The 54,468-nt window shown below is 64.9% G+C and carries 55 protein-coding genes (2 of these 55 running past the window's edge); 22 read left to right on the top strand and 33 right to left on the bottom strand.

Features of this window, described 5'->3' with window-relative positions:
- From kynU to AC0GNR_RS04310, 6 genes are all read right to left on the bottom strand, one after another.
- Positions 1-1,003: the 5' portion of a kynureninase gene (kynU, locus tag AC0GNR_RS04335; RefSeq protein ID WP_472899775.1), read on the bottom strand. It extends 272 nt beyond the left edge of the window; the window shows 1,003 of its 1,275 coding nt (coding positions 1-1,003); its start codon is at positions 1,001-1,003; its stop codon lies beyond the left edge, outside the window.
- A gap of 21 nt (positions 1,004-1,024) precedes the next feature.
- On the bottom strand, positions 1,025-1,651 hold the full coding sequence (gene kynB, locus AC0GNR_RS04330) for an arylformamidase (RefSeq protein WP_472899774.1): 627 nt from the start codon (positions 1,649-1,651) through the stop codon (positions 1,025-1,027).
- 91 nt (positions 1,652-1,742) lie between these two features.
- Entirely contained in the window at positions 1,743-2,057 is a 315-nt protein-coding gene (locus tag AC0GNR_RS04325; RefSeq protein WP_472899773.1) for a YkgJ family cysteine cluster protein, read from the bottom strand.
- 19 nt (positions 2,058-2,076) lie between these two features.
- A complete protein-coding gene (locus tag AC0GNR_RS04320) occupies positions 2,077-3,021 on the bottom strand; it encodes a class I SAM-dependent methyltransferase (protein ID WP_472899772.1) in 945 nt (314 codons plus the stop codon).
- A 70-nt stretch (positions 3,022-3,091) separates the two neighbouring features.
- Complete coding sequence (gene argF, locus AC0GNR_RS04315) at positions 3,092-4,048, bottom strand: ornithine carbamoyltransferase (protein WP_472899771.1); 957 nt, start codon at positions 4,046-4,048, stop codon at positions 3,092-3,094.
- Positions 4,045-5,244, bottom strand: coding sequence for an acetylornithine/succinylornithine family transaminase (locus AC0GNR_RS04310; RefSeq protein WP_472899770.1), 1,200 nt, complete (start codon positions 5,242-5,244; stop codon positions 4,045-4,047). The genes argF and AC0GNR_RS04310 overlap by 4 nt, the downstream gene beginning before the upstream one ends.
- 278 nt (positions 5,245-5,522) lie before the next feature.
- On the opposite strand from AC0GNR_RS04310, the gene AC0GNR_RS04305 reads away from it, so the two are divergent.
- Positions 5,523-5,837 (top strand): DUF3579 domain-containing protein, encoded by a 315-nt coding sequence (locus tag AC0GNR_RS04305; protein WP_472899769.1) that lies wholly within the window; start codon positions 5,523-5,525, stop codon positions 5,835-5,837.
- 18 nt (positions 5,838-5,855) lie between these two features.
- Here the strand turns inward: AC0GNR_RS04305 and AC0GNR_RS04300 are convergent, their stop codons facing one another.
- Entirely contained in the window at positions 5,856-6,473 is a 618-nt protein-coding gene (locus AC0GNR_RS04300; RefSeq protein WP_472899768.1) for a DUF2062 domain-containing protein, read from the bottom strand.
- 93 nt (positions 6,474-6,566) lie between these two features.
- Between AC0GNR_RS04300 and AC0GNR_RS04295 the strand changes: the two genes are divergently transcribed.
- Positions 6,567-7,316: a 16S rRNA pseudouridine(516) synthase gene (locus AC0GNR_RS04295; protein ID WP_472899887.1), complete on the top strand. Its 750-nt coding sequence runs from the start codon at positions 6,567-6,569 to the stop codon at positions 7,314-7,316.
- A 29-nt stretch (positions 7,317-7,345) separates the two neighbouring features.
- On the opposite strand, the gene AC0GNR_RS04290 is transcribed toward AC0GNR_RS04295, so the two are convergent.
- From AC0GNR_RS04290 to AC0GNR_RS04280, 3 genes are all read right to left on the bottom strand, one after another.
- The gene (locus AC0GNR_RS04290; protein ID WP_472899767.1) at positions 7,346-8,077 is read right to left on the bottom strand and encodes a DUF2726 domain-containing protein; all 732 of its coding nucleotides are present in this window, start codon (positions 8,075-8,077) and stop codon (positions 7,346-7,348) included.
- Between the two features lie 161 nt (positions 8,078-8,238).
- Positions 8,239-9,600: a M48 family metalloprotease gene (locus tag AC0GNR_RS04285; protein WP_472899766.1), complete on the bottom strand. Its 1,362-nt coding sequence runs from the start codon at positions 9,598-9,600 to the stop codon at positions 8,239-8,241.
- Between the two features lie 69 nt (positions 9,601-9,669).
- On the bottom strand, positions 9,670-10,488 hold the full coding sequence (locus tag AC0GNR_RS04280; protein ID WP_472899765.1) for an alpha/beta fold hydrolase: 819 nt from the start codon (positions 10,486-10,488) through the stop codon (positions 9,670-9,672).
- A 98-nt stretch (positions 10,489-10,586) separates the two neighbouring features.
- Here AC0GNR_RS04280 and AC0GNR_RS04275 point away from each other — a divergent pair, with 98 nt between their 5' ends.
- The 6 genes from AC0GNR_RS04275 to ntrC all read left to right on the top strand — a co-directional run bounded on the left by AC0GNR_RS04275 (position 10,587) and on the right by ntrC (position 17,591).
- Positions 10,587-11,510, top strand: a complete 924-nt coding sequence (locus AC0GNR_RS04275) for an EI24 domain-containing protein (RefSeq protein ID WP_472899764.1) — start codon at positions 10,587-10,589, stop codon at positions 11,508-11,510.
- The gene (locus tag AC0GNR_RS04270; RefSeq protein ID WP_472899763.1) at positions 11,507-12,346 is read left to right on the top strand and encodes a competence/damage-inducible protein A; all 840 of its coding nucleotides are present in this window, start codon (positions 11,507-11,509) and stop codon (positions 12,344-12,346) included. The genes AC0GNR_RS04275 and AC0GNR_RS04270 overlap by 4 nt, the downstream gene beginning before the upstream one ends.
- Before the next feature lie 264 nt (positions 12,347-12,610).
- Positions 12,611-14,026 carry a type I glutamate--ammonia ligase gene (gene glnA / locus AC0GNR_RS04265; protein WP_472899762.1) on the top strand — a complete coding sequence of 472 codons (1,416 nt, stop codon included), beginning with the start codon at positions 12,611-12,613 and terminating at the stop codon, positions 14,024-14,026.
- 243 nt (positions 14,027-14,269) lie between these two features.
- Complete coding sequence (locus AC0GNR_RS04260; RefSeq protein WP_472899761.1) at positions 14,270-14,830, top strand: hypothetical protein; 561 nt, start codon at positions 14,270-14,272, stop codon at positions 14,828-14,830.
- Positions 14,831-14,880: 50 nt separating this feature from the next.
- Positions 14,881-15,981 carry a nitrogen regulation protein NR(II) gene (glnL, locus tag AC0GNR_RS04255; protein WP_472899886.1) on the top strand — a complete coding sequence of 367 codons (1,101 nt, stop codon included), beginning with the start codon at positions 14,881-14,883 and terminating at the stop codon, positions 15,979-15,981.
- Positions 15,982-16,025: 44 nt separating this feature from the next.
- The gene (gene ntrC, locus AC0GNR_RS04250; RefSeq protein WP_472899760.1) at positions 16,026-17,591 is read left to right on the top strand and encodes a nitrogen regulation protein NR(I); all 1,566 of its coding nucleotides are present in this window, start codon (positions 16,026-16,028) and stop codon (positions 17,589-17,591) included.
- Positions 17,592-17,684: 93 nt separating this feature from the next.
- Here ntrC and AC0GNR_RS04245 read toward each other — a convergent pair whose 3' ends face one another.
- From AC0GNR_RS04245 to AC0GNR_RS04215, 7 genes are all read right to left on the bottom strand, one after another.
- On the bottom strand, positions 17,685-18,449 hold the full coding sequence (locus AC0GNR_RS04245) for an exodeoxyribonuclease III (RefSeq protein ID WP_472899759.1): 765 nt from the start codon (positions 18,447-18,449) through the stop codon (positions 17,685-17,687).
- A gap of 14 nt (positions 18,450-18,463) precedes the next feature.
- Positions 18,464-18,967 carry a dihydrofolate reductase gene (locus AC0GNR_RS04240; RefSeq protein WP_472899758.1) on the bottom strand — a complete coding sequence of 168 codons (504 nt, stop codon included), beginning with the start codon at positions 18,965-18,967 and terminating at the stop codon, positions 18,464-18,466.
- 4 nt (positions 18,968-18,971) lie between these two features.
- Positions 18,972-19,859 carry a DMT family transporter gene (locus tag AC0GNR_RS04235; RefSeq protein WP_472899757.1) on the bottom strand — a complete coding sequence of 296 codons (888 nt, stop codon included), beginning with the start codon at positions 19,857-19,859 and terminating at the stop codon, positions 18,972-18,974.
- Positions 19,860-20,075: 216 nt separating this feature from the next.
- A complete protein-coding gene (locus AC0GNR_RS04230) occupies positions 20,076-20,921 on the bottom strand; it encodes a thymidylate synthase (RefSeq protein WP_472899756.1) in 846 nt (281 codons plus the stop codon).
- 85 nt (positions 20,922-21,006) lie between these two features.
- The gene (locus AC0GNR_RS04225) at positions 21,007-21,945 is read right to left on the bottom strand and encodes a transglycosylase SLT domain-containing protein (protein ID WP_472899755.1); all 939 of its coding nucleotides are present in this window, start codon (positions 21,943-21,945) and stop codon (positions 21,007-21,009) included.
- On the bottom strand, positions 21,942-23,369 hold the full coding sequence (locus AC0GNR_RS04220) for an FAD-binding oxidoreductase (protein ID WP_472899754.1): 1,428 nt from the start codon (positions 23,367-23,369) through the stop codon (positions 21,942-21,944). The genes AC0GNR_RS04225 and AC0GNR_RS04220 overlap by 4 nt, the downstream gene beginning before the upstream one ends.
- Entirely contained in the window at positions 23,366-23,863 is a 498-nt protein-coding gene (locus AC0GNR_RS04215; RefSeq protein ID WP_472899753.1) for a DUF2069 domain-containing protein, read from the bottom strand. The genes AC0GNR_RS04220 and AC0GNR_RS04215 overlap by 4 nt, the downstream gene beginning before the upstream one ends.
- A 47-nt stretch (positions 23,864-23,910) precedes the next feature.
- Between AC0GNR_RS04215 and AC0GNR_RS04210 the strand changes: the two genes are divergently transcribed.
- Positions 23,911-25,197 (top strand): YihY family inner membrane protein, encoded by a 1,287-nt coding sequence (locus AC0GNR_RS04210; protein ID WP_472899752.1) that lies wholly within the window; start codon positions 23,911-23,913, stop codon positions 25,195-25,197.
- A 6-nt stretch (positions 25,198-25,203) separates the two neighbouring features.
- Here AC0GNR_RS04210 and AC0GNR_RS04205 read toward each other — a convergent pair whose 3' ends face one another.
- Entirely contained in the window at positions 25,204-26,502 is a 1,299-nt protein-coding gene (locus AC0GNR_RS04205) for a cytochrome P450 (RefSeq protein ID WP_472899751.1), read from the bottom strand.
- Positions 26,503-26,713: 211 nt separating this feature from the next.
- On the opposite strand from AC0GNR_RS04205, the gene AC0GNR_RS04200 reads away from it, so the two are divergent.
- The gene (locus AC0GNR_RS04200; RefSeq protein ID WP_472899750.1) at positions 26,714-27,808 is read left to right on the top strand and encodes a Stealth CR1 domain-containing protein; all 1,095 of its coding nucleotides are present in this window, start codon (positions 26,714-26,716) and stop codon (positions 27,806-27,808) included.
- Between the two features lies 1 nt (position 27,809).
- Here AC0GNR_RS04200 and AC0GNR_RS04195 read toward each other — a convergent pair whose 3' ends face one another.
- From AC0GNR_RS04195 to AC0GNR_RS04185, 3 genes are all read right to left on the bottom strand, one after another.
- Positions 27,810-28,076 (bottom strand): TIGR03643 family protein, encoded by a 267-nt coding sequence (locus tag AC0GNR_RS04195; RefSeq protein WP_472899749.1) that lies wholly within the window; start codon positions 28,074-28,076, stop codon positions 27,810-27,812.
- The gene (locus AC0GNR_RS04190) at positions 28,073-28,891 is read right to left on the bottom strand and encodes an alpha/beta fold hydrolase (protein WP_472899748.1); all 819 of its coding nucleotides are present in this window, start codon (positions 28,889-28,891) and stop codon (positions 28,073-28,075) included. The genes AC0GNR_RS04195 and AC0GNR_RS04190 overlap by 4 nt, the downstream gene beginning before the upstream one ends.
- Before the next feature lie 74 nt (positions 28,892-28,965).
- A complete protein-coding gene (locus AC0GNR_RS04185; protein WP_472899747.1) occupies positions 28,966-30,270 on the bottom strand; it encodes an O-acetylhomoserine aminocarboxypropyltransferase in 1,305 nt (434 codons plus the stop codon).
- 129 nt (positions 30,271-30,399) lie between these two features.
- Here AC0GNR_RS04185 and AC0GNR_RS04180 point away from each other — a divergent pair, with 129 nt between their 5' ends.
- The gene (locus AC0GNR_RS04180) at positions 30,400-30,867 is read left to right on the top strand and encodes a CBS domain-containing protein (RefSeq protein WP_472899746.1); all 468 of its coding nucleotides are present in this window, start codon (positions 30,400-30,402) and stop codon (positions 30,865-30,867) included.
- Between the two features lie 162 nt (positions 30,868-31,029).
- Here AC0GNR_RS04180 and AC0GNR_RS04175 read toward each other — a convergent pair whose 3' ends face one another.
- On the bottom strand, positions 31,030-32,244 hold the full coding sequence (locus AC0GNR_RS04175) for a polyhydroxyalkanoate depolymerase (protein WP_472899745.1): 1,215 nt from the start codon (positions 32,242-32,244) through the stop codon (positions 31,030-31,032).
- Positions 32,245-32,381: 137 nt separating this feature from the next.
- Between AC0GNR_RS04175 and AC0GNR_RS04170 the strand changes: the two genes are divergently transcribed.
- Complete coding sequence (locus tag AC0GNR_RS04170; RefSeq protein ID WP_472899744.1) at positions 32,382-33,038, top strand: glutathione S-transferase; 657 nt, start codon at positions 32,382-32,384, stop codon at positions 33,036-33,038.
- Positions 33,039-33,165: 127 nt separating this feature from the next.
- On the opposite strand, the gene AC0GNR_RS04165 is transcribed toward AC0GNR_RS04170, so the two are convergent.
- Positions 33,166-33,594 (bottom strand): cupin domain-containing protein, encoded by a 429-nt coding sequence (locus AC0GNR_RS04165; RefSeq protein WP_472899743.1) that lies wholly within the window; start codon positions 33,592-33,594, stop codon positions 33,166-33,168.
- Between the two features lie 176 nt (positions 33,595-33,770).
- Here AC0GNR_RS04165 and aroC point away from each other — a divergent pair, with 176 nt between their 5' ends.
- Entirely contained in the window at positions 33,771-34,871 is a 1,101-nt protein-coding gene (gene aroC / locus AC0GNR_RS04160; protein ID WP_472899742.1) for a chorismate synthase, read from the top strand.
- Between the two features lie 123 nt (positions 34,872-34,994).
- On the top strand, positions 34,995-36,164 hold the full coding sequence (locus AC0GNR_RS04155) for an MFS transporter (RefSeq protein ID WP_472899741.1): 1,170 nt from the start codon (positions 34,995-34,997) through the stop codon (positions 36,162-36,164).
- Between the two features lie 12 nt (positions 36,165-36,176).
- On the opposite strand, the gene AC0GNR_RS04150 is transcribed toward AC0GNR_RS04155, so the two are convergent.
- Both AC0GNR_RS04150 and AC0GNR_RS04145 read right to left on the bottom strand, forming a co-directional pair.
- Entirely contained in the window at positions 36,177-37,061 is an 885-nt protein-coding gene (locus AC0GNR_RS04150; protein WP_472899740.1) for a pirin family protein, read from the bottom strand.
- A gap of 37 nt (positions 37,062-37,098) precedes the next feature.
- A complete protein-coding gene (locus tag AC0GNR_RS04145; RefSeq protein WP_472899739.1) occupies positions 37,099-37,698 on the bottom strand; it encodes an FMN-dependent NADH-azoreductase in 600 nt (199 codons plus the stop codon).
- A gap of 73 nt (positions 37,699-37,771) precedes the next feature.
- Here AC0GNR_RS04145 and AC0GNR_RS04140 point away from each other — a divergent pair, with 73 nt between their 5' ends.
- The 4 genes from AC0GNR_RS04140 to AC0GNR_RS04125 all read left to right on the top strand — a co-directional run bounded on the left by AC0GNR_RS04140 (position 37,772) and on the right by AC0GNR_RS04125 (position 40,817).
- Entirely contained in the window at positions 37,772-38,737 is a 966-nt protein-coding gene (locus AC0GNR_RS04140; RefSeq protein WP_472899738.1) for a LysR family transcriptional regulator, read from the top strand.
- A gap of 88 nt (positions 38,738-38,825) precedes the next feature.
- Entirely contained in the window at positions 38,826-39,539 is a 714-nt protein-coding gene (locus AC0GNR_RS04135; RefSeq protein WP_472899737.1) for a YebC/PmpR family DNA-binding transcriptional regulator, read from the top strand.
- 125 nt (positions 39,540-39,664) lie between these two features.
- A complete protein-coding gene (locus tag AC0GNR_RS04130; protein ID WP_439115415.1) occupies positions 39,665-39,913 on the top strand; it encodes a DUF3297 family protein in 249 nt (82 codons plus the stop codon).
- A 46-nt stretch (positions 39,914-39,959) separates the two neighbouring features.
- Entirely contained in the window at positions 39,960-40,817 is an 858-nt protein-coding gene (locus AC0GNR_RS04125; RefSeq protein WP_472899736.1) for a hypothetical protein, read from the top strand.
- 93 nt (positions 40,818-40,910) lie between these two features.
- On the opposite strand, the gene aroQ is transcribed toward AC0GNR_RS04125, so the two are convergent.
- Positions 40,911-41,387 carry a type II 3-dehydroquinate dehydratase gene (gene aroQ, locus AC0GNR_RS04120; protein WP_472899735.1) on the bottom strand — a complete coding sequence of 159 codons (477 nt, stop codon included), beginning with the start codon at positions 41,385-41,387 and terminating at the stop codon, positions 40,911-40,913.
- Between the two features lie 196 nt (positions 41,388-41,583).
- Here aroQ and AC0GNR_RS04115 point away from each other — a divergent pair, with 196 nt between their 5' ends.
- Positions 41,584-42,645 carry a DnaJ domain-containing protein gene (locus AC0GNR_RS04115; RefSeq protein ID WP_472899734.1) on the top strand — a complete coding sequence of 354 codons (1,062 nt, stop codon included), beginning with the start codon at positions 41,584-41,586 and terminating at the stop codon, positions 42,643-42,645.
- Between the two features lie 22 nt (positions 42,646-42,667).
- On the opposite strand, the gene AC0GNR_RS04110 is transcribed toward AC0GNR_RS04115, so the two are convergent.
- The 4 genes from AC0GNR_RS04110 to AC0GNR_RS04095 form a co-directional block, all read right to left on the bottom strand.
- Positions 42,668-43,558, bottom strand: coding sequence for a DMT family transporter (locus AC0GNR_RS04110; RefSeq protein WP_472899733.1), 891 nt, complete (start codon positions 43,556-43,558; stop codon positions 42,668-42,670).
- 63 nt (positions 43,559-43,621) lie between these two features.
- On the bottom strand, positions 43,622-44,254 hold the full coding sequence (locus tag AC0GNR_RS04105) for an FMN-binding negative transcriptional regulator (RefSeq protein ID WP_472899732.1): 633 nt from the start codon (positions 44,252-44,254) through the stop codon (positions 43,622-43,624).
- A gap of 79 nt (positions 44,255-44,333) precedes the next feature.
- Positions 44,334-44,984, bottom strand: a complete 651-nt coding sequence (locus tag AC0GNR_RS04100; RefSeq protein ID WP_472899731.1) for an FMN-binding negative transcriptional regulator — start codon at positions 44,982-44,984, stop codon at positions 44,334-44,336.
- 9 nt (positions 44,985-44,993) lie between these two features.
- The gene (locus tag AC0GNR_RS04095; protein WP_472899730.1) at positions 44,994-45,644 is read right to left on the bottom strand and encodes a LysE/ArgO family amino acid transporter; all 651 of its coding nucleotides are present in this window, start codon (positions 45,642-45,644) and stop codon (positions 44,994-44,996) included.
- Between the two features lie 73 nt (positions 45,645-45,717).
- Between AC0GNR_RS04095 and AC0GNR_RS04090 the strand changes: the two genes are divergently transcribed.
- Entirely contained in the window at positions 45,718-46,614 is an 897-nt protein-coding gene (locus tag AC0GNR_RS04090) for a LysR family transcriptional regulator ArgP (RefSeq protein WP_472899729.1), read from the top strand.
- Positions 46,615-46,617: 3 nt separating this feature from the next.
- On the opposite strand, the gene AC0GNR_RS04085 is transcribed toward AC0GNR_RS04090, so the two are convergent.
- Together AC0GNR_RS04085 and aroE are read right to left on the bottom strand one after the other, a co-directional pair.
- Complete coding sequence (locus AC0GNR_RS04085; protein WP_472899728.1) at positions 46,618-47,505, bottom strand: EamA family transporter; 888 nt, start codon at positions 47,503-47,505, stop codon at positions 46,618-46,620.
- Positions 47,506-47,568: 63 nt separating this feature from the next.
- Positions 47,569-48,405, bottom strand: coding sequence for a shikimate dehydrogenase (gene aroE / locus AC0GNR_RS04080; protein WP_472899727.1), 837 nt, complete (start codon positions 48,403-48,405; stop codon positions 47,569-47,571).
- Positions 48,406-48,491: 86 nt separating this feature from the next.
- Here aroE and AC0GNR_RS04075 point away from each other — a divergent pair, with 86 nt between their 5' ends.
- Positions 48,492-51,995: a DEAD/DEAH box helicase gene (locus AC0GNR_RS04075; protein ID WP_472899726.1), complete on the top strand. Its 3,504-nt coding sequence runs from the start codon at positions 48,492-48,494 to the stop codon at positions 51,993-51,995.
- Between the two features lie 27 nt (positions 51,996-52,022).
- On the top strand, positions 52,023-52,679 hold the full coding sequence (locus AC0GNR_RS04070) for a DsbA family oxidoreductase (protein ID WP_472899725.1): 657 nt from the start codon (positions 52,023-52,025) through the stop codon (positions 52,677-52,679).
- A gap of 5 nt (positions 52,680-52,684) precedes the next feature.
- Here the strand turns inward: AC0GNR_RS04070 and AC0GNR_RS04065 are convergent, their stop codons facing one another.
- Positions 52,685-54,468 carry the 3' portion of a B12-binding domain-containing radical SAM protein gene (locus AC0GNR_RS04065; RefSeq protein WP_472899724.1) on the bottom strand. The gene runs 130 nt beyond the window's last position, so 1,784 of the gene's 1,914 nt are visible here — the last part of the coding sequence; its start codon lies off the right edge, out of view — the gene reads right to left on this strand; it ends in the stop codon at positions 52,685-52,687.

Here is a 54,468-nt window from a genome sequence, read left to right as displayed (position 1 = left end):
TGGCCAGGCCCAGGCCGTGTCCTGCGCAGCGCTCTTCCACCAGCGTGATGAACAGGTCGGTGAGCGCCAGCGACTTGGTGCGCAACGCGGCCATGCCACCGAGCGCTTCGGCGGCGGTGAACACGTCAAGCCCGCAGTCCAGCGCGGCCAGGCTGATGATGGGCTGGGTGCCGCACTGGTAGCGGGTGATGCCGGGTGCGGGCTGGTAGTCGGGCGTGAAGGCAAACGGAGCCGCATGGCCCCACCAGCCGGCTAGCGGCTGCCAGAAGCGGTTGGCGTGTTTCGGGTTCACCCATACGAAGGCGGGGGCGCCGGGGCCGCCGTTGAGGTATTTGTAGCCGCAGCCCACCGCGTAGTCGGCGCTGGCGCCGCTCAGGTCCACCGGCACGGCGCCTGCGCTGTGCGCCAGGTCCCACACCATCAGTGCGCCGGCGGCGTGGGCGGCGGCAGTCAGGGCGGCCATGTCGTGCATGGCGCCGGTGCGGTAGTTCACATGGGTGAGCATCAGCACCGCCACTTGCTCGTTCAGCGCGCCCGCGATCTCTTCGGGCTCGACCAGCACCAGCTCCAGTCCGCGCTCTTTGCACAGCGCCTCGGCAATGTAGAGGTCGGTCGGGAAGTTGCTGCGCTCGCTCACGATGCGCTTGCGGGCCGGGCTGTCCACCGCGGCCATATTCAGCGCGGCGCTGAGCACTTTGTAGAGGTTGATGGACGTGCTGTCGGTGGCCACCACCTCGTTGTCGTCCGCGCCAATGAGCCGGGCAATTTTGTTGCCCACTTGCTGTGGCAGGCTGAACCAGCCGTTTTTGTTCCAGCTTTGAATGAGGTCGGTGCCCCATTCGCGGGCCACGACATCTGCCACCCGCGCCGGGGTGGCGGCCGGCATCACGCCGAGCGAATTGCCGTCCAGGTAAATGGTGCCATCGGGAATGCTGAACAGCTGGCGAAGGCTGCGCAAAGGGTCTTGGGCGTCGAGTTGGATGCAGTCTTGCTGGGTGATCATGGGGGCTCCGTTGGCAGGGGTTTAAAGCGCTCTGAGCACCGCGCGCACAGGGCTGGCGTCGGCGGTGGTGAGCTTCAGGGGCAGGGCAATCAACTCGTAGTCGCCTTCGGGCACATCGTCGAGCAACAGGTTTTCCAGCACCCGCAGGCCGCGCTGGCGGATCACCTGGTGGCTGAGCAGCGCCTTGCTGTCGGCGGGGTCGATGCTGGCGCTGTCGATGCCGATGAGCTTCACACCCAGGTCGGCCAGCAGCGTGACGGTTTCGGGAGCGAAGGCGGGCAGGGTGTCGTCAAAGTGGTCTTGCGGCTGGCGCTCGTAGACCCGCACCAGCACGCGCTCCGGCAGGTTTTCCATGGCGTGCGCAAGGTGCGCGGGCTGCACAAGCGGGCCGCAACCGATGGCGTGAACCACCCGGCAGGGGCCCAGAAATGCGTCCAGATTCACCGCGCCGATGGCTTCGCCCTCGGGGTCGTAGTGCAGTGGCGCGTCGGCGTGGGCGCCCACGTGGGGAGACAAGGTGATGGCACTCACGTTCACCGGGCAACCGGGCCCGATGCTGGCGACCCAGGTTTGTGCGTACGCCGTGTCACCCGGAAAAACCGGTGCAGCCGCGTGGATGGAGGGGGAGATGTCCCAAAGCTTTTTCATGGTGCCGTGAAGGTAGCACCGGCCAAAAAACCGTGGTGTCGGTTATTTCCAACAAGCTCTGAAAATGTTTAGGTCTGAAGCAGTTGGTGTTTCAGTGCGAGCCTGAGAGCGGTGGCAGACCGTGGCGTTGGCGCGCCCGCTCGCAGGCGTCGCTGCCCTCTTCAAACTCGCGGCAGGGCGAGGGGCGCCATTCGTAGATGCCGCAGCCGATCTTCACGCCCAGCTTGCCGGACAAGGCGGCGCAGCGCGGGGGCGAGTGGTCGGTGCCGCGCATGCGGCAGGTGCTGGCAGTCACTTCTACCGCCAGCCCGTCGGGCACCGCGCCGCCCTCGGCCTGGGTTTCAAACACCGAAAAATCAACCCGGAAACTGGCGCAGCAGGCGCCGCAAGATGTGCAGGCAGACATGGGTAGATCGGGGCGGGTGTCAGTGGCTGGGCGGTGTGGCGCTTTTCGCTGCCAGTTCGGGCGCGCTGTACACCAGCACCTTCAGCGAGCGCTCGTCCGACACATCGGCAAACGCCGTCGGGTTGGGCAGGCGCTTTTCGAACACGAGTTCGGGCGCGGCTTCCTGCATCTGGTCGCGCAGGAAAGCGGTGCTCAGCTCGGGCGCGTTCAGACACAGCAATACCCGGCCGCCGGGGCGCAACAGGTCGGGCAGGCGGCGCATCAGCCGCAGGTAGTCTTTGGTGGCTACAAAGCTGCCTTTCTGGTAGGTCGGCGGGTCCGCCACGATCAGGTGGTAAGGCCCGCTGCGGGTGATCTTGCCCCAGGTTTTGAAGATGTCGTGGGCCAGAAAACTGGCGCCGGCCTGCAGCCCGTTGAGCGCGTGGTTTTGCTGGCCAATGGCCATGGCGCCCGCGCTCATGTCCACATTCACCACCTGCTTGGCACCGCCTTGCAAGGCCGCCACCGAAAAAGCGCCCGTGTAGGCAAACAGGTTCAGCACCTTCTGGCCTGCCGCTTGCGCGCGCACCCATTCGCGGCCTTCGGCCATGTCCAGAAAAAGACCGTGGTTTTGTCCCTTGAGCACGTGCACCAGGTAGCGCGCGCCCCGCTCGCTCACCGCGTGCGGCTGTGGCACAGCGCCGGCCATCAGGCGGGATTCGGTCTGCCCGGCCTGGCGGCACTGGTAGACCCAGTTCAGGGGCTCGTCGGGTCGCAGCTGGGCCCACCGGGCGGCCAAGGCGCTGTGGACCAGGGCCAGCTCGTCGTCTGTGGCCGGCTGAAAGCTGGTGAGCAGCCAAACCTGCGGAAAAGCATCCAGCGCCCACTGTTCGCAGCCCGGGTGCAAACCACCGCGGCCATGAAAAATACGCCCAGCGTCGGTGGGAGCGTCCATCTGTGTGATGGCGTCGAGCAAGGCTTGCATGGGTTTCCTGTTGGGGGCGGGCCTCACGGCCGACCGTGTTGGGATTTCCGGGTGTCCAGAGAATCAGAGATCAGAGCCGGCCCAGCAGCAGGTACTCCATCAGGGCTTTCTGCGCGTGCATGCGGTTTTCGGCCTCGTCCCAGACCACGCTTTGTGGCCCGTCGATCACCTCGGCGCTCACTTCTTCCCCGCGGTGCGCGGGCAGGCAGTGCATGAACAAGGCATCGGGCTTGGCCACGGCCATCATGGCCTCGTCCACGCACCATTGGGCAAAGGCAGCGCGGCGCACTTCGTTTTCGGCTTCATAGCCCATGCTGGTCCAGACGTCGGTGGTGACCAGATCGGCGCCCGCGCAGGCTTCCTTGGGGTCTTTGAAGACTTTGTAGCAACCGGGGTTGCCGATGCCGGCGAGCTGAGGGTCCACTTCGTAGCCGCTGGGCGTGCTCACGTGCACCGTGAAGCCCAGCAACTCGGCGGCCTGCAGCCAGGTGTTGGCCATGTTGTTGCCGTCGCCCACCCAGGCCACCACCTTGCCTTTGATGGCGTCCAGCGGGTTGCCGCTGGCAGCGGGGCGGTATTCGACCAGGGTGAACAGGTCGGCCAGGATCTGGCAGGGATGGAATTCGTTGGTCAGGCCGTTGATGACGGGCACGCGCGAGTGCGCGGCAAACGCTTCGATCTTGCTCTGCTCAAAGGTGCGGATCATCACCAGGTCGACCATGCGGCTGATGACCTTGGCGCTGTCTTCAATCGGTTCTGCTCGGCCTAACTGGCTGTCGCCGGTGGTGAGGTGCACCACAGAGCCGCCGAGTTGGTACATGCCGGCCTCAAAGCTCACGCGGGTGCGGGTGCTGGCCTTCTCGAAGATCATGGCCAGGGTGCGGTCCGGGTCGGCGAAAGGCTGGTGCTTTTCAAACGCCTTGAACTTGGCCTTGATGAAGGCTGCGCGCGTGAGCAGGTAGGCGTATTCGTCGGCGCCCAGGTCTTTGAACTGCAGGTAGTGCTTGAGGTTCATGGCGGCATTCATTCTGAGAGAAACGCGTGGATCAGTGGCAACAAGATGGCGGCCACTTCGTCGGCCTCGGCGGTGGTCATGATCAGTGGCGGCACGATGCGGATCACGTTGTCAGCGGTCACGCTCAGCAGCAGGCCAGCGTCGGCCGCGCGTTGTGTGATCACGCCGCAGGGCTTGGCGAGTTCAATGCCGATCATCAGGCCCTGACCGCGAATGTCCTTCACGCCGGCCAGCCCTTGCAGGCCGGCCTCGAGCGCTGCATGCAGGTGGGCGCCCACGGCCGCAGCGTTGGCCAGCAGGCCGTCTTCTTCCATGATGCGGATGGTCTCAACCCCGGCGCGCATGGCCAGGGGGTTGCCGCCGAAGGTGGTGCCGTGGTTGCCCGGCTGAAAAATGTGGGCCGCCTTGGGCCCCGCCACCACGGCGCCAATAGGCACACCTGAGCCCAACCCTTTGGCCAGCGGCATAACGTCCGGCTTGATACCGGCCCACTGGTGCGCAAACCACTTGCCGGTGCGGCCCATGCCGCACTGCACTTCGTCAATCATCATCAGCCAGTCGCGGGCGTCGCACAGCGCGCGCAGGTCTTGCATGTAGCCCACCGTCATCGGGTTCACACCGCCTTCGCCCTGAATGGCTTCAAAAAACACCGCCACCACATTCGGGTTGCCTTCGGTCGCTTGTTTCAGCGCTTCAATGTCGTTCACCGGCACGCGAATGAAGCCTTCCACCAGCGGGCCAAAACCAGCCTGAATTTTCGGGTTGCCAGTGGCTGAGAGCGTGGCAATGCTGCGGCCGTGAAAGGCTTTCTCGTAGACCACGATTTCGGGGCGCTCAATGCCTTTGTCGTGCCCGAATTTGCGCGCCAGTTTCAGCGCCGCTTCGTTGGCTTCCAGGCCAGTGCTGCAGAAAAACACGTTGGTCAGGCCAGAGCGCTCCACCAGCATTTGCGCCAGGCGCTCCTGGTCGGGCACGTGGTAGTAGTTGCAGCAGTGCATCATTTTGGCCACCTGCTCCTGCAGCGCAGGCACCAGCTTGGGGTGGCCGTGGCCCAGCGTGTTTACCGCGATGCCGGCCAGCGCGTCCAGGTATTCCTTGCCGTTCACGTCCCAGACGCGGCAGCCTCGGCCGTGCGACATCGCGATCGGCAGTCGGCCGTAGGTGTTCATCACGTGGGGCGAGGCGGCGGTGGTCAAGGCAGCAGACATGCAGGACTCCAGTGGAGAGGGGCCAAAAAGAAAGCGGCTCAACGAAGGTTGAGCCGTTGAAAAGCGATTTTAGAGGCAGCTGCGGGCATCATCATTGCTTGTTGCGCATCGCTGCCATGCGGATGCCCTCACAAGCTGGCAGACTGCCTTGAGGTCGGGTAATCCCTAGTCTCAGGTCTTATATAAGATATAATACCCAGCGCCCACCCTGGCGAGCGATCCTCGTTCTGGTGGTGTCAATTTTCCCTTCCAGGGCCCTCCATCCGAAGGCTTCCCCGATGGTTTCACCAACTGCCAAGCAAGTGTTCATTCAGGGCGTCACGCTCAGCGGCCGCACCTTTCGTCCCAGCGACTGGGCCGAGCGCCTGGCGGGCGTGATGAGCCAATTTCGCCCCGGTGGCGCCCAGCCTGGCAGCCATCTGAGCTACTCGCCTTGGTGCGTGCCCAACACCATCAACGGCATCAAGTGCGTGGTGGTGCATGTCGATTTGCGCGAAGAAGAGCCCATGGCATGGGACTTTTGCATGAACTTTGCGCGCGACAACGAACTGCAAGTGGTGGAAGCGTGTCTGCTCGACACGCCGCCTGCCTGAGCCATCCAGCCGCTGTTTTCAGGCGCCGGTGGTGTCGTCAGCGCCTTGCAGGGGCTTCACTGCGTTTCTTGACAGCCGCTCGCGCAAGCGGCGGTTGCGCGTCCAGCGCGTCTTGAGTACCCACAGCGCACTGGTCAGAAAGTAAATAAACAGCCCGCTGGCTGTGGCCACGATGGCCAGGCCCACCACCAGCGGCTTGCCGACGGTGCCGAGGTAGGTCACCCAGGCGCGCATGCGCTCGGTCCAGCTCTCTTTTTCGGCGGGCAAGGCCTCAGCCTTTTCCAAAATTTTGACGGCTTTCTTTTCCGACACATCTTCTTCACCCAGCACCCATTTGCCCAGACGGTAGGCGCCGTAATAGACCGGCCCAAATGTCACTGGATTGGTGACCAAGGTGCTCGCCACCGCCATGGGCAGGTTGGCGCGCAACAGCACCGCCACCGTGGCGGAGAAAGGGATCTGGGCCACCGGGATCAGCAGACCAAAGAAGATGCCCAGCGCCAGGCCCAAGGCAATGCCTTTGCGGCTGAAGTGCCACAGCCTGGGATGGTGCAGCACCGGGCCCATCCAGCGAAGCCAACGGTTGTTGCGCAGCGTCTCTGGTGTCGGCAGCAGTTGCTTGAGCTTGTGTTTCATCCGTTGAGGAAATGCGTTGTGACTTTGGCTAGCTTTTGATTCTCGCTGAAGCCACAGGGTCGCGCCGTCTGCGGCGACAATCCTCCCATCATGATGCAGCTACAGGACATTCTTTTTTCTCAGGGCTTCGGCACACGCCGCATTTGCTGTGGCCTGGTACAGCAAGGGCTGGTGCAGGTGGGGGCCGATGGCGCGACCTGCACCGACCCCACCGTAGCCTTCGAAGAAACCGGCCTGGTGTTTCGCGTCCAGGGTGAAATCTGGCATTACCACGCGCTGGCCTACCTCATGCTGCACAAACCCGCGGGTTACGAATGCTCCCAAAAGCCCAGCACCTACCCCAGCATTTACACCCTGCTGCCCGGCCCGCTGCGCAACCGGGGCGGCGGTGCGGCTGCGGGCGTGCAGGCGGTGGGTCGGCTGGACCAGGACACCACAGGCCTTTTGCTGTTGTCCGATGATGGCAAGTTCATCCACCGCATGACCTCGCCCCGCCACCATGTGCCCAAGGTCTACGAGGTGCAGGTCAAGCACGCGCTTGACGATCGGCAGGTGGCCCGGCTGCTTGAGGGCGTGGTGCTGGACGACGACCCCAAGCCGGTGCGTGCCGCAGCCTGTGCGGCGCGCGGCGACACCCACCTGCAATTGACGCTGACCGAGGGCAAATACCACCAGGTCAAGCGCATGGTGGCCGCGGTGGGCAATCGGGTAGAGGGTTTGCACCGTTCCTCCATTGGCCCGGTGGTGCTGCCGGAAGACCTTTTGCCGGGGCAATGGCGCTGGCTCACTGCTGAAGAAGTGCAGGTGCTGACGCAGAAAGTGCCGGTCAAAACGCCCGTGTGAGCCCAGCTGCTGCTTGAGCCTGGCTGGGTTCAGAGCAGGTCGCCCCGGCGGCTGTCCAACGGCATCAGGAACGAGTTGTCGTCCTGCCACTGCGAGTTGAAGTCGCTGCGCAGCCCACCACTGGCGCTGTTGGGCCAGTTGGACAAGGGCGCGAAATCACTTTGGCGGTTGCTGCGCTGGCGGGTCAGCACGGTTCTCAAATTGGTTTGCGCAGCGATGATGGCCCGCTCTTCTTGCTCGCGTTCGCGCATCGCCTGGGTGGTGGGTGATTCGCCCAAAAACTCGGCGCGGATCTCGGCCACCGTGGGCAAGCTGCCCGAGCGCACCACCCAGTAGGGCAGGCCGCATTGGGTGAGCAGTGAGTGCTTGAGGCTGCGGGCGCTGCGTGGCAGGCCGGCGGTGCCGGGCACGTCCACGCAGCCCACCACCCGGCCGTCTGCTTTGCAGATGGTGAAAGTGCAATACACACTACCGAGCAGTCGGTACCAGTGCATGCCTTGTTCGCGATCGCGCGGCAGCGTGAAGCGCGTCACCGGCAACTTGATCATGACGTGGTGGTCGTAAAACGCCCTGGCCAGCCAATGCCAAACCCGCGCTTCCTCGCTGTTGGCGAGCGCGCGGGTGTTCAGCGGCCAGTGTTTGGGTATGCGGCGCTTGGCGCGGGCCTGGCGGGCCTCCCAGGCGCGGTGGAGCACGGCGCCCAGCGCCAGCAGCGCGGGAGCCAGCACAGCCAGCAGCCATGGGTTAGACCAGTTGTTCATATTGTTTGAAAGTACCCGAATTTGTATCAAAGTGTATGGATTTCGCCGCACCTCGGGTTGCTTTTGGCAGGCTTGTGCGAGCCATTCCCGTGATTTCTTTGTGGTTTTGCAGCCGCTTGAAGGCTGCGCACCGGTCTTTGGGCCGGCGGTGGGGCGTTTTTTCAGCGCACCAGCCCCCAAGCCTGCAAGCGGCTGGCGGCAAACTGGGCGGCCTGGCCTTGCCGTGTGAGGCGCAGGTAGTGGGCGTAATGTTGAGCAGCTTGCTGGCGGTTGCCCATGCCTTCGAGCGAAACGCCTTTTAGAAAGGTGATGCCAGGATCGCCAGGCAGTTGCCGGTCGTAGCGGTCCAGGCCCTCAAAGGCGGCGGCTGGGTCGCGCAGGCTGAGCGCGAGCACGCCCGAGAGTTTGTGGGCTTGCGCCTCTTGGGGGTAGATGGCTTGTGCCGTTTGGGCAAACTGGCGGGCCTGGGTGCTTTTGCCTTGGGCTTGCAGGCACTGTGCCATGCGGAAATGGGCGGCGTAATCGCGCGGGCTCAGTTTCAGCGCCGACTCAAAGTGGCGCTGCGCCTGCGCAAGCGCTTTGGCCGCCATGGCCGACTCGCCCTGTTTGCACGCGGTGATGGCCGGTTTGATGCGGCGCAGGCTGGCGGTGCTGTCCATGAAGCGTTCGCGCTGCAGCGGTGCCTTGGCGCTGCTGGCGTAGCGGGTGGCGGCCAGTTGTGCGGCGGTGTTGCGGCGCTCGGTGTTCATGGGGTGTGACGAAAACAGGGTGGACACCAGGCTGGGCGCAGCTTTTTCCTCGTCCACCAGCAGTTGGTGCAAGGCGGTCATACCTTGCGCCGGGTAGCCCGCGCGCACCAGGTATTCCTGGCCCAGTGCGTCGGCCTCGCGTTCGTGGTCCCGCGAATAGCTTGAGAGCAGGGCGCTGGCGCCAATCTGGCTGCCCAACCCCACCAACTGGCCCCACTGAGCGTCTTGCACGGCCACGTTGAGTCCCACCACGGCCGCCTGCGCCACCAGCGCCTGGCCTTGGCGCTGCGCCGCGTGCCGGGCGTTCACATGGCCCATTTCGTGGCCGAGCAGGGCGGCCAGCTCGGCTTCGTTGTTGAGCTCGGTCAGGATGCCGCGCGTCACGCCCATGGCTCCGCCGGGGAAGGTGTACGCGTTGACGTAGTTGGCATTGAGCACGCGGTACGAGTACGGCATGTCGGGTCGGTGGGTCATGCGGTGCATGCGCTGGCCCAGGCTGCTCACGTATTGGTTGACCGCTGTGTCCTGAATGGCGCCGAGGTCTTGCGAAAACTGGTGCGGCGCAACCTGGGCGTCCACCTGGCGCTCCTGTGCCTCGCTCATGCCCACCACAATGGTCTCACCCGTGACGGGGGACTGTGCGCAGCCCTGCAGGCTGACCAGCGACGCGCCCACCGAACTGGCTCCGAGGAGCCACATGGCCTGGCGGCGGGTGATTCGGTTGTGGCGGAGGGTGGTGGCCAGTTGCTGCGAGATACCGGGGTGTGTGGGCATGATCAAACTTTTAGTAGCCTGAGATTGTGACCACGGTAGGGAAGGCGCGCCATCCCGCAAATGGGGGAGCTATGTGGTTTTGGCGAGAAACTGCACAACCGCTTGCGTGAGCGCAACGGGCTGGTCGCGGTGCGGGCTGTGGCCGCAGTTTGGAAAGGCTTGCGTCAGTGCGTGGGGGCAGGCGCGCGCAATCTCGTGCAGTTGCTCGAGCGTGCCATATTCGTCTTCTTCGCCTTGTAACGCCAGCAGCGGTGCCTGAATGTTTTCGCAGTCGGACCGTATGTCAAAGCGTTGAAACGCCTCGCTGAGCCAGACATCGTTCCACTGCCAGAACGCGTTGTCCACATCGGCGTGGTAGCGCCCCAGCCGCGCACGCAACCCGCGTTCGGTGCCGTCGCTCTCATACAGCTGGCGCGCCTGGGCAATGGCGCGTATTGCCACATCTTCCACCACCACATGCGGCGCAATGGCCACACAAGCGCTCACCGGGTGGCGGCTGGCGTGCAACAGCGCAATGCTGGCGCCGTCTGAGTGCCCCACCAACACCGGGCGCTGCACACCCAGCTGCTTCAGCAGCTCGGGCAGCACCACCCAGGCTTCCTGGTGCATGTAGTCGGGTTCGTGGCGCCCGACATGCCAAGCGCCTTGCCAGCGCGAGGGGCCGCGCACGTCAGCCACCGGGTCGGACTGGCCGTAGCCGCGGCGCGAATACACCCAGCCCGCGCGGCCGGTGGCCTGGCACAGCTCGGTGGGCCAATGCCGACCGCGCTGGTGCCACATGGCCACGCTGCCCAGACCTTCGTGCAAGAACACCAACGGCGCGCGGTCGTTCGGGCCGTCGATGTGGGTGATTTCTAGTCGAACGCCCTCGATGGTGATGCTGTTCATATGTGTGTTTGGTGCTGGCGACCAAGGCCGTACCGCGGGGCATCCGGCTGCCGGGTAGTGGCCTTCGTGGCCGGTTGAAAGCCTGTATTCTTGCAGCCATGAGCCTGTTGTTTGATTCCTTTTGGCGTGCCGTGGCCTACTGCATGCACCCCCGCGTGATCGCGCTGTCGTTTCTGCCGCTGATCCTGATGGTGGCCTTGTCGTTTGGGCTGGGTTATTTTTTCTGGGAAGGCGCGGTGGCCTCGGTGGCTGCCTGGCTGGAGGCTTATGAGCTGGTGCAGGCGTTTCTGAGCTGGCTGGAGCGGCTGGGCATGGGTTCGCTGCGCACGGTGTTTGCGCCGTTGTTGGTGCTGGTGCTGGCTACGCCGGTGATTGTGTTGCTGTGCCTGCTGCTGGTGGCCATGTTCATGACGCCCGCCATGGTGGAGCTGGTGGGACAGCGGCGCTACCCCGCGCTGGAGCGCAAGCGCGGCGGCTCGCTGCTGGTCAGTGTGCTGTGGTCGCTGGGCTCCACGCTGCTGGCGGTGGTGGTGCTGGTGGTGTCCATGCCCCTGTGGCTGGTGCCGCCCCTGGTGCTGATCCTGCCGCCCCTCATATGGGGCTGGCTCACCTACCGGGTGTTTGCGTTTGACGCGTTGGCCGTGCACGCCAGCAGCGAAGAGCGCAAGCAGATCCTGCGCGAAAACCGCAGCACTCTGCTGCTCATGGGCGTGCTCAGTGGTTATCTGGGTGCAGCGCCCAGCCTGTTGTGGGCTTCGGGCGCCATGTTCATCGCGCTGGCACCGCTGCTGGTGCCGGTGGCGATCTGGATCTACACCCTGGTGTTTGCTTTTGCCTCGCTCTGGTTTGCGCATTTTTCGCTGACCGCCTTGCAGCGCCTGCGAGCCGCGTCAGGCGTGGAGGTGCTGGACGCAGAGCCCCGCGAAGATCCGCCGCCGCAAGCCGCGCCATTTCAAGACGCCCAGCCGCTGACCGACAGCACCCCCCATTTGCCACCGCCCGACCGATCAGGTGCCCCTTGACCATTGCCCACAACCCCTTCACCCAACCCGCCTTTGGTCTGATCATCATTGGCGACGAAATCCTGTCCGGTAAGCGTGCCGACAAGCACCTGCCCAAAGTCATTGAACTGCTGGCCGCGCGCGGCCTTTCGCTGGCCTGGGCGCGTTGCGTGGGCGACGACCGCCAGCGCATCACCTCGGCCTTGGAAGACGCTTTTGCCAGCGCCGACGTGGTATTTTCCTGCGGCGGCATTGGTGCCACCCCAGACGATCACACCCGCCAGTGCGCGGCAGCAGCGCTCGGGGTTGAACTGGCTTTGCACCCGCAGGCCAAGGACCTGATCGAGCAGCGCATGCGCGACATCGCCACCGAACAGGGGCAAACCTTTGATCCGACCCGCCCCGACAACGTGCACCGCTACAACATGGGCGTGTTTCCCTTGGGTGCCCGCATCATCGAAAACCCATACAACAAGATTCCTGGGTTCAGTTGCGACGGCCCGGGTGGGGGCACGGTGCACTTTGTGCCCGGCTTCCCCGTCATGGCCTGGCCCATGATCGAAGCCGTGCTTGACGGCCAATACGCCCACTGCCAGCGCCAGGGTGCCTGGCTCGAACGCTCCGTGGTGGTGATGGGTGCCATGGAAGCGGCGCTGACCCCGCTGATGGAGCGCATTGAGGCGGTGCACGCGGTGAAGGTGTTCAGCTTGCCCAGCGTGGACCACCCCACCTACGGGCGCCATATCGAGCTGGGCGTCAAGGGCGCTCCCGAAGCGGTGGGTATGGCTTTTGTCGATTTGCTGGCGGGGCTGCATGACCGTGGTGCGCAGCTGGGCCCCGAATTGGTGCGATCGTAAAATGCGCGTTTATGGTGCATCTTTGACGATCTGCACCATTTAAGTGCATTGCGGGTTGATTCGGCGCACTGCGTGCCCCTTTTGAGCTGCAAAGCCGTACCTTCGCGGGCTTTTTGCGTCGACTGCACCACGGGCTGCGCGATAATTTCAACCTCGAAGATGGTCGGCTTGGCGGCTTCGGCGCCATGCTCAAGGCCTTGGCACATAAACTGCTTATCCACACCGTCCCCTTAATTTCCACTTACCCAGTTACAGGAGTATTTGATGGCCAAGACCGTCGCAGACGTGATGCAAATGGTGAAAGACAACGACGTCAAGTTTGTTGACTTCCGTTTCACCGACACCCGTGGCAAACAGCAGCACACCACGGTGCCTGTTTCGCATTTTGACGAAGAGAAGTTCAACTCCGGTCACGCTTTTGACGGCTCCTCGATCGCTGGCTGGAAGGGTATTGAAGCCTCGGACATGCAGCTGGTGCCGGACCCCAGCACCGCCAACATCGATCCGTTCTTCGAAGAAACCACGCTGATCCTGACCTGCGACGTGATTGAGCCTGCCGATGGCAAGGCCTACGAGCGCGATCCGCGCTCTATCGCCAAGCGCGCCGAGGCTTACCTCAAGTCTTCCGGCCTGGGCGACACGGCATTCTTTGGACCAGAGCCAGAATTCTTCATTTTTGACGGCGTCCGCTGGAGCACCGAACCTGGCCACACCTTCTACGAAATTGAAGAGTACGAAGCCCCTTGGAACACCGGCTCCAAGCTCGAAGGCGGCAACCGCGGCCACCGCCCCACCGTCAAGGGCGGCTATTTCCCCGTGCCCCCCGTCGACAGCACGCAAGACATGCGCGCCGAGATGTCCCTGATCCTCGAGTCGTTGGGCATTCCAGTTGAAGTGTTCCACCACGAAGTGGCGGGCGCTGGCCAAAACGAAATTGGTACCCGTTTCAGCACGCTGGTTGAGCGCGCCGACTGGACCATTCTGCAAAAGTACGTCATTCACAACGTGGCCAATGCCTACGGCAAGACCGCTACTTTCATGCCCAAGCCTTACGCTGGCGACAACGGTAGCGGCATGCATGTGCACCAGTCGGTGTGGAAAGACGGCAAAAACCTGTTTGCTGGCGACGGCTATGCCGGTTTGTCTGACTTTGCCCTGTACTACATCGGCGGCATCATCAAGCACGCCCGTGCCCTGAATGCCATCACCAACCCAGGTACCAACAGCTACCGCCGCCTGGTGCCGCATTTCGAAGCCCCGGTGAAGCTGGCTTACTCGGCCAAAAACCGCTCGGCCTCGATCCGCATTCCTTATGTGGCCAACCCCAAGGGCCGTCGCGTGGAAGCGCGCTTCCCCGATCCACTGATGAACCCCTACCTGGGTTTTGCAGCGCTGCTGATGGCTGGTCTGGATGGCGTGGAAAACAAGATCCACCCCGGCGAAGCGGCCACCAAAGACCTGTACCACCTGCCGCCCGAGGAAGACAAGTTGGTGCCAACCGTGTGCCACAGCCTCGACCAGGCCCTGGAATGCCTGAACCAGGACCGCGCGTTCCTGACCAAAGGCGGCGTGTTCACCGACGCCATGCTGGACGCCTACATCGAGCTCAAGACCACGGAGGTCAACCGCACCCGTGTTGAAGTGGCGCCTGTCGAATACGACATGTACTTCAGCCTGTGAGCGTGGGCCCGGCCTGCGCCGGGACCGCACCACCGCCTTGCAGCGCGCTTGTCGCGCTGTGGGTCAAATACAAAAGGGACGGCACTTGCCGTCCCTTTTTTCATGCCGTGGGCCAAATTGCCCTGGGCTTCGCCTGCTAGGGCACTTTTTAGGGTGTTTTCGGTCATACTGAAATGAGATGCGTGCCTGAGTGCGCGCCTGATTTCCAAGCAACGTGCATCTGGAGCTTTCTTGTTGTTCACCATGAAACCGACCCCCGCCATCCGATGGCTGGCTGCCAGCGCAGCCGCGTTGTGCCTTGTGCAGGCTCAGGCCCAAGAGCGCATTTACCGTTGTGGCAACGAATACACCAACAACGCCGAGGTGGCCAAGAGCCGGGGCTGCACCCTGATGGAGGGCGGCAACATCACCATCGTGCAGGGCACCACCCCCCAGCGCAGCACGGAAACCCGCCCACCCAGCGCCAGCAGCACCCCGCGCAGCACACCGTCCACCTCGCCGGGTCGTACCAGCACCGAGCGTGTGGACTCAGCGGCCCAGCGCGCCCGCGACAGCGATGCCCGGGCCATTCTGGAAGCCGAGTTGCGCAAGGCCGAGGAGCGGCTCGCCCAAGCGCAGAAGGATTACGCCAACGGTGAGCCTGAAAAGCAGGGTATCGAGGGGCGCAACCACCAGCGCTACCTGGACCGCGTGGCCGAACTCAAAGCCGCTGTGGCCCGCGCACAGAGCGATGTGGAGGGTATTCGCCGCGAATTGGGCCGACTCAGCGGCGGCGCAAACCCCCGCGGTTCTGCCGCAAAATAGGTGTCTTGAAAAAGACCACCCCCCCCACCCCCACCCCAGTCGCCCCTTCTTTGGCGCCCGCACCCGCGGCCAGCCCAACAGAAACTCCCTCTGTCCCTGCGGCGCAGCGTTTCCAGTCGCTTGACCTCCTGGCCACCCTGGTGGCGGTGGTGGCGTCCGACGGCTCCGTGCTGTACGCCAACGCCGCGCTGGAAGACGCGCTGGGTATGTCGCGGCGCAGCATCACGGGTGCGCGCCTTCAAGACTGTTTTACCGACCCCCTGCTGCTGCACAACGCCCTCTCCGGCGCGCGGGGCAACGAGTTTGCCGCGCTGCGTTACGACGCCTGGCTCAAGCGCCTGGCCCACGATCCGTTGCCGGTGCACGTGGTGGTGGCGCAGACCGAAACCGCTGGCGAGGTCATTGTGGAGCTGCTGCCGCTGGAGCAGCAGACCCGGCAAGAGCGGGAAGAGCGGCTGATCGACCAGGCCCAGGCCAACAAAGAGCTGATCCGCAACCTGGCGCACGAGATCAAGAACCCGCTGGGTGGCATTCGTGGGGCTGCGCAGTTGCTGCAGATGGAGCTGGAGTCCAAAGAGCTGATCGAGTACACACAGGTCATCATTCATGAGGCCGACCGACTGCAGTCGCTGGTGGACCGCCTGCTGGCACCGCACCGGCGTCCGCATGTGGTGGGCGACGTGAACATTCACGAGGTGTGCGAGCGGGTGCGATCGCTCATCCTGGCCGAGTTTCCCAAGGGTCTGCGCGTGGTGCGTGATTACGACACCTCGATCCCCGAATTTCGCGGCGACCGCGAGCAACTCATTCAGGCGGTGCTGAACATCGCGCACAACGCGGCGCAGGCGCTCTCAGCCAGCATCGCAGCAGGCGAAGGCCAGATCATTTTCAAGACCCGCGTGGGCCGACAAGTGACGTTTGGTAAGCAGCGCTATCGCCTGGCACTGGAATTGCATGTGATCGACAACGGGCCTGGTGTTCCAGACTCGATCAAGGACCGCATTTTTTACCCGCTGGTGTCGGGACGCGATGGCGGTTCGGGACTTGGACTCACGCTGGCGCAAACCTTTGTGCAGCAACACCATGGCCTGATCGAGTGTGAGAGCGTGCCAGGTCGCACGGATTTCAAATTGTTGATTCCGTTGCCTTGACGCCGACAACCACACGCATCGACTGACGAAGGGAAGACATAGACATGAAGCCGATCTGGATAGTGGACGACGACCAATCGATACGCTTCGTGCTGGAGAAAGCCCTGTTGCGCGAAAACCTGCCCACCCGCAGTTTCACCAACCCGCAAGACGTGCTGACGGCGCTGGCCGACACGCCCGAACACGAGGGGCCGCAGATTCTGGTGAGCGACATCCGTATGCCCGGTGGCTCGGGTCTGGACCTTCTGGAGAAGGTCAAGGAAAAGTTGCCGGGTCTGCCGGTCATCATCATGACCGCGTTTTCCGACCTGGACAGCGCGGTCTCGGCGTTCCAGGGCGGCGCGTTTGAGTACCTGCCCAAGCCGTTTGACTTGCCCAAGGCGGTGGAGCTGATCCGGCGTGCGGTGGAAGAAAGCCAGCGCGAAGAAGTGGCCGAAGAACGCATGAGCGCAGCACCCGAAATGCTGGGCCAGGCGCCGGCCATGCAAGATGTGTTTCGTGCCATCGGGCGGCTCAGCCAGAGCCAGGTCACGGTGCTCATCACGGGCGAGTCGGGTTCGGGCAAAGAGCTGGTGGCACGGGCGCTGCACAAGCATTCGCCGCGCGCAGGCGGGCCTTTCGTGGCCATCAACACCGCTGCCATTCCCAAAGACTTGCTGGAGTCGGAACTGTTTGGCCATGAGCGCGGCGCCTTCACCGGCGCCCAGACGATGCGCCGCGGCCGCTTTGAGCAGGCCGACGGCGGCACGCTGTTTCTGGACGAAATTGGTGACATGCCGTTTGACCTGCAGACCCGGCTGCTGCGGGTGCTGTCGGACGGTCATTTCTACCGCGTGGGCGGGCACAGCGCTGTCAAGGCGCAGGTGCGCGTGATTGCTGCCACCCACCAAAACCTGGAGCAGCGCGTCAAGGAGGGCGTGTTTCGCGAAGACTTGTTTCACCGCCTCAACGTGATCCGACTGCGCTTGCCCGCGCTGCGTGAGCGGCGCGAAGACATTCCCATGCTCACGCGCTTCTTTTTGCAGCAAAGCGCCAAGCAGCTCGGTGTGGAGCCCAAGCGCATTTCTGAAGCGGCTTTGCGTCTGCTGGGTACGTTTGACTTTCCGGGCAACGTGCGCCAGCTGGAAAACGTGTGCCACTGGCTCACCGTGATGGCGCCCGCGCAAGTCATTGAACTCAAAGACCTGCCGCCTGAGGTGCTGGCCATGTCCGCCGTTGAAGCCGCTCCCGCCGGTGCGTCTGCGTTGCCGCCTGCGGTGCCCGCAGCGCCTGCACGGCCAGAGCCTGCCGCCGTGGCATTCGCCGCGGCAGCGCCCGTTCCAGTGGCTTCACTGGCCTCGGAAGAGCCGGCTCTGGCCGCCGCAGGGCTGGTTGTGCCACCACGGGATGCTGCGGCGACGGCTTGGGAATCGGGCCTGCAGGCCGAGGCCCTTGCCTTGTTGGAGGAGGGCCGTCCCGATGTCTGGGATGTGCTGACACGCCGCTTCGAGACCCGGCTCATTCAGACCGCCCTAGGCAACACCCGCGGGCGGCGCATTGAGGCGGCCCAGAAGCTGGGCATTGGGCGCAACACCATCACCCGCAAGATTCAGGAACTGAACCTGGAGTAGCAGGTTCCCACCGCGCCACTTCGCGTCACCCCCAAGGGCAGCACCTGTGGCCTGGCAAAGGCGGTTTGACGGTGCTTTGAGCGGCTACCCGCGCTATTCGATTGTGAGTACGACCGGCGCATGGTCGCTGGGGCGCTCGTTTTTGCGAGGAAGCTTGTCAACGGCGCAGGCGGTGGCGCGCACCTTCATCGCTTCGCTGATCAGGATGTGGTCGATGCGCATGCCTCGGTTGCGCCGAAACGCGAATTCGCGGTAGTCCCACCAGCTGTAGTTTTTCTCCGGCTGTGGAAACAGGCGCACCGCATCGGTCAGCCCCAGTCCAACCAAGGCCTGCAGGTGCGTGCGCTCCTCGGTGGTGCAGTGGATGGTCTCTCGCATGCCTTCGGGGTCCCACACATCGGCGTCGTCAAACGTGATGTTGTAGTCGCCCATCAGCACCAGTTGCGGGTGGGCCGCCATCTCGGCGCGCACCCACTCGCGCAGCGCGTCGAGCCAGCGCATTTTGTAGGCAAACTTGTCGCTGCCAGGTGCCTGGCCGTTCGGAAAATAGGCGCCAATCACGCGCACGCCATCGAAAGTGGCGCACAGCACGCGTGACTGCTCGTCCTCAAACCCCGGAATGTTTTTCAGCACATCTTGCGCAGGCAGTTTGCTGATCAGCGCCACGCCGTTGTAGGTTTTTTGGCCGAACCACTGAGCGTGGTAACCCGCGTCGGCAAAGGCCTGTGCGGGGAATTTGTCGTCGGTGAGTTTGAGTTCCTGCAGCGCGAGCACGTCCACCGGGTGGGCAGCGAGCCAGTCGAGCACCTGGGGCAGGCGCACGGTGAGTGAATTGATGTTCCAGGTGGCGAGTTGCATGGGTTCGTGTGGTTTCAGTCTGTGCGGGTGTAGGTGACAAAGGCAAACGACATGCCGTTGGCCGCCACGTGGGTTTCTCTCGCTTGCTCCTGCCAGGCCGCGTCGAGGGTGGGTGCAAAGGCATCGCCCTCAAAGGCCTGGTCAATCTCTGTGATCACGACACTGCTGGCCAGCGGCAGGGCTTGGGCGTAGATCTGCGCGCCGCCAATCACCCAGGCGTCGCTGCCGGGTGGGCAAAGTGCCCGTGCTGCGTCAATGGATGTGGCGTGCAGCGCACCGGCCGCTTGCCAGGCCGGGTCGCGCGACACCACGATGTTGAGCCGGCCCGGCAATGGGCGAAATTTGGGCGGCAGCGAATCCCAGGTTTTGCGCCCCATGATGACCGGGCAACCGAGCGTGGTGCGCTTGAAATGCGCCAAGTCTTCCGGCAGGTGCCAGGGCAGGGCGTTGTCTTTGCCGATCACGCCATTGGCGGCGCGGGCGTAAATGAGGTGCAGGCGGGGGGTGTCGGCGGTCATGGCCTTATTGTGCCGCCCGCTGGCGGGATGGCAGCAGCACGCTGGCAATGGCCACCATCACAAAGCCCATGGCCAGCCAGTCTTGCCAGTGCGGCACTTCGCCCACGATCAGCGTGGCGCTGAGTGTGCCCACCAGCGGGATGGCCATGACGCTCATGGCGCTGGTGGCCGGCGGCAGATTGCGTGCCATGCCAAACCAGATCAGCTGGGCAAAGCCGTAGTTGATGACCACGCCATAAGCCAGGCTCAGCCACATGGGCAGCGAAAAGCGGCTGGGCTGGGGCAGCGGCTCCAGCGAGAGTGCCAGCACCCACACCACCGCACTGCCGAGCAGCAGCATCCACACCGTGACCACCAGGGGCGAGAGGGTGAGGTGGGCGCGGCGAAACATGAGTGTGCCCAGCGCCCACGAAACCGCTGCCCCCAGCATCCAGGCAATGCCGGCGGGTCGCCCGGTCAGGCTCCACAGCTCGTGCCACAGCAGCAGTGCAATGGCCACGCTGACACTGATCACAGCCAGCCGCACGCGTGGCGTGATGCGCTCACCAAAAAAAGCAGCGCCCAGCAGCACGGTGAAGATGGGCATGGTGAAGCCCAGAATGGCGGCCCGGCCCGAGGCCAGTTCTTGCACGCCGAAGATGGACAGCGTGTGCCAGCCCAGCACATTGGGCAGGCCGAGCCAAGCGATGGTCTTCCATTCGCGGCCCACCGGCCACATGCGCTCGCCCTTGGCGGCCACGTACACAAACAACCAGGCTGCTCCCAGCAGCATGGTGCTGGCGCGGAAATACAGCGGTGACAGCTCTTGCAGCGAGAGCTTCATCATGGGCCAGTTAACGCCCCACATGAGCGTGAGGGCGAGCAGCGCCCAGAGCTGGCGGCGGGAGATCACAGAAGTGATCCCCCTGCGCCGCTTCGCGTCACCCCCCAGGGGGCTGAGGGCCGCGGCTCCCAGCCTGCCTGCCCAGGCTGGGACAGCCCGAAGAAGCCTCGACTCAGGCGAGGCTGCGGCCTGCAAGGCGCACTGGCCGTCTGGCAAAGCCAGCTCGGCGTTGCCTCTGGATGGCGACACTTCATGCGTTCCGGGTGGGTGCAACGCACCAGGAAATTAAATCGCAACGGGTGCCTTGATAGACGGGTGGTGCTCGTAGCCGAGCACCTCGAAGTCTTCGTACGCGTAATCAAAAATCGAATCGGGCCTGCGCTTGATGTTGAGCGTCGGGTAGGCGAAGGGCTCGCGGCTCAGCTGCAGCGCCACCTGCTCGTGGTGGTTGCTGTAAATGTGGCAGTCGCCACCGGTCCAGATGAAGTCGCCCACATCCAGATCGCACTGCTGGGCCACCATGTGGGTGAGCAGGGCGTAGCTGGCTATGTTGAAGGGCACACCCAGGAAGATGTCCGCGCTGCGCTGGTAAAGCTGGCAGCTGAGCTTGCCGCGCCCGCCCGGCTCGGTGGCCGGAGCCACATAAAACTGGAAAAAAGCGTGGCAGGGCATGAGCGCCATCTGGCTCAGCTCGGCCACGTTCCACGCGCTCACGATGATGCGGCGCGAATCGGGATTGGTCTTGAGCGTCTGGATGACGTCGGCGATCTGGTCGATGTGGCCTCCGTCGGGCGTGGGCCAGCTGCGCCACTGCACGCCATACACCGGGCCGAGGCTGCCATCGGCACGGGCCCATTCGTCCCAGATGGTGCAGCCGCGTTCCTGCAGCCATTTCACGTTGCTGTCGCCGCGCAAAAACCACAGCAGCTCAACGATGATGGCCTTCAAAAACACCTTCTTGGTGGTCACCAGCGGGAAGCCTTCGTTCAGGTCAAAGCGCATCTGGTGGCCAAAAACACTTTTCGTGCCGGTGCCGGTACGGTCGCCTTTGTCCACGCCCTGGGTGAACACATGGCGCATGAAATCTTCGTATTGGGAGCGAACGGGGCGCGGTGTGTTGCGGTCGGTCATGGGGCTTGCAGGCGGTTCAAACAAGCCACCGATTGTGACGCAATCGGCGCCGGTGGTACCGGGTGAAGGCAGCGCCAACAGCCCTTCAGAGCCGCGGTGGCGTGAGCGGCTTGGTCAGCATGGGTGACGGTGCCGTGATGCGCGGGTCAAACGGGTGCTGCGGCAGGCTGAACACCTCTTGAATACGGCGCAGGTAGCCTTGGGTTTCTTTGAAGGGGGGCACACCGCCATAGCGGTTGACCGCACCTTCCCCGGCGTTGTAGGCAGCCACGGCCAGCGGCACATCGCCTTTGAAGTAGGCCAGCAGCCAGCGCAGGTAAGCCAGGCCGCCGCGGATGTTTTGCTCCGGGTCGAGCGGCTGGCGCACGTTGAAGCGGGCGGCGGTTTCCGGGATCAGCTGCATGAGGCCCTGGGCGTTTTTGTCGGAAATCGCCAGCGGGTCGAAGTTGGATTCGGCCCGGATCACAGCAAACGCCAAGCCTGGGTGGATGCCGTACTGGGGTGCCAGCCGCCGCACGATGGCCATGATGTCCTTTTTCTGCGCACTGTCGATCAGGGTCTTGTAGCGGTTGGTCGCTGCTTCCTGGGCGGCTTGGGTGGCCGCCAGTTCGGCCGCGGCCTGCACCTCGGCTTGGCGCCGGGCTTCTTCGGCCTCGGCCTGCACCGTGCAGGGCGGTTTGGCGGTGTGGCTGCCGACCAGGCTCAGCATATTGCGCGAAACCTCGTCGCCCAGCGCGGCGGCCTGCTGAAAGAGGTGGGCGGCAAACGCGTCGTTGCGCTCCACGCCGCGCCCATTGGTGTAGATCCAGCCCATGCGGTAGAGCGCCAGCACGTCACCCGCCAGCGCGGCCTTGCAATAGAGGTCTAGCGCGGTACCCATGTCGCGCTGCACGCCACTGCCGTGTTCGTAAGCCCGCGCTTGCTCGCGCCAGGCTTGCACCTGCTCGTCAGCGCTGGCCGCAGTGGGCAGTGCCAAGCCCAGCAGCGTGGCAACGCAGTACAGGGAGCGGTGCAGAGAGTTCATAACGGCTGAATGACGCGTCCTGGGTTCAGGGTGTTGTGGGGGTCTAGGGCCATCTTGATGGCCCGCATCAAACCCAAGGCCACGGGGTCCTTGTAGTCGGGCAGCTTGTCCACCTTGAGGCTGCCCACGCCGTGTTCGGCGCTGATGGATCCATGGTAGCGCGCCACGGCGTCAAACACCAGGGTGTTGACGCGTTCTTCCATGGTCTGGAGGAACATCTTTGGGTCGCCATCGACCGGCGCTTGCACGTTGTAGTGCAGGTTGCCATCGCCCAGATGGCCGAAGTTGACCAGCCGCACGCCGGGAATTTCGCGTTGCAGCAGGGCGTCGGTCTCGGCGCAAAAGGCCGGTATCCGCGACACCGGGATGCTGATGTCGTGCTTGATGTTCAGGCCCTCTTCAGACTGGGCCAGGGGGATGCTTTCGCGGATGTGCCAGAGCTGGTGGGCCTGGGCCAGGCTTTCGGCCACCACGGCGTCGGTCACCACGCCTTGTTCCAGGGCCGCTTCCAGCAGCCGTTCAAACTGCGCGCGGGCGTGCGCTTCGGACTCGCTGTCGCTGTTTTCCAGGAGCACGCAGTAGGGTGTTGTGTCCCACAGGGGCACCCGCAGCTGTTTGAAATGGCGGTCCACCAGGCTGAGTGCAAACTGGCCCATGACTTCAAAGCCTGTGAGGCCGGCGCCCAGGTGCTGGTGCGCCAGGCCGAGCAGGGCCACCGCGGCTTCCAGCGACGGGACGGCAGCCCACGCGGTCAACTGGGCGGCCGGAAGGGGGTACAGCTTCATGGTGGCCGCGGTGATGACGCCCAGCGTGCCCTCGCTGCCAATGAACAGGTCGCGCAAGTCGTAGCCGGTGTTGTCTTTGCGCAGGCCGCTCAGCCCGTGCCACACCTCGCCCTGCGCCGTCACCACTTCCAGGCCCAGGCAGAGGTCTCGGGTATTGCCGTAGCGCACCACCTGGGTGCCGCCCGCGTTGGTGCCCAGGTTGCCGCCAATGGTGCAACTGCCTTCGGCCGCCAGCGACAGCGGAAACAAAAAACCGGCCTTTTCGGCGGTTTCCTGCAGGCTTTGCAAAATACAGCCGGCTTCCACCGTCATGGTGAGGTTGGCGGCGTCAAGGCTGCGGACGGCATTCAGACGCGTGAGGCTCAGCACCACCTGGGTGCCGCTGCCGTCGGGCACTGAGCCCACCACCAAGCCGGTGTTGCCCCCTTGCGGCACGATGCTGGTACCCGCAGCCGCACAGGCCCGCACCACAGCGGCCACCTCGGCGGTGTTGCCGGGGCGCACTACCGCCAGGGCCCGGCCCTGGCTGCGTTTGCGCCAGTCTTGTTCCCAGGCGCTCAGGTCGCTGGTGGGGTCTTCGTGCGTGAGCACATGGGCTGCGCCCACCGTGTCGCGCAAGGTGTTGATCAAGGCGTTCATGCTTGTGCGGGCGGCTGGGGCGCCACCGGGTCGGCTGCGGCGTTGGTTTCGGCAGCATGTCGGGCCTTGTCGGCTGCCACGGCTTCGGTGCCCGCTGCGCGCAAACGGATGCGCACGTGCAGGGCGCAGGCCACAAAAAGGGCTACGCACAGCAGCACCTGCACCCCGGCCAGCCAGGCCGACAGGCCGTTGTCGCTCCAGGCGCGCACCGCGCCCTCGGTGAAATACAGCCACACCAGCAAGCTCACCCAGCGGTAGGTGTACATGCGGTTTTTCAGCAGACCGGCCAGTGGCAGCGCCAGCGGCAGGACCTTGATGGCCCACCACGAGCCACCCGGGCGCAGCGGCGCCAGCCAGAGTTCCCAGGCCAGACCGAGCACGATCAGTCCCAAAACGCTGCCCACGGCCAGCCAACGGGTGCCGTTCACCGCATCCGATGGTCGAGGGCTGGCGGGGAGGGCTGTCGTCGTGGTGTTGGGGGATACGTCGGTCATGGCGGGTGCATAGTCAGCCCGAAATGGGCAACTGGCATGATACCGGGATGACCCTGAACGACCGCCTGCGGGCCATGGAGACCTTTCTGCGGGCTTTGTGGCGCGACACGCTGAATTTCCCCTGGCAAAACACCGCTCTCACGCTGCGCGAGCGCTTCCGCGAAGACCGCCTGGGCATCACCGCCAGCAGCCTCACCTTTACCACCACCATTTCACTGGTGCCGCTGTTCACGGTGGCGCTGGCGGTGTTCAGCGCATTCCCCATGTTTGCGCGCCTGCAAGACACGCTGCAGCGCTGGCTGATCCAGAGCCTGGTGCCCGAAAACATTGCCAAACAGGTGTTGAGTTACCTGAACGAGTTTGCCGGCAAGGCGGGGCAAATGGGCTGGGCCGGTGCCCTGGTGCTGCTGGTGACGGCGCTGGCGCTGATCCTGACCATCGACCGCAAACTCAACGACATCTGGCGCGTGCGCCAATCGCGCTCGCTCACTCAGCGCGTGCTGGTGTATTGGGCCTTGCTCACGCTGGGGCCTTTGCTGCTGGCGGGTAGCCTCACCGTTACGTCCTATGCGCTCACGGCTTCGCGTGGTGTGGTGTCCAACCTGCCTGGTGGCGTGCGCTTTTTGCTTGAGTCGGTGCAGCTGGCGCTGGTGACCGGGGGCATTGCTGCGCTGTACCGCTACGTGCCCAACACCCATGTGCGCTGGGCCCATGCCCTGCTGGGGGGCTTGTTTGTGGCCACCGGCCTGGAGCTGGCCAAAAAGGTGCTGGCCTGGTACCTGGCGCAGGTGCCCACGTATTCGGTCGTGTACGGCACCTTCGCCACCGTGCCGATCTTGCTGGTCTGGATTTATGTGGCCTGGGTGATCGTGCTGCTGGGCGCGGTGGTGGCGGCCTACTTGCCCAGCCTGTTGTCGGGCATTGCGCGCCGGGGCGACCAGCCGGGCTGGAACTTTCAGCTCGCGCTGGAGGTGCTGGAGCAACTGCGCCGGGTGCGGGGTGACGCGCAGCGCGGCATGAGCCTGGAGACGCTGGCCCAGGTGCTGCGGGTGGAAGCCTTGCAGCTGGAAGCGCCCGTGGCGGCCCTGGTGCAACTGGATTGGTTGGGACGCCTGGATGAAGATGGTGAGCGCTATGTGCTGCTGATCGATCCGGTGCAGACGCCACTGGCGCCGCTGGTAGAACGCCTGTTGATTGCGCGCCAGGCCAGCACCGCCCGCTTTTGGTTTGAGAGCCGGTGCGCCCAGCTCACCGTGGCGCAGGCCCTGGCCGAGCCGCCTGCCGACACAGCCGTGCCAACCGAGGTGGTGGGGCCGTCGGTCAGCTCGGGTTGAGCGGGCTCAGGCGACGCTGAACGGCGCCTGCAGAAACCCGCGAAACCGGGCCCTGCCACCCCGCAGCGGTGCCTGCGTAAGCCGGTAGTTCGGAAAACGCTGCAAAAAGCGGCCAATGGCAACGCGACCCTCCAGCCGCGCCAGGCTCAACCCCGCGCACTGGTGAATGCCAAAGCCAAACGCCAGGTGTTTGTTGGGTTCGCGGGTGAGGTCCAGCGCCTCGGGGTTTGGGCATTGCGCCGGGTCTCGGTTGGCTGCGCCAATACACAAGGTGACGAGCGCGCCCGCCGGCAGGTCCACCCCACCCACCGTGGTGGCGCACAGCGCGCGGCGGTTGCCCAGCTGGTTGGACGACTCGAAGCGCAGAAACTCGTCCACCGCGCGTGTCAGCACGGCCTCTTGTGCCAGCGCATCGCCGCCGGTCTGTTTTAGCGCTTGCTGCAACTGCGCGTGGGCCTCTGGGTGTTCCTGCAGCGCCAGGAGGCCATTGCCAATCAGGTTGGTGGTGGTTTCGTGCCCGGCGTTCAGCAGAAAAATGCAGTTTTGCAGCAGCTCCACTTCGCTGAGCTGTTCACCGCCGGCCTCGCCCTGAATCAGCCGGGTCAACACGTCGCGCTCGGGGTCGCCGGGTTGCCGGCGGCGCGCCGCCACCAGGGTGCGCAGGTAGTCCAGCATGTCGGTCACGCTCTGGTTGCCCAGCGCTTGCTGCTCGGGCGACACCACCGGTTCCAGCGCGCCCAAAATGGCCAGCGACCAGGCCCGCAGCGGCCCGCGGTCGGGGTGGGGCACACCCAGCAGGTTGCCGATGATGTCCACCGGAATGGCCGAGGCAAAGTCTTCGATCAGATCGCCACCGCCTTGTTCGGCCAATCGGTCGAGCAGACCGTCCACCAACTGCACCAGGCCGGGTTCCATGTCGGCAATGGCGCGCCGGGTGAGCGCGCCCATGATGAGCTTGCGCACGCGGGTGTGCAGCGGCGGGTCGTTGAACACCAGGCTGGTGGTGTGGTGCTCAAACAGCGGTGAACCCGCCCCGTATTTGGGCGCAAATTCCACGTGTTTGTCCGAACTGAAGGTGGCTGCGTCGCGGTACACGGTCACCAGGTCGGTGTAGCGGGTCAGAAAATACGAGCCGTCGGGCATGCGCCGCACCGGCTCGCTTGCGCGCAGCGCGGCGTACACCGGGTAGGGGTTGGCCAGAAAGTCGGCGGGCAGGGCGCGCAGGTCAAAGTTGGCGGCAATGGCCTGGGCGCGTGCCGGGGTCATGGCGGGCGTGATGGCTTCGGGGGAAATGGTTGTGTGCATGGCGCCATTCTGGCAGCGCTGGCCGCTTGGGTGCGGGCTTGACCGCGCCATGCCGATAACCCGTGGCCACGCTCAAGCAGCCAAACCACCGTACCATTTGTCCCCGGTTGTGAATGCCAGGGAACCGTTGCGCCGGCTTTGGCTTCGCTCAAGCCGGCCCCTTTCATGGCGATTGCCATTTTTTCGCTTTTGCGCTTCGTTTTTTCTAGTCATGCTTCCCCCAGTTGCCGAGCCCTCCATCGATATCGTTTACCTCTGGGTAGACGGCAACGACCCTGTCTGGCGTGCCAAAAGGCACCGGGCCGCTCTCGGCATGGACGCCGCCCAAACCGAGGCGCTGGCACCCTTCGGCAATGTGGAGGGGCGTTTTCGGGACAACGAGGAGCTGCGCTACAGTTTGCGTGCGCTGGAGCGGTTTTTCCCCGATCACGGCCATGTGTACCTGGTGACCGACGAGCAGACGCCGCCCTGGCTGCGCGATACCAGCCGCCTCACCGTGGTGAGCCACCGCGATTTGCTACCCGCCGACCGCCTGCCCACTTTCGATTCCGGCAACATCGAGTCCTACATCCACCGCATTACCGGGCTGTCCGAGCGCTATTTTTATCTCAACGACGACGTGTTTTTTGGCGCGCCGGTTCGGCTGGATCACTGGTTTTGGCCGGGTGGTTTTTATGCCGCCTGGTCTGACGACCCGGACGTGCGGGAAGGCCCCATGCGGCCGGATGACAATTCGCTGGAAAACGCCAGCCGCTTGTCGGACCAGTGGCTCAACGCGCTGCCTTCGCTCAGCGGAGCCGACTACTGCCACACGCCCCGCACCTTTGCGCACTCGCCGCGGCCTATGTTGAAGTCGCTGCTGTTTCGGCTGGAAGACGAGGCGCCTGAGCTGTTCGAGCGGGTGCGTTCCGGCGTGTTTCGCACCTGGGACAACCCGACCCTGGTGTCCGACTTCGTGCTGCGCTGGGCCCTGGCGCATGGTGTGGCCAAAATTCGGGACTACGCCCACCTGTACGTGGCCACGGGCGATGCCGATCAGGCAGGGCAGCTGGCAGCCTTGGTGAAAGCCAGCGGGCAGCTGGACTTTTTCTGCGTCAACGACACCACGGACGATGCGCACGGCCACGACCCAAGGCTGGCCCAGGTGAAGGCCACACTGCAGAGCCTGTTTCCGCAAGCTTCGCAGTTTGAAACCCAGAGCCTGGGCGTGGTGCACGCCTCGCACAAAGGCACGCAGCACACCCGGGCACACGCATCGCGCCAGTCGGAAATGCCCGGTCAGCGCTCCCTCCGCTCAGGGTCCTGATTCAGGCTTGCCGTGTGTGGCTGGCCCGGTGCCGCGGGGCGCCTGGCTGACGCAGGCTGTCGTGTTTGGTGGCGCGGCCGGCCATGCGTTCGCGCCACATTTTGAACGAGCGCAACTTCAGCTCGCGCCGCATCAGCGCCACCACGGCCGGCTCGTTGAGCCCAAACTGCCGCTCGATGGCTTCAAACGGGGTGCGGTCTTCCCAGGCCATTTCAATCACCCGAGACACATCGGCGGGGCTCAGCGGGCCATGCGGCGGGTGGCTCATGGCGTCAAAAAGTCCCGAATGGCAAACAGGGTGGCGTCGGGCGCTTCCGTCATCTGGTGGTGGCCCACCGGCAGCTGCGCCACTTGCACCCGTTGGCCGCTGGCCTGCGCGGCTGTGATCAAGGTTTTTGCGGCCTTGGGTTGCGTCATCTGGTCTTGCGCGCCCAGCAAAAACAGCACCGGGCAAGGCAGCTTGGCCATGGCGGCTTCACCGCCCGCGTAGCGGTCGCAGGCCACAAAGCCGCGGTGGAACACGTTCACGGCGGTGTTGCTCGCCAGCACCCGTCGCCCCAGCGCCATGCCGGCGCCAAACACCCAGGTGCCCGGCCCCAGCGCCGAGGGCGGTGCGGCCAGCGTGCTGCGCGAAAACACGTTCACCATGTTCAGCGCTTTCATGGGCTCGTTCAGCGAAGCTTCAATGAGCGCGGGCGACACCTTCATGGGGTAAGCGGTACCCACCAGCACCAGGCGGCTCACGCGGTCTTGCAGGCGCGCCGCCGCTTCCAGCGCGATCAGCGAGCCCCAGCTGTGGCCCACCAGTGCGGCCTTTTGCACACCCGCGGCGTGCAGCATGGCGGCAATGAAATCGGCGGCTTCCTCGACAGACGACGGCGCGTCGCCGCCACTCTTGCAGTGGCCTGGCAGGTCGACCGCCAGCACGTTGAAACCGTGGTGGGCCAGGTAGCGGCTTTGCAAAATCCAGACGCTGTGGTCGTTCAGCACGCCGTGGATGAAGACCACGGTGGGTTTGGCGGCATCGAAGGCTTTGCCGCCGGTGTAGCAATAGGTTTTTGCGCCGTTGACGGTGAGGTACATGTTGGGTCTCCATTCCGTTCGCCCTGAGCTTGTCGAAGGGCTTCGACAGGCTCAGCCCGAACGGTGTTTGTGTATCAGGCCGCTTTTTCCGCCGCTTTCAGCGCGCGCTTCAAGTCGTCGATCAAATCGTCCGCATCCTCCAGCCCGATGGACAGGCGGATCGTGCCCGGGCCAATGCCGGCACCGGCCAGAGCTTCGTCCGCCATGCGGAAATGGGTGGTGCTGGCCGGGTGGATCACCAGCGAGCGGCAGTCGCCCACGTTGGCCAGGTGGCTGAAAATTTTCAGCGCTTCAATGAAGGCTTTGCCCTGTTCGCGCGAGCCTTTGATGTCGAAGCTGAACACCGAGCCCGCGCCCTTGGCGCCAAAGCGCAACAGCTTTTCAGCCAGGGCGTGGCTCGGGTGGCTGTCCAGCAGCGGGTGGCCCACGCGTCCCACCAGCGGGTGGCTGGCCAGAAACTGCACCACGCGCTCGGTGTTGGCCATGTGCCGGTCCATGCGCAGCGACAGCGTTTCAATGCCTTGCAATATCAGCCAGGCGCTGTGTGGCGACAGGCAGGCGCCAAAGTCGCGCAGGCCTTCGCGCCGCGCGCGCAGCAGGAACGCGCCCACGGTGCTTTCTTCGCTGAAGGTCATGCCGTGGAAACCGTCGTAGGGCTCGGTCAGCTCGGGGAATTTGCCCGATTTGTCCCAGTCGAAACTGCCACCGTCCACCACCACGCCGCCAATCACGGTGCCGTGGCCGCTTAGAAACTTGGTGGCCGAGTGGTAAACGAGGTCGGCGCCGTGCTCAAAAGGTTTGATCAGGTAGGGCGTGGTCAGCGTGCTGTCCACCAGTAGGGGCACGCCGGCCTCGTGGGCGATTTGCGCCACGGTTGGTATGTCCAGCACGTCCAGGCCCGGGTTGCCCACGGTTTCGCCGAAAAACAGTTTGGTGTTGGGCCGCACGGCGGCACGCCAGCCATCGATGTCGCCCGGCTTCACAAACGTGGTTTCGATGCCGAAGCGGCGCAGCGTGTAGTGCAGCAGGTTCTGGCTGCCGCCGTACAGCGCCGTGCTGGCGACGATGTGCGAACCCGCGCCCATGAGCGTGGCCACGCTCAGGTGCAGCGCGGCCTGGCCGCTGGCCACCGAAATGGCGCCAATGCCGCCCTCCAGCGCGGCCATGCGCTGCTCAAAAACCGCGTTGGTCGGGTTGCTGATGCGGCTGTACACATGGCCTGCGCGCTCCAGGTTGAACAGGGCGGCGGCGTGGTCGCTGGACTCGAACACGAACGATGTGGTGAGGTGGATCGGCACGGCGCGCGCGCCCGTGGCGTCGGGCGTGGCACCGGCGTGCAGCGCCAGGGTGTCAAAGCCAGGGTCGGAATAATCGGACATGCAGGGTCTCCAGAGTTGAAGCGTCACACCCGAAACCGGTTGTGCGCAGTGGTTTTACCGTTTATTGTGGGCTATATTCCCACCCACAACAGCCCAGCTGGAGACAGCGAAACTCCGAGGAGAACAGCCATGAAAGTCAGTGACATCTTGCGCGTCAAGGGCGGAACGCTCTACACCTGCCAGCCCGAAGAATCGCTGGACCGTGCGGTGCAAACCATGTCGGAATACGACATTGGTTCGCTGGCCGTGATGGACCGCGGGGAACTGGTGGGCATGTTGACCTTTCGCGAGGTGATCCACACGCTGGCGAAAAACGGCGGTGTGCTCAATGGCAAGACGGTGCGCACCGTGATGGACGACCACCCCATGAGCTGCACACCAGAGACCGAGCTGGACGAGGTGCGCCCCATGATGCTGGAGCGCCACACCCGCTACATGCCCGTCATGGACAACCGCATGCTCATGGGTGTGATCAGCTTTTACGACGTTGCCAAAGCCGTGGTGGACAGCCAGAACTTTGAAAACAAGATGCTCAAAGCCTACATCCGCGATTGGCCCGAGGAAGAGGGCGCTGCCCCCGTCGAAGCCGCCAAGTAAACCCACCGGCGCCACGCAAAACGCCCCGCCAGCCGGGGTGTTTTGCATGGCAGCGCCGTTTGCGTGAAACGTCCACAACCCCGGAAACCGCGGGGCTGGCTCTGCCAAACCGCTGGTGTTGCCCCCAGCAGGGGAGTGACGCGCGCAGCGCGGCGCGGGGGGTTACATCGAGCTGTGGATCATGTCCCGCACCCGCGGGTAAATCTGCTGGTTCCAGCGACGCCCGCTGAACACGCCGTAATGCCCCACGCCGGTTTGCACATGGTGTGTTTTCAGATAGGGCCGCACGCTGGGGCACAGGTCCTGCGCAGCTACCGTCTGGCCCACGGCGCAAATGTCGTCGCGCTCGCCCTCCACCGTCATGAGCGCTGTGCGGCGGATGGCTGCGGGGTTGACGGTGCGGCCTTTGTACTGCAGCACGCCGCGGGGCAGGTCGTAGGTTTGAAACACTTTTTCCACCGTTTCCAGGTAGAACTCGGCCGGCAAATCGTTGACCGCCAGGTATTCCTCGTAAAAGTCCTGAATGGTGGCGGCTTCCTCCACCCGGCCGTGGTCCAGGTGGTCGTAGATGTGCCGAAACGACTGCTTGTGCCGCTCCGGGTTCATGCTGATGAAGGCCGAGAGCTGCACAAAACCGGGGTACACCCGGCGCATGAACCCGGTGTGGGGCAGCGGCACATGGCTGATGAGGTTCTTCTCAAACCACGCGATGGGCTTGCTCACCGCCAGCCGGTTCACTTCCGTGGGGTTCACGCGGCAGTCCACCGGGCCGGCCATCAGTGTGAGGCTGCGCGGTTGGGCCGGGTTGTCGTCTTCGGCCATGATGGCCGTGGCGGCGAGCGCGGCCACGCAAGGCTGGCACACCGCCACCAGGTGGCTGCCTTCGCCCACCGCTTCGGTGAACGCGATCATGTAGCTGATGTAGTCGTCCAGGCTGAACCCGCCGTGCAGCAGCGACACATCGCGCGCGTTGTGCCAATCGGTGATGAACACCTCGTGGTCTTGCAACAGCGTGCGCGCGGTTTCGCGCAGCAGGGTGGCAAAGTGGCCTGAAAGCGGCGCCACCAACAGCACCTTGGGTTGGGGCGGCAGGTCGGTATCGGTTTTGCGAAAGCGCAGCAGGGTGCCAAACGGCAGCGTGAGCACGGTTTCTTCCACCACCGGGACTTCGCGGCCGTCCACCGTGGCCGAATGGATGTTGTAAGGCGGGCGCGAATGGGTGAGGTGCAGGCGCGACAGCACATCGCACGCAGCCGCCACTTTGCGCAGCAGGGTGCGCTCGGTTTGCTGGAGCCAGAGCGAGGCGCTGAGGTGCTGGGCCGCCAGCCGCAGCGGCGAGGCCAGGTCGGACTGAAGTTGGTAGGCCTGGTACAGCATTGCGCTCTTTCCTCTGTTGGGATGCTGTTGTGCAGGCAAGTAATGGGCCAGCGCGGGTTGCACCCGGCTGGTGCGTTCGGCATGCACAAAGGTGGCACAGGGATTGCTCGTGGTACCGCTTCAAAAGGAGCATGTTAATGGCCAAGGCGGTTCTCACGATCAGCAGCAAAAATTATGGCGCGTGGGCTCTGCGCGGCTGGCTCATGGCCAAACTGGCCAAGCTGGAGTTCACCGAAAACACCATTTCGCCCGACGACCCGGCCATGAAGGCCGAAATGCTGCTGCTGTCGGCCTCCATGCGCGTGCCCTCGCTGGAGCACGACGGCGTGCACGTGTGGGACACGCTGGCCATCGGCGAGTATTTGAACGAGATCAAGCCCAAAGCCGGGCTGCTGCCGGCCGACCGCGCTGCCCGTGCCCACTGCCGCGCCATTTGCGGCGAAATGCATTCGGGCTTCAGCGCCATGCGCTCGTCGCTGCCCATGAATATCAAGGCCCACTTTCCCGGCTTCAAACTCTGGTCGCGGGCACGCACCGACATCGACCGGGTTGAAATCATCTGGCAGGAGTGTCTGGCCAAGTACGGCGGCCCGTTCCTGTTCGGCGCCAAGCCCTGCATCGCCGACGCGATGTTTGCGCCGGTGGTCACCCGCTTCATCACCTACGACGTACCGCTGGATGCCGAATGCGTGGCCTACTGCGACGCCATCATGGCCCTGCCTGCGATGAAAGAATGGGTGGCGGCGGCACAGGCGGAACCCGACGAAATTGACGAGCTTGAGGCAGAATTTTGACCCACCCCCTACCGCGCTGCGCGTGACCCCCTCAAGGGGGCGGTGCCTGCGGCCTGGCAGAGCCAGTTCCGCGGCACCTCTGGACTGGGGTACTTCGCGCCGGAAAGGCGCCATGTCTTGGTCGCTCTCACGGCTCGGTCCAGGGTGTGGGCTTCGGGATTTCACAGACCGGGTCGACCTGCACCGATTTGAAGTCTGCCGGCGACACGATTTCCAGGTATTCCATGTCGGGCGAGTAGTCAAACAGGTAGTGGCGAATGCCCGGGCGCTGGTGCACCACGTCGCCGGCTTCTACCAGCGTCACCTGGTCTTCGTACATGAACTTGGCCCAGCCTTTGGTCATGATCACGATCTGGAAGTCGGCCTCGTGGATGTGCCAGCCCGTGCCACCGTCGGGCGGCAGGTTGGCCTTCACCAGGTGCGCCACCACCTTACCGTGCGTGGCTGCCGCCACGCCCAGGTCGCGGTAGAGAAAAAAGTCGCGCAGGCCGCCGCGCACAAATTCGGTTTCACCGGGTTTGACATGGGAGAACAGGGTGGTGGTTCGGTCCAGCATGGGGCGCTCCTTGGGCGGTGGGTGCAATCAAATTGTTGCAATGCAGCACAAAGCATGAAGCGTTCCATTGGCCTTTGCAGCTGTTCGAGCGCCCGCATGCACCGAAAGCTGCGCTGGGACGCACCAGACTGGGCGGTGCAGCACCACGTCGGCCCTCTGGGATAATCCAGCCCACTATGAGCGGCAACACCTTCGGCACCCTGTTTTGCGTCACCAACTTTGGTGAATCCCACGGCCCGGCCATTGGCTGCGTGATCGACGGCTGTCCGCCCGGCATGGCGCTGACCGAGGCCGACATCCAGCTGGACCTGGACCGCCGCCGTCCCGGCACCAGCAAATTCGTCACCCAGCGCAACGAGCCCGATGCGGTGGAAATTTTGAGCGGTGTGTACCAAGGCCAGACGACCGGCACGCCTATTGCGCTGCTGATTCGCAACACCGACCAGCGCAGCAAAGACTACGGCAACATCCTGCAGACTTTCCGGCCCGGCCATGCCGACTACACCTACTGGCAAAAGTTTGGCATCCGCGACCCGCGCGGCGGTGGTCGCAGCTCGGCCCGCCTCACGGCGCCCACCGTGGCGGCCGGCGCGGTGGCCAAGAAGTGGCTGAAAGAGCGCTACGGCACCACCTTTCACGCCTGCATGACGCAAATTGGTGATGTGGCCATTGGCTTTGAGAGCTGGGACCATGTGCCCAACAACCCGTTTTTTGCGCCAGTGGCCGACGTTTCAGCGCTGGAAGACTTCATGGGTGCGCTGCGCAAGAGCGGTGACTCGTGTGGTGCTCGCCTGCGCGTGGTGGCCAAAAACATGCCGGTGGGCCTGGGTCAGCCGCTGTACGACAAGCTCGATGCCGACATTGCCTACGCCATGATGGGATTGAACGCGGTGAAGGGTGTGGAAATTGGCGCCGGTTTCGCCAGTGTGGCGCAGCGCGGCAGCACGCACGGTGATTCGCTCACGCCCGAAGGCTTTGTGGGCAACAACGCCGGGGGTGTGCTCGGCGGCATCAGCACCGGGCAAGACCTGGACGTGTCCGTGGCCATCAAACCCACCAGCTCCATTTTGGTGCCGCGCCACAGCATTGACGTGGACGGACAACCCACCGAAGTCATCACCAAGGGCCGGCACGACCCGTGTGTGGGTATCCGCGCAGCGCCCATCATGGAAGCGCTGCTGGCGCTGGTGGTGATGGACCACGCGCTGCGCCACCGCGCGCAGTGTGGTGATGTCAAGGTCGAGACGCCTGACATCGCCGCAGCTTCTCGCCGTTGATTTCAAGTCTTTCGTGCACCCGTCACTCCCGTTCGCCCTGAGCCTGTCGAAGGGCTTGCGAGGGCTTTCTTCGACAGGTTCAGGACGATCGGGAAATCAGGCTCAGCCCGAACGGGGCGCGCGGTGAGCCAGCGCAGACAACTGTTCCCGTTTGCGGCGCTCTCAGCCAGCTATTTCGCGCACATCGGGTTTTTCAACCCCTACCTGCCGCTGTGGCTGAAAGAGCTGGGATTCAGCCTGATCGCCATTGCGGTCCTCACGTCGGTGCAGTCGGCCACCCGCCTGTTTGCGCCCTACGGTTGGGGCATGCTGAGCGACCGCACCGGCGAGCGCGTGAAGCTGTTGCGTTTTGGGGCTACGGTGGCGCTGCTTCTGTCCATGGGCCTGTGGTTTCCGCTCGGCGGCGTGGCGCTGTTTGTGGTGTTGCTGCTCATGTTCACCCACACCAGCGCCATGATGCCCATGAGCGAAGCCGCGTTGGCGCACCTGGTGAGCCAGGGTGGCGCGTTTGACGCCAAACGCTATGGCCGCGTGCGGCTCTGGGGTTCGCTGGGTTTTCTGATCACGGTGGTCAGCGCCGGCTGGTGGTTTGAGCGCTTTGGCATGGGGCATTTCCCCGCCTGGACGCTGGTGACGCTGGCGGCGGTGGTGGTCAGCGTGTGGCTGCTGCCCGACTTCAAAGAAACCGCTCACCACGAAGACGCGCACCCCAATATGTGGCCGGTGTTGCGCCTGCCGGCGGTGCGCTGGTTTTTCGCCGCCGTGTTTTTTCATGTGCTGGCGCACATCTTCATTTACGTGTTTTTCTCGCTGTATCTGGACAGCCTGGGCTACAGCAAGACGGTGATTGGCCTGCTGTGGGCTTTGTCGGTGGTGATCGAGATTGGCTGGTTTTTCTTTCAGGGGCGCTGGCTGCCCTTGCTCTCGCTCACCGGCTGGCTGGTGCTGGCGGCTGCACTGATGGCGTTGCGCATGGGCCTGACCGCCGCTTTGCCCATGGTGTTGCCGCTGTTGCTGCTGGCGCAGGCGCTGCACGCCATCACCTTTGCGGCGCACCACACGGTGTGCATTGCGCTGCTGTCGCACCACTTCCCGGGCCGCTTGCGCGGGCGCGGGCAGGCGCTCTACACCGTGGTGGGCTATGGTCTGCCCGGGGTCCTGGGTGGCTTGGGTGGTGGGCTGCTGTCGTCCGCCTTGGGGCTGGCCAGCGTGTTCTGGCTGGCCAGCGCTTGCGCCCTCGTTGCCATGGGGTGTGCTCTGCGCCTGCGCCGGCTGGAGCACCCCAGGGGCTGAGTCGTCAGGCTTTCAAGCCCGAGTTTCCTCACCCAGGCGCCCATCGCGGAAGTCGTTCAGCGCCTGGTAAATCTCGTCTTTGGCGTTCATCACGAACGGGCCGTATTGCGCGATCGGTTCGTTCAACGGGCAACCGGCGATCAGCAGCGCCTTGGCGTCGCTGGTGCCTTCCATCACCACGCCATCGGCACCGGGCTCGTTGGCCAGCAGGGCCATGCGCTGCGCCGGCACGCGCTGGCCACCAATGGTGACTTCACCCCGGTACACATACACAAAAGCGTTGTGCCCGGCCGGCAAAGATTGGGCGAACGCAGTGCCTGCCGGCAGGTGCAGGTCCAGGTAAACCGGCGCGGTGGCGTCACGGGTCACGGCACCGCCCACACCGTGGCTCTCACCGGCGATCACGGTCACGGCCACGCCCTCGGGCGTGGTGAACTGCGGCAGCTCGGCGTTCTTGAAATCGCGGTACCAGGGCGCGTTCATCTTGTCGCGCCCGGGCAGGTTCAGCCAGAGCTGAAAGCCTTCCATCACGCCTTCTTCCTGCTGCGGTATCTCTGAATGGATCACACCTTTGCCGGCGGTCATCCACTGCACACCACCGTTTTCCAGCAGACCCTCGTTGCCCGCGCTGTCGCGGTGCAACATGCGGCCCGCGATCATGTAGGTGATGGTCTCAAAGCCGCGGTGCGGGTGGTCCGGGAACCCGGCGATGTAGTCGTCCGGGTTGTCGCTGCCAAAGGCGTCGAGCATCAAAAATGGGTCGAGCCGGCGCTGCAAGTCTTGCGTGAGCACGCGGGTGAGCTTCACGCCCGCGCCGTCCGACGTGGCTTGACCCGCGATCAGGCGCTCCACGCGGCGTGGTTGCTGGACGCTGGGTGCGGTGAGGGTGGTGGTCATGGCAGTCTCCTGGTGAAACGGGGCGGGGCGTGTCAAATCAAGTGAGGGCCGCTTCCAGGTCGGCTTCGGCCTGGGCAAAGCCCTTGGCCGCCCCTTCCGGGCCCATGGCCAGGCCTTCGGCGTAGATGAAGCGCACGTCGGTCATGCCCAGGAAGCCCAACACAGCCTTGAGGTAAGGCACCTGCGAATCGTTGGGCGTGTCGCGGTACAGGCCGCCCCGGGCCAGGGCCACGTACACCGTCTTGCCCGTCAGCAGGCCTTCGGGGCCGGTGGCGGTGTAGCGGAAGGTGGTGCCGGCGCGGGCAATGGCGTCGATCCAGGCCTTGAACTGCACCGGCACGCCAAAGTTGTACATGGGCACGCCCAGCACGATCGTGTCGTGCGACTGGATTTCGGCAATCAGCGCGTCGTCCAGCGCCACGCGGGCAGCTTGCTCGGGGCTGCGCTGATCGGCCGGAGTGAACAGGGCGCCCAGGGCGGCTTCGTCCAGCACCGGGTGTGGCGTCACGGCCAGGTCGCGCAGGGTGAGCGTGGCGGCGGGGTTGGCCGCTTTCAGGCGCTCGACCACGCTGTTGGCCACTTTGGTGGAGTTGGCGCCTTCGCGGCGGGCACTGGCGTTGATTTGCAGGATGTTCATGGTGTTTTCCTTGAAAAGCGTTGTTCGATGCGTTGACTTTAAGGTGGATCAATCGTCTTGAAAATCCCTTGAAATGGATATGATTGTTGCTATGGTGGAACAATCAAGCGCTGAATACGGGGTGGACCCCAACGATTTGCTGATCTTTGCCCGCGTGGCCGAGCTGGGCAGCTTCAGCCGCGCGGCCGAGCGCCTGGGCTTGCCCAAATCCACCGTATCGCGCCGCTTGGCAGCGCTGGAACAGCGCATGGGCGAGCGCCTGCTGCTGCGCACCACGCGGCGCCAAACCGTCACCGAATTTGGTCTGCAACTGCTGGAGCATGCGCGCCAGGTGGTGGCCGAAATGGACGCCGTGGCCGTGCTGCGCGAGCAGCGCCAGGCGGCGCCGAGCGGGCGGCTGCGCGTGTCCATGCCCAGCGACTTTGCCAACCTGCTGCTGGTGGACAGCCTGGCCGCCTTCATGGCGCTGCACCCCGCCATTTCGCTGGAGCTGGACCTGTCGCCCCGGCGGGTGGACTTGCTGGGCGAGGGTTTCGATGTGGCCATCCGCATGGGCGATCTGCCTGACGACGCGCTGCTGGTGGCCAGCAAGCTGGCGGTGTTTACCCACGGCTTGTATGCCTCGCCCGACTACCTGGCCGAACACGGCGACCCGCAGAGCCCCGACGACCTGGCGCGCCACGCGGCCGTGCGCCTGATGCGTGGCAGCGGCGAGGCCGCCGGCTGGACGCTGGTGCAGGGTGGGCAGCGCTGGGACGCGGTGCCCGTGGGCAGGCTGAGTGCGAATTCGCCTGAGATGCTGATGCGCCTGGCCAGCGCGGGTGCCGGTATTGCGGCGCTGCCAGACGGGTTTGCCCAAAGGGCTGTGCGCGGGGGCGTTTTGCGGCGTGTTTTGCCCGGTTGGCACCTGCCCAGCAGTACCGCCTGGGCGGTGTACCCGGGGCGCAAACTCATGCCGGCCAAGACGCGGGCGTTTGTGGACATGCTGCAGCAGGCGCTGGGCGGACGCAGCCTGTCGTTTGCCACTGAGCAAACCTGAGCGCCAGACGGCGCCGCGGTTCGCAGGTCGTCCGGTCGGGCTCCACTAAACTTGCGTGCTCTGGTCAGCCACAACACAAGGAATACCCATGGGCGCGCAGTGGAAAGCAAAACACAAAGATCTGGCGGCCAACGCCAAAGGGCGGCTGTTTGGCAAGCTGGCCAAAGACATCATGATCGCTGCGCGCCACGGCGCTGACCCGGCCGCCAACTCGCGCTTGCGTCTGGTGGTGGAGCAGGCGCGCAAGGTGTCCATGCCCAAAGAAACGCTGGACCGGGCCATCAAGAAGGGCGCCGGGCTCACTGGCGAGGCGGTGCATTTTGAACACGTCATTTACGAAGGCTTCGCACCGCACCGCGTGCCGGTGATGATCGAGTGCCTGACCGACAACGTGAACCGCGCCGCGTCGGACATGCGCGTGCTGTTTCGCAAGGGTCAGCAGGGCACCAGCGGCTCGGTGTCTTGGGACTTTGACCATGTGGGCATCATCGAGGCCGAACCCGCCCAACCGGGCGCCGACCCCGAAATGGCCGCCATTGAAGCCGGGGCACAAGACTTCGACGTGGGCGACGAAGACGGCGTGACCGTGTTCATGACCGACCCGACCGATCTGGACCTGGTCAGCCGCGCGCTGCCTGCGCAGGGCTTTACCGTGCTGTCGGCCAAGCTGGGCTACAAGCCCAAGAACCCGATCGACCCCGGCAGCCTGAGCCCCGAACAGCTGGACGAGGTGGAAAGCTTTCTGGCGGCGCTCGACGCGAACGAAGACGTGCAAAACGTGTTTGCTGGCCTGGGTGGCTGAGCCTTACCGGGTGCTTCTGCGAGGGTGATAAGCGGGATGCTTCACGCTTTGTCGCCCCAGCGCCGTGCAGGCCCGGCCAAATCCGGGAAAATCACCGCTCCTTCCTATTCTGTGAATGCTTTTTCATGACCGACGCGACCCAAGCCCCAGCGCTGCCCGACCACCTTTCTATCGACCCGCGCAGCCCGCACCATGTGGCCGCTGTGTTTGAGCACGACATTGGCATTCGCCTGAACGACCGCGAGCGCTTTGATGTGGCCGAATACTGCATCAGCGAAGGCTGGGTAAAAGTGCCCGCCGGCAAAACGGTGGACCGCAAGGGCCAGCCGCTGCTGATGAAGATCAAGGGCAAGGTCGAGGTGTTTTACAAGTAAGCAAACGACGCTCCGACAGACGTCACCAGTTACCACGGGAGCCAACATGGCCAGCGATTTGGATACGGTCAGGGTGCTCAGGGCACTGTTCAACGACATGCCGCGGGCACCCCAAGGCCTTTCTCACTTGGAGACCATGGCCTGGATCCAGCAGTCCATGCAAGACTTCGAGGGCGGTGAGATGGCCTACACCATCGAGCACATCACCCGCAATTCCATGCTCGACATCGTGCTGCGTATGCGTGAAGAGGGGCAACTGCGAGACGATGCGGCGTTTGACGAAACCGTGGCGCTGATCTCGACGCCCGAAGGCCGGAGAACCTTTATGGACCGCTGCATCACCGCGCAAAAAAGCGTGGATGCCACCTCCAGGCTCATCAACCGCGCCAAGCGTTCGTGGTCTGACCCGAGGCCGTTGTTCGATGTGCGGCAGGAAGAGGTGCAGCGTTTCGTGCGGGGTGAACCTTCTGGCCCCGGGTCTTTGGTGGCTGAGTTCCTGGCCCGCGAAGACGTGCAGGGCATCGGTGTGGCGGATCTCATGCCGGAGCGTATTTTTGAGTTTTCATGGGGCTTCGTGACCGAAGACGCCGGCGTGTGGCACGTTTACCTGGCCGACGCCTGGCGCCGTGGCACCGTGGGCTATTTCGAGCGTTTTCTGGCGGCTTGGCGCATCGAAAGTGAAACCCCCAGCGACAGCGAGGCGGGCGCCCAGCCGGTGCCTTCAGGCCTTTCGTTTGACGTCGGCATCACGGCCTTCAGTTGTCTTTCTCTGCAGGCCGGCCCCGCGCCGGTGGATGACGTCACCCGTCAATGGGTGGGTGAGGTGTTTTTGGTGCGGATATTGCCCTACATGGCAGGGCGTGCGCTGGACGAAGACTACGATTTCCCGCTGTCTGAACATTGAGTTTTGCAGCGCCCAGGCGCGGCTGCGGCGCAGGCGCTGCCGGCTGCGGTCTGGTGGCAAAGACCTCCAGCGGTGGTCTGGATTCAGGTCCTTTCAGGATGGTTTCGTTGCAGCCGAGTTCACAAATTTGCGCACCAGGCCGTCCATGGCAATCAGGTAACCGTCAACGCCGAAACCAACCACAATGCCCGCGGCCGCAGGCGATACCCAGGAGTGATGGCGAAAGGCTTCTCGTGCATGCACGTTGGACACGTGGCACTCGATCACAGGCAACGGATCCACGCCCTTGATCGCGTCATGCAGCGCGATGGATGTGTGGGTGAAGGCCCCCGGGTTGAACACCACGCCCAACGCCTTCCCCTCGCTGTAGAGCCGGCCATATTCGTGCACTTTGTCCAGCAGGGCGCCTTCCCAGTTGCTCTGGAAGCACTCGACCTCGTAACCCAGGCTTTCGCCATGTGCCTTGCAGAAGGCTTCCACATCGGCCAGCGTGGTGTACCCGTATTGCGCAGGCTCGCGGGTGCCCAGCAAGTTCAGGTTGGGGCCGTTGAGGATCAGGATCTTTTTCATGTTGTGTTCTGCACCGGTGGTAAGGCTTGGAGCCGTGATTTTGACCCAAAGGGCCCTTGGCGGGTCGCAAGCGCTGCCTCCGCCGTGAAAAGTTCGCCGCCTGCCCTGACGGCGCTGCGGGTCGCAGCAGCTACCATCGTGCCTGCCGTTTCTTTGATGCCTTTCATTTGTTTCTCGCGAAACACCGCCCTGCGCCATGCCCCAAGCCACTGCCCGCGACACCGCTTCGGCCTTTCGCAAAAAACCGGTTCAATTTGCCCCCGTGCCCTGGAGCGGGCGGGTGGACCCGGACGAATGCCACCGCCCGGGCGGCTTGCTGACCGCCGCGCTGATGCAATGCGCCAGCGAGCGCGACCTGTCGCAAAGCGACTTGGCCAGCGCGATGGGTGTGTCGTATTGGGATGTGAGTCAGTTGCGGATTGGGTTTCGGCCCATTGAGTCCATCAAAGAAGAGCTGGCCGATGCCTGCGCCGTGTTTCTGGGTGTGCCGCGACGGACCATTGAGATGCTTGCTGGCCTGCTGGACCCGCAGGACGCACTGGCCACGGCGGCGCTCACGGGTGAGGACATCGTGCATGCGCGCCATTTGCAGGCCCGCGAAGCGCCCGATGTGGCGTTGGACGTGCAGCTGAACCGTGCGCGCCCGTTGCAGGCCTTGTCGGTGGACGAGCTCGCCGAACTGCAGCGCGCCTACGGCAGCAACCTGGCGGTGGGTGAAGCCTTGCGCGCCGAGCTGCGCCAGCGGCCCATGTCCAAAACCGAGCTGTTGCGTGCGGCGGTGGGCACGCAAGTGCCCACTGGCTCAGCGCCGCAGCCCGCGCTTGACGATGAGCCGCCACCAGCCCAGCCGGCCACCGCCATCATTCGCTGCACCTGTTGCCAGAAGCGCCTGCGCATTCCGCAGATGGACAGCCCCAGCGACATCCGTTGCCCCGCGTGTCAAACCGAGTACGCCGTCGATTGGCAGGCTTCGGTGTGTGTGGTGCAGCGCCATGAGCCGCCACAGGACGAAGCAAGTTTTGAAGAAGGTGCAGACCCACACCCCGACTTGTCGCACACGCCACCGGCCAACCCTTGGGCGGTATTGGGGGTGGCCCAGGGCAGCCCGTGGGCCGAGGTGGAGCGCGCGCGGCGCATGCTGCTGCAGCAATACCACCCAGACCGCCTGGGCCATGTGCCGCCGCTGGTGCACAAGTTGGCCGAAGACGCGTTCAAGCGGGTGAACGATGCCTACGACGCGCTGAAGGCGCAGCGCTAAACACCCCTGGTGAGGCGTGTGGTCACGGCACCGGGTCTTCCACCCCTGTGCGCCGCAGCGGGTTGAATCCCGTCACCAGCGCGGTGGCCAGCAACACCAGCGCGCCGCCGGCAAAAATGCCCGGCGACAGCGCTTCGCCCAGGAAAATATGGCCCCATGTGACGCCAAACACCGGGATCATAAAAGCCGGGCTCATGGCCGCCACGGGCGACACGTGGCGAATGATGCGCAGGTGCGCCCAATAGGCCAGACCCGATGTGACCACGCCGAGCATCAGCAGCACGCCCAGCGCCGCCGGTGTGAACTGCGCTTGCGGCAGCCCCCACACCGCGCCGGGCAGCAAGAGCACCAGCGACATGGCGTGGATGCCCGCTGCAATGGCCAGGGGCTGCATACGGGTGGTGGCGCGTTTCATGAGCGATGTGGAAAAGCCGTAACAAGCGGCCGCCGTGATGCAGGCCAGCGCGGCGGCCAGCGTGGCGGCATCGGGCTGCACCGGGCCCAGCCGCACGATCAGGCCGACCCCCAGAAAACCGCATAGGCAACCCAGCAGCTTGCGCGCAGACAAGGTGTCTTCCTTGAGCCAGGCCGCGGCCAGCGTGCCAAACAGCACCGCGGTGGTGTTGAGCAAGGCGCTGTAGCCCGCCGGCAGGCGCAGCGCAGCCCACGAATACAGCAAAAAAGGCGCGGCCACCGACAGCACGCCCAGCCCCAGCAGCTCGCGCCAGTGTTGCCAGGGCCAGCGGTGGTTCAGCGCGCGCATGACGATGGCCAGGGTGACGGCGGCCAGGCCCACCCGGCCACCGGCCAGCACCATGGGCCCCAGCAGCGGGCTGGCGATGCGCAAAAACAAAAACGAGGCACCCCACAAAGCTGAGAGGCCGATGAGCTGCGCGAAGTGTTTGTTTTTCACTGCGCGATTGTGCGGGGCTTTCGCGTGGCGGTCTGTCCGGTAGGTGCTATGGGCCGCGTTGTGTCAACCCGCGCGCCGCATCGCTTCAGCCGCCAGTGTGTTCCCCAAGCCGTCGACCCCTGCCGCTGCGCCCAGCCGGTCGCGGTCCTCGCGGTTTTGGCCGAGCTTGGACTTGCCCACCAGACGGGTGATTTCAATCTCTATCCCGACTATGGCTTGCAGCAACCCGGTGATGAACTCGGGCGCCGAGTCGCCCATTTTCCAGGGCTTGGGCTGCTGCGATCGCTGCTCGTGCTCGCGCGTGAGGCGCGCCACCAGCCCGCGCACAAAGCGCTCGTCGTCCATCACGCGCAGGCGGCCGTGGGCGTGCACCACCTGGTAGTTCCAGGTGGGCACGTGGCGGTGGTGTTCGGGCTTGCTGGGGTACCAGTTGGGCGATATGTAAGCGTCGCTGGCCTGAAAGACCACGAGCACGTCGGCGCCATCGGCTGGCACCTCGCGCCACACCGGGTTGGCGCGCGCCACATGGGCGCGCAGCGTGCCCTGTGGGCCAGCGTCCTCAATCAGCTCAAACGGAAGGTGGTTGGCGTCCAGCCCGCCTGGCCCCTGGGTGATCAGCGTACCCAACGGGTGTTCGCGCATCACGCGCTGCAGTTCGTCGGGGCGGTGTTCTTCAAAGTGGGTGGGGAGGTACATGGCGGGAATTGACGGGCGCAGGTTCAAGAAGCTGCTTTTATATCGCGACCGGGTCCGAAAGGGGTGGACCCTGCCTGCGTCAGCGCGTGGTGTCGCGGTCCATGGCCTGCTGGACGAGGTCGGCCATGGCGTGCGATCCGTGGCTCGTGGACGCGCGCAAGCCACGGACGGTTCCTTCCCGGTCGGCCCAGGCTTCGTCCTGGCTGGCCTTGAGCTTGCCTTCGAGCCGGTCAATGGGCATTTGAATACCGACGATGGCGCGCATCAGCTGGTCCAGAAAATCGGCCGGCGCGTCAGCCATGCGCCAGGGTACCGAGCGCCCGGCCTCCTGGGCGTCGGTCAGCCGGGTCAACAGGTCCAGCAGGCCTTCGCGATCCTCGACAACGCGGGCCACGCCGTGCGCATGGGCGACGGCGTAATTCCAGGTGGGTACGACCCGTCCATGCCTGTCCTTGCCCGGGTACCAGCCGGGCGTGATGTAGGCCTGCGGGCCTTGGAAGGTCACCACCGACGGTGTGTGAGGGTGCAGTTCGCGCCAGACCCCGTTGCCCCTGGCCACGTGCCCCAGCAGGGTTCCGTGCGGGCCTTGTTGGAGGTCCAGCACAAAAGGCAAGTGGTTGGCGATGAGCCCGTTCGCGCCCTGGCACACCCAGGTACCCAGACGGTGGGCATTGATCAGCGCGAACAATCCGTCGCGGTCGGTGAACTGGTGGTAAGGCGGCAAGTACATACCGGTGCCTCAGGCGCCCTGAAGCGCATGGCGCAGCAGCAGCGCCGCCAGCAGCCACATGGTCATGCCGATCAGGCCGTCCAGCACCTGCCAGGCGCGGGGCCTGGCGAACAGCGGTGCCAGCCAGCGCGCCCCGAAACCGAGCGCCGTGAACCAGCTCAGGCTGGCGATGCTGGCACCCGCCACAAACCAGCCCCGCAGCCCTGCCGGTTGTTGGGCGCCGATGCTGCCCACCAGCAGCACGGTGTCCAGGTACACATGGGGGTTGAGCAGGGTGAAGGCGGCGGCCTGCGCCAGCGCGGCGCCGTGGCTCAGGCCCGCGCCACCCTCGGCCGCCCTCAGCTGGCTTGCCCGGCGCGCGCGCTGCAGCGCCTGCCAGCCGTACCAGGCCAGGAAAGCCGCTCCGGCCAGCGCCATGGCTCGGGCTACGCCGGGGCTGTTGCCGAGCGCCTGCGCCATGCCCAGTACACCGGCGGTGATGAGCAAAGCGTCGGCGAGTGCACAGAACAGCACCACGCTGGCCACGTGCTCGCGCCGTAGCCCCTGTCGCAGCACAAAGGCGTTTTGCGCGCCGATGGCCACAATGAGCCCCAGGCTCAGCACCAGGCCCTGCAGGAAGATTGGGAACACTAGCGAAGCGGAGACGGAATCAAAAGTCATGTGGCGAGATTGCCTGCGTTGTTTAATGAAGGCAAACTGTCTTTACTTCACTCGATTAAGAAGAACTGCATTCATGCTGGATTACGCCGCTCTTCATGCCCTGGCCGCCGTGGTGCGCGAAGGCAGCTTCGAACGTGCAGCCCGCGCGCTGCATGTGACGCCCTCGGCCGTGTCGCAGCGCGTGCGCCTGCTGGAAGAGCGCGTGGGCTGCGCGCTGGTGGTGCGCGGCCAGCCGTGTATGCCCACCGACACCGGCCGGCGCATGTGCCAGCACATGGACCGCGTGCGCCTGCTGGAACAGGACCTGAACGATGCCTTGCCAGCGCTCGCAACCGAAGGCGCGGCGCGCGTGAACCTGCCGGTGGCCGTGAACGCCGACAGCCTGGCCACCTGGTTCGCGCCTGCGCTGGCCGCGTTTGCTTCGCAGGCGCCTGTGCTGATGAGCGTGAGCGTGGACGACCAGGACCATACTGCCGAATGGCTGCGCACCGGCGCCGTGCTGGCCGCTGTGACGGGTACCGCCCGGCCAGCCAGCGGCTGCAACAGCCAGCTGCTGGGCGCCATGCGCTATGTGGCGGCGGCCAGCCCGGCGTTTGTGGCGCGGTATTTTGCGAGCGGGGTGGGCGCGGGCAGCCTTGGGCAAGCGCCCAGTTTGGTGTTCAACACCAAGGACGAGCTGCAGGCGCGGTGGGTGCGGCGCCTGTGCCACCGGCATGTGGAGCTGCCCAGGCACAGCCTGCCGTCGTCGCAGGCGTTCGTGACCGCTGCGCTGGCCGGCATGGGCTGGGGGCTGCACCCCGGGGCGCTGATAGCGCCCCACCTGGCAGACGGCTCGCTGGTGGAGCTGGTGCCTGACAGCCCGCTGGACGTGCCGCTGCACTGGCAGACGGCCAGGGCAGCATCGGGCTTGCTGGATGGGCTGACGCGACAGGTGGCAGCAGCCGCGCGCAGCGCCTTGTTGCAGTCCTGAATCTCACATCACAATTTCTTCCGCCACCACTTTGGGCTTGCCCCGACTGGCCGTGACCGAGCTGCCTGCCGCAGCGCACATCACCAGCACAATGGCCAGCCACTGCAAGGCGCTCAGGTGCTCGCCCAGTATCAGCAAACCCAGCATCGCGGCCACCGCGGGCTCCAGGCTGGTCATGATGCCAAACGCTTCTTGCGGCAAGCGTTTCAGGGCCACCATTTCGAGCGAAATGGGAATGGCGCTGGACACCGCGGCCACGCCCAGCCCGAACAACACAATGTTCGGGTCGAGCAAGGCGCTGCCAGCGTGCCACACGCCAAACGGCACCACGGTGAGCGCGGCCACGCTCAGGCCCAGCGCCACCGAATGCCCGGCGTGCAAATGCCCCAGGCGCTTGCCAAAGACAATGTAGGCGGCCCAGCACACCGCGGCACCCAGCGCAAAGGCCACGCCGGTGGGGTCGAGCTGGGTCACATCGTGCCCTAGCGGCAGCAACAGCCCGAGGCCCACGACCGCCAGGGCCACCCACACGAAGTCAATGGGTTTGCGCGACGACCACATGGCCACAACCAGCGGCCCGCTGAACTCAATGGCCACCGCCACGCCAAACGGAATGGTTTGCAGCGACTGGTAAAACATCAGGTTCATGCAGCCCAGCGCCGCGCCGTAGCGCATCAGGCTTTTGGCGTCGGCCCTTGACAGCGGCCAGCGCCAGGGCCGCCACAACAAGAGCAGCAGCAAGGCCGAGAAGCCCACCCGCAGCGCACTGGTGCCCAGCGAGCCCACCTGGGGAAACAGCTGCTTGGCAAACGATGTGCCAATGCCCAGCGCCGTGACGGAGCCGAGCACGGCGAGCAAGGGCAGGGCCTGCGCCCAGCGAGGAGAAGTCATGTGGGTGGCGGCGCCACGCCTTTTCAGGCGGCGCCAGGCAAAAAGTGTCGGGCTTGCAGGGGGTCAGACCAGGGGCACGGTCAGGCGGTCAATGACCGGGCGGGTGTCGGGCCGCACACCGCGCCACCATTCAAACGCCTCGGCCGCCTGCTCCACCAGCATGCCCACACCGTCGGCGATGTGGGTGGCGCCAGCGGCCTGCGCCTGTTTCAAAAAGGGCGTGAGCCCCTTGCCGTAAACCAGCTCGTAGGCCAGCGCGCCCGGGGCAAACACCCCGGCTGGAAAGGGCAGCGCGGCTTGCGAAAGGCCGGTGGAGGTGGCGTTGAGCACCACATCAAAACACTCGCCCGCCAGGTCTTCGTAGCCACCCGTTTGCAGGTTCACATGGGCCGCAAAGTCGCGCCGGAGCTGGTGGGCTTTGTCGGCGCTGCGGTTGGCCACGGCCAGGAGCGCGGGTTTTTGCAGGGCGATGGGTACGATGGCGCCGCGCGTGGCACCGCCAGCGCCGCACAGCAGCACGCGTTTGCCCGCGAGCGACACGCCCAGGTTGCGCTGGATGTCGTTCACCAGGCCCAGGCCGTCAAAGTTCTGGGCATAAATGCGGTCGTGCTCAAACTTGAGTGCATTCACCGCACCGGCCATGCGCGCCGACTCCATCGGGTCGGTGGCCAGTTCAAACGCCTGCAGCTTGAACGGCAAGGTCACGTTCAGGCCGCGCCCGCCCTGGACGCGAAAGGCTTGCACCACCGCAGCAAAACCGTCCAGCGGCGCTTCGATGGCGGTGTATTCCATTCGCTGGCCGGTGGCCTGCGCAAACAGGCCGTGGATCAGCGGTGACTTGCTGTGTGCAATGGGGTGGCCGATCACGGCGTAGCGGTCGGTGGCGCGGGGTTCACTCATGGGGCGTGTTCAAAGGTGGCGTGGCAAATGTGGTTTGATACAGGCCTTTTCAGGCAGATCCCCCGTATTTTCAGCGGTCAGCAGACATGGCAAAAAGCAATTCGGCGCGCAGCGCCTGGTTTGACACCCAGAGCCTGCAAAAGCAGGTGGATTATCAGACGTGGGCGCGCGGCCAGTCGCTGTTTCTGCACGGCAAGGTGTTGTCCTACGAGGTGACCCCCGACGGTGTGTCCTGGGTCATTTCGGGAGAGGTGCAGGGCACCCAGGTCGACCCCTACGAAGTGCAAGCCGAGATCACGCTCGACCCGCAAAACCGTCTGGTGGACTGGTTTGGCACCTGCAGCTGCCCCGTGGGCGAAGCCTGCAAACACGCTGTGGCCATGACCATCAAGGCCGGTTTCAACGGCCTGCGGGTGGGTGACGCGGTGGTGCCTGCGACCTGGGTCAACAGCGACGATGTGGCGCAGCGGGCCCACACCGATGGCGTGTTGCAAGCCGCCAAGGCGCGCCTTGAGAAACAGGCCCAGACCGCCGCCGAGGCCATGGCCGAGCGGCAGTTGATGGGCTGGCTGCAAAAAGTGGATGCCGCCCAGAGCCGCGCGATCAGCCCACGAGCCGACGCGCGCAGCGGCGAGCCCCGGGTAGACCAGTTGCTCTACCTGGTGTCGACCATGGCGGCACCGGGCGGCTCCCGTTTGCAGATGACGCTCACCAGCGCCTACGCCAAGGTTCACGGCGGCTGGTCCAAACCCAGCGTGGTGCGCTACGAGCCCAGCGCGGGCTACGCCCTGTACGACCAGGCCAGCCCCACCGACCGCCAGGTTTTGCAGCTCATGCGCGCCTGCAAGGGTGCGCGCGCTGGCTACAGTTTTGGCTACGGTTACACCGACACCGTGTGGCCCGGTGGCGAAGCCGGTTTGATCATGCTGCGCCAGGCCGCCAGCACCGGTCGGATGTTTACCCGCTCCAGCACCGGCTACCCCGAGCGAGCGCTGCGCTGGGGTGAGCCCGAGCCCCTGCAATGGCGCTGGGTGGAAGTGGCTTCAAGCCGCGAAACTCAGCCTGGCTGGCGCCTGCAAGGCGCCTTGGCACGCGACAACCTGCAGCTGTGCGCCAACGAGCCGCTGCTGTACCTGGACGCCGAGCGCGGCCTGGTGGGCGCTGTGGTGGCCGATGGCGTGGCGCCCGAGCGCCTGGCTGCGCTGCTGGACGCGCCAGTGCTGGCCGCCTCAGCCTTGCAAAAACACGCCGACCAACTGGTGTTGCTGCTGGGCGCCTTGCCGCTGCCGCCGGTGTTGCCCCGCGTGGAGTCGTTGGTGGGCGTGGTGCCGGTGCCTTGTCTTCTTCTGAGCCCGGTGCCCGCCCAAGATGCCCCGGCCCAGGGGCTGGTGCGCGGGCAACTGCGGTTCAATTACGCGGGCCACCAAGGCTTTTGGCAGCACCAACAAGCCACGGTGATGCTGCCCGCCCAAGCGCCGGGCGGCCCGCGCCAGCTGCTGCACCGCGACCTGGCCACCGAGCAGCAAGCCCTGGAGCGCTTGCACGCGCTCGGTTTGCAGCTGGCCAGCGACGGGCGGCTGGCCTTGCTGCCCACCGCCTCCCCGCTGAGCTGGTTGCGCTGGGCCAACAGCGGCTGGGCCGAGTTGCGTGAGGCGGGTTTTGATGTGCTGCTGGACGCAGGCATGGCCCACTGGGTGCAACATGCCGATGGCCTGCATGTGGCGCTGGACGCGCACGGCGGTGAGCCCGGCGACGAAGGCGCTTCGCCGTGGTTTGACCTGTCGCTGGGCATCGAGATCAACGGCGAGCGCCACAACGTGTTGCCCTGGCTGCCCGAGATGCTGGCCGCCGCGGCGCATGGGCCGCTCAACCCCGAAACCGGCCAGCCCGAACTGCCTGAGTTTTTGTATGTGCGCGCCGACAACCAGCCCGGTTTTGTGCGGCTGCCCAGCGCGTCCTTGCGCCCCTGGCTCGGTGCCTTGCTGGAGCTTGTGGGTGACCGGGCGGTGGACTTTGGGGCTGAAAAAATCCAGCTCTCGCGCATGGAGGCCTTGCGCACCAGCGCCGCCCTGGGCGAAGGCGTGGCCTGGGCCGGCGCCCAGAGCCTGCAAGGGCTGGTGCAGCGTATGCACGGGCAGCAAAGCCTGCCGCCGGTGGCGCTGCCAGACAGCGTGCGCGCCAGCCTGCGCCCTTACCAGCAGCAGGGCTTGAACTGGCTGCAGTTCTTGCGTGAAAACGCGCTGGCCGGCATCTTGGCCGACGACATGGGCCTGGGCAAAACCCTGCAAACGCTGGCCCACATCCAGGTGGAAAAAGACGCCGGCCGCCTGGACCGGCCCGCGCTCATCATCGCGCCGGTCAGCCTGCTGGGCAACTGGCAGCGCGAAGCCGAACGCTTTTGCCCCGATCTGCGCTGCCTCGTCCTGCACGGGCAAGACCGCCACGCCAAGGCCGCCGATCTGCAAGGTGTTGACGTGGTGATTGCGCCGTATTCCCTGCTGCAGCGCGACCGCGAACTGTGGTTGCAAACGCCCTGGCACCTGGTGGTGCTGGACGAAGCGCAGAACATCAAAAACGCCAGCACCCACGCGGCCCAGGTGGCGTGCGAACTGGTCACCCGCCACCGGCTGTGCCTCTCAGGTACGCCCATGGAAAACCATTTGGGCGAAATCTGGAGCCTGTTTCACTTCCTCATGCCCGGGTTTCTGGGCGGCCAGCAGCGCTTCAAAGAGCGGTTTCGCAACCCCATTGAGCGCCAGGGCAACGCCGAGCGGCTGGCGCAGTTGCGCGCCCGCATCACCCCCTTCATGCTGCGCCGCACCAAGGCGCTGGTGGCCCACGAACTGCCGCCCAAAGTGGAAACCGTGGCGCGGGTGGAGCTGGCTGGCAAGCAGGCCGATTTGTACGAAACCATTCGCCTCAGCATGGAAAAAACCGTGCGCGAGGCCCTCGACACCAAAGGCCTGGCCAAGTCGCAAATCACCATCCTGGACGCGCTGCTCAAGCTGCGCCAGGTGTGTTGCGACCCGCAACTGCTCAAGCTGGACGCAGCCAAAAAAGTCAAACAGTCGGCCAAGCTCGAACACCTGATGGAGCTGCTGCCCGAGATGCTGGCCGAGGGCCGGCGCGTGCTGCTGTTTTCGCAGTTCACCAGCATGCTCACCCTGATTGAGGCCGAACTGAAAAAACGCGATCTGAAATGGGTCAAGCTCACCGGGCAGAGCCAGAAACGCGACGAGATCATCGACCGCTTCACCAGCGGCCAGGTGCCCCTGTTCCTCATCAGCCTCAAGGCCGGTGGCGTGGGCCTGAACCTGCCCCAGGCTGACACCGTGATCCACTACGACCCCTGGTGGAACCCCGCGGTGGAAAACCAGGCCACCGACCGCGCCCACCGCATCGGCCAGACGCAAAGCGTGTGGGTGATCAAGCTGGTGGCGCAGGGCACCATTGAAGAACGCATACTCGCGCTGCAAGAGCGCAAAGCCGCCCTGGCCAACGACGTGTACCGGGGCGCCACCGCCCGGCGCGAGCCCCTGTTTGGTGAGAGCGATCTCAACGAGTTGCTCAAGCCCCTGGGCGCGAGCTGAATTTTCCACACCGAAGGACAGCCCAACATGACCACCCCACTCAAAATCGATTTCGTCTCCGATGTGTCTTGCCCCTGGTGCGCCGTGGGCCTGGGCGCGCTGGAGCAAGCCCTGGCCGCCGTGCAGGGCAGCATCAGCGCCGAGCTGCATTTCCAGCCTTTCGAGCTGAACCCGCAGATGGGCCCAGAGGGCCAGGACATCACCGAGCACCTGACGCAAAAGTACGGCAGCACCGCCGCGCAGCAGGTGCAGATTCGCGACACCATTCGCCAGCGCGGCGCCGACGTGGGCTTTGCCTTCAACCCCGACGGCCGGGGCCGCATCTGGAACACTTTTGACGCCCACCGCCTGCTGCACTGGGCCGAGCTGGAAGGTGCCCCCGGCCAACAGGCTGCGCTGAAAAAAGCCTTGCTGGCCGCCTGCCACACCCGATCAGAAGCCATGGCCGACCACGCCGTGCTGCTGGCCTGCGCCGAGCAGGCCGGGCTGGACGGCACCCGTGCCCGCGCGGTGCTGGAGAGCGGCGAATATGCGCAAGACGTGCGCGAGCGCGAGGCGTTTTACACCAGCCAAGGCATCCACTCGGTGCCCGCCGTCATCATCAACGACCGCCACCTCATTTCAGGCGGCCAGCCTGCGGCGGTGTTTGAACAGGCGCTGCGGCAGATTGCCGCGGGCGGCTGAACCCCTCAGACCCGCAGCGCCAGCGCCTTGCTGATCTTGTGCCGGCTCACCGTGGGCTTGGGCACCTTGTGCGGCAGGTGTTCAAACCAACGCCGCACATCGTCTTCCACGCACAGGCCGTGCATGTAGTTGTAAATGGCTTTACGCAGGCCCTGACCCAGCGCGTCGTGGTCGGTGCCGGTGGGGTCGATGAAGCCGATGTCGTTCTTGGCAAAACTCACCGGCGGCAGCGGGATCAGCTTGATGCCGTAGGCGGTCGGGTCCATGCCCACGGGGGAGTGCACGGTGCAGCTGAAGCGGTGGAAGAAGCCGCTCTGGATGCAGCCGGCTTCAAACAGCTGGCGCACGTATTCCAGCGCGTCCACCGTGTCTTGCAGCGTCTGCGTGGGGAAGCCGTACATGAGGTAGGCGTGCACCAGAATGCCCGCGTCTGAAAAGCCTTTGGTGACGCGCGCCACCTGTTCCACGCTGACACCTTTCTTCATGAGCGTGAGCAGCCGGTCGCTGGCCACTTCCAGGCCGCCGCTCATGGCGATGCAGCCGCTTTGCGCGAGCAGATCGGCCAGCTCGGGTGTGAAGGTTTTTTCAAACCGGATGTTGCCCCACCACGAGATGTTGAGTTGGCGCCGGATGAGTTCTTCGGCCAGTGCTTTCAGGGCTTTGGGGGGCGCGGCCTCGTCCACGAAATGGAAGCCGGTCTGGCCGGTTTCTTCCACGATCTGCTGGATGCGATCGGCCAGCTTTTCGGCGGTGGCGGTTTCATAGCGGCCGATGTAATCCAGGCTCACGTCGCAGAAGCTGCATTTTTTCCAGTAGCAGCCGTGCGCCACGGTGAGCTTGTTCCAGCGGCCGTCGCTCCACAGGCGGTGCATGGGGTTGAGCATGTCGAGCAGGCTCAGGTATTTGTCCAGCGGCAGACCGTCCCAGGTGGGCGTGCCCACGTCTTCAAAGGGAATGTCGGGCTCGGCCAGGTTGGTGTATTTCACCGCGCCGTTGTCCCGCACAAAGGTGCGCTGCAGGCGCTGGCGCCCACGCTGGCCTTGCAGGTGCTCGATCAGCGACAGCAGTGGGCGCTCGCCCGAATCGAGCGTCACGTAGTCCACGAAGTCAAACACGCGCGGGTCGCTCAGCTCACGCAGTTCGGTGTTCACAAAACCGCCGCCCAGCGCCACGGTGACACCCGGGTGGTGGGCCTTGATGGTCTGGGCGATGCGAAAGGCGGCGTACACCGAGCCGGGAAAGGGCACCGACAACAGCACCAGTTGCGGCTGGTGCCGCGCGATGGCGGCCAGGGTCAGGTCGCCCAGCAGGTCGTCCACCAGCGTGGGCGGCGCGGCCAGCGCCTGGGCCAGCGGGTCAAACGTGGGCTGGCTGCTGGCCAACGACTCGGCGTAGCGCACAAATTCAAAGCGCTCGTCCACCGCGTCGCGCAGCACGTCGGCCAGGTCGTTCAGATACAGCGTGCACAGGTGGCGCGCTTTGTCTTGCACGCCGAGCGCGCCAAAGGCCCAGGCCAGCGGGTCGCCGCTGCCGTCGTCTGCGTACGCATCGAGCGCGGCAAAGCGAGGGCCTTCGGGCAGCAGGCCGCGCGCGGCGATGCGGTGGGCCAGGGTCGAGTCGCGGCCCTGCAGGTAGGCCATGACGGGGCCGATGGTGCTGCGGTAGGTGGCGAACTGGTCCAGGAAGGCGTGCACGCTGGCGCTGCGCTCGGCCTCGGGCAAGGCGTTGGCGCGGTCGCGCACAGCGTCCAGCCCGGCGGGTGTGAACAGCTGGAGCACGAGGGCGAGCG

Source organism: Hydrogenophaga sp. LT287 (genome assembly GCF_055702805.1).
Note: the sequence above shows the minus strand (reverse complement) of the source record. Positions and strands in the feature narration are given on the sequence as shown.

Bases quoted from the DNA above. Each gene is read 5' to 3' on its own strand.
- kynB (WP_472899774.1), bottom strand. From the start codon at position 1,651: ATGAAAAAGCTTTGGGACATCTCCCCCTCCATCCACGCGGCTGCACCG.
- AC0GNR_RS04325 (WP_472899773.1), bottom strand. From the start codon at position 2,057: ATGTCTGCCTGCACATCTTGCGGCGCCTGCTGCGCCAGTTTCCGGGTT.
- AC0GNR_RS04320 (WP_472899772.1), bottom strand. From the start codon at position 3,021: ATGCAAGCCTTGCTCGACGCCATCACACAGATGGACGCTCCCACCGAC.
- argF (WP_472899771.1), bottom strand. From the start codon at position 4,048: ATGAATGCCGCCATGAACCTCAAGCACTACCTGCAGTTCAAAGACCTG.
- AC0GNR_RS04310 (WP_472899770.1), bottom strand. From the start codon at position 5,244: ATGTCTGCTGCCTTGACCACCGCCGCCTCGCCCCACGTGATGAACACC.
- AC0GNR_RS04305 (WP_472899769.1), top strand. From the start codon at position 5,523: ATGGTTTCACCAACTGCCAAGCAAGTGTTCATTCAGGGCGTCACGCTC.
- AC0GNR_RS04300 (WP_472899768.1), bottom strand. From the start codon at position 6,473: ATGAAACACAAGCTCAAGCAACTGCTGCCGACACCAGAGACGCTGCGC.
- AC0GNR_RS04295 (WP_472899887.1), top strand. From the start codon at position 6,567: ATGCAGCTACAGGACATTCTTTTTTCTCAGGGCTTCGGCACACGCCGC.
- AC0GNR_RS04290 (WP_472899767.1), bottom strand. From the start codon at position 8,077: ATGAACAACTGGTCTAACCCATGGCTGCTGGCTGTGCTGGCTCCCGCG.
- AC0GNR_RS04285 (WP_472899766.1), bottom strand. From the start codon at position 9,600: ATGCCCACACACCCCGGTATCTCGCAGCAACTGGCCACCACCCTCCGC.
- AC0GNR_RS04280 (WP_472899765.1), bottom strand. From the start codon at position 10,488: ATGAACAGCATCACCATCGAGGGCGTTCGACTAGAAATCACCCACATC.
- AC0GNR_RS04275 (WP_472899764.1), top strand. From the start codon at position 10,587: ATGAGCCTGTTGTTTGATTCCTTTTGGCGTGCCGTGGCCTACTGCATG.
- glnA (WP_472899762.1), top strand. From the start codon at position 12,611: ATGGCCAAGACCGTCGCAGACGTGATGCAAATGGTGAAAGACAACGAC.
- AC0GNR_RS04260 (WP_472899761.1), top strand. From the start codon at position 14,270: ATGAAACCGACCCCCGCCATCCGATGGCTGGCTGCCAGCGCAGCCGCG.
- ntrC (WP_472899760.1), top strand. From the start codon at position 16,026: ATGAAGCCGATCTGGATAGTGGACGACGACCAATCGATACGCTTCGTG.
- AC0GNR_RS04245 (WP_472899759.1), bottom strand. From the start codon at position 18,449: ATGCAACTCGCCACCTGGAACATCAATTCACTCACCGTGCGCCTGCCC.
- AC0GNR_RS04240 (WP_472899758.1), bottom strand. From the start codon at position 18,967: ATGACCGCCGACACCCCCCGCCTGCACCTCATTTACGCCCGCGCCGCC.
- AC0GNR_RS04230 (WP_472899756.1), bottom strand. From the start codon at position 20,921: ATGACCGACCGCAACACACCGCGCCCCGTTCGCTCCCAATACGAAGAT.
- AC0GNR_RS04225 (WP_472899755.1), bottom strand. From the start codon at position 21,945: ATGAACTCTCTGCACCGCTCCCTGTACTGCGTTGCCACGCTGCTGGGC.
- AC0GNR_RS04220 (WP_472899754.1), bottom strand. From the start codon at position 23,369: ATGAACGCCTTGATCAACACCTTGCGCGACACGGTGGGCGCAGCCCAT.
- AC0GNR_RS04215 (WP_472899753.1), bottom strand. From the start codon at position 23,863: ATGACCGACGTATCCCCCAACACCACGACGACAGCCCTCCCCGCCAGC.
- AC0GNR_RS04210 (WP_472899752.1), top strand. From the start codon at position 23,911: ATGACCCTGAACGACCGCCTGCGGGCCATGGAGACCTTTCTGCGGGCT.
- AC0GNR_RS04205 (WP_472899751.1), bottom strand. From the start codon at position 26,502: ATGCACACAACCATTTCCCCCGAAGCCATCACGCCCGCCATGACCCCG.
- AC0GNR_RS04200 (WP_472899750.1), top strand. From the start codon at position 26,714: ATGCTTCCCCCAGTTGCCGAGCCCTCCATCGATATCGTTTACCTCTGG.
- AC0GNR_RS04195 (WP_472899749.1), bottom strand. From the start codon at position 28,076: ATGAGCCACCCGCCGCATGGCCCGCTGAGCCCCGCCGATGTGTCTCGG.
- AC0GNR_RS04190 (WP_472899748.1), bottom strand. From the start codon at position 28,891: ATGTACCTCACCGTCAACGGCGCAAAAACCTATTGCTACACCGGCGGC.
- AC0GNR_RS04185 (WP_472899747.1), bottom strand. From the start codon at position 30,270: ATGTCCGATTATTCCGACCCTGGCTTTGACACCCTGGCGCTGCACGCC.
- AC0GNR_RS04180 (WP_472899746.1), top strand. From the start codon at position 30,400: ATGAAAGTCAGTGACATCTTGCGCGTCAAGGGCGGAACGCTCTACACC.
- AC0GNR_RS04175 (WP_472899745.1), bottom strand. From the start codon at position 32,244: ATGCTGTACCAGGCCTACCAACTTCAGTCCGACCTGGCCTCGCCGCTG.
- AC0GNR_RS04170 (WP_472899744.1), top strand. From the start codon at position 32,382: ATGGCCAAGGCGGTTCTCACGATCAGCAGCAAAAATTATGGCGCGTGG.
- AC0GNR_RS04165 (WP_472899743.1), bottom strand. From the start codon at position 33,594: ATGCTGGACCGAACCACCACCCTGTTCTCCCATGTCAAACCCGGTGAA.
- aroC (WP_472899742.1), top strand. From the start codon at position 33,771: ATGAGCGGCAACACCTTCGGCACCCTGTTTTGCGTCACCAACTTTGGT.
- AC0GNR_RS04150 (WP_472899740.1), bottom strand. From the start codon at position 37,061: ATGACCACCACCCTCACCGCACCCAGCGTCCAGCAACCACGCCGCGTG.
- AC0GNR_RS04145 (WP_472899739.1), bottom strand. From the start codon at position 37,698: ATGAACATCCTGCAAATCAACGCCAGTGCCCGCCGCGAAGGCGCCAAC.
- AC0GNR_RS04140 (WP_472899738.1), top strand. From the start codon at position 37,772: ATGGATATGATTGTTGCTATGGTGGAACAATCAAGCGCTGAATACGGG.
- AC0GNR_RS04135 (WP_472899737.1), top strand. From the start codon at position 38,826: ATGGGCGCGCAGTGGAAAGCAAAACACAAAGATCTGGCGGCCAACGCC.
- AC0GNR_RS04130 (WP_439115415.1), top strand. From the start codon at position 39,665: ATGACCGACGCGACCCAAGCCCCAGCGCTGCCCGACCACCTTTCTATC.
- AC0GNR_RS04125 (WP_472899736.1), top strand. From the start codon at position 39,960: ATGGCCAGCGATTTGGATACGGTCAGGGTGCTCAGGGCACTGTTCAAC.
- aroQ (WP_472899735.1), bottom strand. From the start codon at position 41,387: ATGAAAAAGATCCTGATCCTCAACGGCCCCAACCTGAACTTGCTGGGC.
- AC0GNR_RS04115 (WP_472899734.1), top strand. From the start codon at position 41,584: ATGCCCCAAGCCACTGCCCGCGACACCGCTTCGGCCTTTCGCAAAAAA.
- AC0GNR_RS04105 (WP_472899732.1), bottom strand. From the start codon at position 44,254: ATGTACCTCCCCACCCACTTTGAAGAACACCGCCCCGACGAACTGCAG.
- AC0GNR_RS04100 (WP_472899731.1), bottom strand. From the start codon at position 44,984: ATGTACTTGCCGCCTTACCACCAGTTCACCGACCGCGACGGATTGTTC.
- AC0GNR_RS04095 (WP_472899730.1), bottom strand. From the start codon at position 45,644: ATGACTTTTGATTCCGTCTCCGCTTCGCTAGTGTTCCCAATCTTCCTG.
- AC0GNR_RS04090 (WP_472899729.1), top strand. From the start codon at position 45,718: ATGCTGGATTACGCCGCTCTTCATGCCCTGGCCGCCGTGGTGCGCGAA.
- AC0GNR_RS04085 (WP_472899728.1), bottom strand. From the start codon at position 47,505: ATGACTTCTCCTCGCTGGGCGCAGGCCCTGCCCTTGCTCGCCGTGCTC.
- aroE (WP_472899727.1), bottom strand. From the start codon at position 48,405: ATGAGTGAACCCCGCGCCACCGACCGCTACGCCGTGATCGGCCACCCC.
- AC0GNR_RS04075 (WP_472899726.1), top strand. From the start codon at position 48,492: ATGGCAAAAAGCAATTCGGCGCGCAGCGCCTGGTTTGACACCCAGAGC.
- AC0GNR_RS04070 (WP_472899725.1), top strand. From the start codon at position 52,023: ATGACCACCCCACTCAAAATCGATTTCGTCTCCGATGTGTCTTGCCCC.